The organism is Streptomyces sp. NPDC017940 (genome assembly GCF_044328435.1).
Classification (GTDB): domain Bacteria; phylum Actinomycetota; class Actinomycetes; order Streptomycetales; family Streptomycetaceae; genus Streptomyces.
In genome coordinates this window covers 1-57,296 of the sequence record NZ_JBIRHJ010000010.1, presented here as the reverse complement: position 1 = coordinate 57,296, position 57,296 = coordinate 1, and the positions used below count along the sequence as shown (strand labels likewise).

Here is a 57,296-nt window from a genome sequence, read left to right as displayed (position 1 = left end):
AAGGAGTCCGTCGGCGGAGACCACCACGGTGTGGGACACCCCGGGGGTGTTGTCCACGAAATTGGTGATCAACCAGTTCAGGTTCTGCGCCGCCTGGCTCATCGGGCTCACACTAACGCTCCTGGTTGTAGGTGCTGTCAGGGCTGAAGCCCTGGCCATTCGTGTCACTGCCCGCGCTGCGGCCCCGCTGGACGCCGCGGCGCAGGTTGCTCAGCCTGCCCCGTACTTCCTCGGGGTCGCGGGAGACCTGGGGGCCGCCCAGCGGGGTCTGTTCCGCGGCGCCCTCGACCAGGTTGGCCTTGGGCACCCGCCGCGGAAGACCGGACGAGGTGACGCCGCCCGCCTTGGGCTCCCGCAGCGCCTCGGCGCGCTGCCAGCGATCGTCGTTGGCCGTACGCCAGCCGGAGCCCTGCCGCTCGCCCTGCGAGGCGTCGCCCGCCGGTCCTTCGCCGTCGCGGCTCTCGCCGTTCGGGCTCTCCCGGCGCTGAGCGGGTGCGCTCGCGCTGCCGTCGGCCACGGGGCCGCCGCGACGCGGAAGACCCGCGTCGGTCAGCTCGTGGGAGACGGCGGACGGAGCCGCGGCGGAGGAGGGGGCAGGTCCCGGACGGTCGAAGCCTACGCGGTCGTGCTCACCCGCGTCAGGCGCCGGAGCGGATTCCGCTTCGGGAGCGTAGTCACCCTGATAGCCGTCCTGGTAACCGTCGCGCAACGGCCAGTCGTCCTGGTGGGACCGCTCCGGGTAGGCGGCGAAGGACTCCTGGACACCGCCCGCACCGGTCTCGTGGCCGTCGTGCCCGGGCTCCGTATACGCGCCGTCCTGATAGCCGTCCTGGGTGGTGTAGTACGAATCGTCGTACGCCTGCGCACCCTGGTCGTAGGTCAGCTGCGGGTCGTAGCCCGCCTGAGCCTGGTCGTACCCGGCGACCGGCTGTCCGTCGTACCCGGTTTGCGCCTGGTCGTATCCCAGGACCGGCGAGCCCTCGGCACCGTCGAAGGCGTTCCGCGTCTCCGCGTACCCCGAGGGCTGCTCGTAGGTTCCCCGCGCGCCGCCCCTGACCTCGTCACGGAACAGCGGACGGTCGCCCTCCGCGGGCTGCCCGGTCTGGGCCTGCGCCCCCAGGGCGGCCCTGCGCTCCTCGCGCATCAGCGAGCGGCCCACCGGGTCGAGCTGGTCGCCCGCCTCGGCGCCGTCGGTGCCCTGGCCCGCGTAGCGGCTGTCGTCGAAGCCCAGCTCCGCGGCCGTGCGCAGCGGCTCGACCTCGGGGACCTGCTGCTCCGGGATGATCGAGGAGACCGTGAACTGGTCGTGCGGCGCCTGGTCGCCACCGCCGCCGTGGGTGATGTTGTCGGGCAGCATCACCAGGGACGTGGTGCCCGCCTGCTCGCCGGAGGGGCGCAGCTGCACGCGGATGCCGTGCCGGTCGGAGAGCCGGCCGACCACGAACAGGCCCATGCGCTGGGAGATCGCCGCGTCCACGGTCGGCGGGTTGGCGAGCCGGTGGTTGATGTCCGCGAAGTCCTCGGCGGTCAGGCCGATGCCCTTGTCGTGGATCTCGATCATCACGCGGCCGTCGGGGAGACGGGTCGCGGTGACCCTGACCTTGGTCTGCGGCGAGGAGAACGTGGTGGCGTTCTCCAGGAGCTCGGCGAGCAGGTGCACGAGGTCGGTCACGGCGAGGCCGTGGATCTCGGCCTCGGGGACGCCCGACAGCTCGATGCGCTCGTACTGCTCCACCTCGGACGAGGCGGCGCGCAACACGTCGACCAGCGGGACCGGCTGGTCCCAGCGGCGGCCCGGCTCCTCGCCGGAGAGAACGAGGAGGTTCTCGCCGTTGCGGCGCATGCGGGTCGCGAGGTGGTCGAGGCGGAAGAGGGACTCCAGCTGGTCCGGGTCGGCCTCGTTGTTCTCCAGGTCGGTGATGAGGGTCAGCTGGCCCTCGATCAGCGACTGGTTGCGGCGCGAGAGGTTGGTGAAGATCGCGTTGATGTTGCCGCGGAGCAGGGCCTGCTCGGAGGCGAGCCGCACGGCCTCGCGGTGCACCTGGTCGAAGGCGCGGGCGACCTCGCCGATCTCGTCCGTGGACGTGATCGGTATGGGCTGCACCCGGGTGTCGACCCGGCCGGGGTCGGTGCGCGAGAGCTGGTCGACGAGCATCGGCAGGCGCTGCTCGGCGATGCCGAAGGCGGCGGTGCGCAGGCTGCGCATCGAGCGGCTCATCTGCCGGGCCATGAGCCCGGCCAGGAGGAAGGCGGCGAGCAGGGCGACCACGACGACCGCGCCGGTGATGAACGCGTCGGTCCTGGCATCGTCGGCGATGCCCGACGCCTCGTTCACGGCCTTGTCGGCGAGGTCCGACTCGATGGTGCGGTACGCGTCGAACTTGAGGGTGGTGACACCCCACAGGGCGGGCGCCGTGATGCCCTTGCCCGCCAGCTCGACCCGGGCGCTCGGCTGGGTCGAGGACAGGCCGGCGATCAGGGCGAGGGTCTTCTCGCCGCTCGGCAGCGGGACGTACTTCTCCCCCTTGGCGCGGGCGGCGGCCTCGGCCTCGGCGGACTGCTGCCTGCCCCTGGCCGCGAGGTCCTTGCGCGCGTCCTGGAGCTTCTTGACGTCCTGCGGGGTGCCGCCGCCGGTGTACTCCTCGATGGCGATGTTCTCCAGGTACGCGTACGAGGAGAAGGCGATCCGCTGCTTGGACAGCTCGGCCGCGCTCGGACCCGGCTCCACCAGGAGGTGCGTGCCGATGGAGCGCTGGAGGGAGAGGGCGGCCTTGGCGAGGGAGACGGCGTAGACGGTGCGGCCGTAGGAGGTGATGTTGCCGGTGCCGAGGCCGAGTTCGTTGGCGAACTCCATCAGCGGGTGCTGGATGGCGACGTACGACTCCTCGGTCTGTACGCCGGGCAGCTTGCTGGTGTACGCGGCCTCGCGCAGGCCCTCGAGCTTCGGCTCGACCTTGTGGAAGGCGGCGAGCCTGCGCTCGAGGCCCTCCTTCGCCGGCATGTCCTTGACGGCGTCGTCGAAGGCGGCGGCCGCGGCGTCCGTGGCCTTGCGGGCACGGACCACAGCAGAATCGTTCTTTTTACCCCTGAGCAGCGGAGCGGCGGAGACGTCCCGCTCCTCGATGAGGCGGTTGCCGTAGTCGAGCGAGGCACGCACGAGACGGGCCGTGGCCTCGGCGTCGCGGGCCTCGTCCCAGGTGTCGATGGCGCCCTTCACCTGGAACCCGCCCATGACGAGGCCGACGAGCACGGGTATGAGGAGGATCGCGTTCAGCCGGGTCGGCACCCGCCAGTTCCTCGGCGAGAGCCGTCCGCCGGAGGCGGCCTGCGGCTCGCTGCCCGGTATGTCCGCGGACGGTGCCGCTGCGCGCGGCGGCGGGGTGAAGTTGCCCCGCGTGTCCCGGTCCGGGGACGCGGGGCTCGTCTTGCTTCGCCTCACTCGACCAACAACCTCTCGGCGGCGGCTCCTGCGCTGGTGCCGCTGTCGTCTCCAAAGGCCCGTGCTACTGGGCAGTTCAGCGCATTCCAGCACGTCAGACTGTGCTCTTCCAAACAGTAGGGAAGAAGAGCTCCGCGTGGCGCAAGCCTCAGATAAATCGGTCATAAAGAGCGAGCCCCGCCAAAAGGCGGGGCTCTTGTGTGCACAGCGGCACCGGCCGACCGCGAGGTGTCGCGGCGGCCAGGGCAATTCTCTGTCGAAACGTTATGAACACGGCAGCCGTCCGTGTCAAAGGACACAGATCGTTCCGTGCGCTCTACGGCAACTTCCGTATGGTCCCGCCTACTTGAGTCGTGCCATAAGTGCGTGCTCGACCAGTGTGATCAAGCCACTCTTTGCGTCCGCACGGTGTCGTGCGTCGGTGGTGATGATGGGAGTGTCCGGACCGAGTTGCAGTGCTTCGCGTACTTCGTCGGGAGTGTACGGCTGGTGCCCGTCGAAGCCGTTGAGGGCGATGACGAAGGGGAGGCCGGAGTTCTCGAAGTAGTCCACCGCGGGGAAGCAGTCCGCGAGCCGCCGGGTGTCCACGAGCACGACCGCGCCGATCGCGCCGCGCACGAGGTCGTCCCACATGAACCAGAACCGGTCCTGACCGGGCGTGCCGAACAGGTACAGGATCAGATCCTGGTCCAGCGTGATACGGCCGAAATCCATCGCCACGGTCGTGGTGGTCTTGTCACCCGTGTGCGTGAGGTCGTCGATGCCCGCCGACGCGGACGTCATCACGGCCTCGGTGCGCAGCGGATTGATCTCGGAGACCGCCCCCACGAACGTGGTCTTGCCGACGCCGAAGCCGCCCGCCACCACGATCTTGGCGGACGTGGTGGACCGGCCACCGGCGTCGGAGCCCACGGAGCCGCCTCCGTCAGAGCTTGCGAAGTCCACTGAGCACCCTTTCGAGCAGTGTCACGTCGGGCTGGCCGCCGGCGTTCTCGTCGCCGCCCGGCTGGTGGATGGCGACGAGCCCGGCCTCGGCCAGGTCGGCGACGAGGATGCGGGCCACACCGAGCGGCATCGAAAGCAGCGCGGAGACCTCGGCCACCGACTTGACCTCACGGCACAGGTGGCAGATCCGCTGGTGCTCGGGGAGCAGCCCCATCAGCTGGGCCGGGTCGGCCGTGGTGCTGACGAGCGCCTCTATCGCGAGCTGGTAGCGGGGCCTGGTCCGGCCGCCGGTCATCGCGTAGGGACGCACCAGCGGCTGGTCGCCCTCGATCCCGTACCCGGCATGGGAAGCACCGTACGGGTCGTGAGAGGCGGTGGGCGGGTTCATGGATCCTCCGGGCGGGACAGCAGTTGTCTGCGATCCGTCTGACAGAGCCGGGGTGGGGCATGACTGGCGGCCGGACGGTGGTCGGTTCGTACGGTCGGTTGGCTCGGACGGTGGGGCGGCCGAGTGGGACGGGCCCGGGGTGGCCGGGTCAGTGCAACAGGCTGCCTTGCAGTTCGGCGCGCAGGTCCGGGGTCAGTACGGTGCCCGCGCGGTCGACGAGAAGGGCCATCTCGTAGCCGACGAGGCCGATGTCGCACTCCGGGTGCGCGAGCACCGCGAGCGACGAACCGTCCGAGATGGACATGAGGAACAGGAAGCCCCGCTCCATCTCCACCACGGTCTGGGTGACCGCGCCGCCCTCGAAGATCCGGGAGGCCCCGGCCGTGAGGGAGGTCAGGCCGGAGGCGACGGCCGCGAGCTGGTCGGCGCGGTCGCGCGGGAAGCCCTCGGACATCGCGAGAAGCAGGCCGTCGGCGGAGACCACGACCGTGTGGGACACCCCGGGGGTGTTGTCCACGAAGTTGGTGATCAACCAGTTCAGGTTCTGTGCCGCCTGGCTCATCGGACTCAACTAACGCTCCTGCTGGTGAGTGGGGAAACTGCCGGTCTGGCCGGTGCCGGCCTGACGACCCTGCTGAATTCCCCTACGGAGATTGGTCAGCCGGCCGCGCACGTCGTCGGGCGCGCGCGAGACCTGCGGACCCGTGCTGTCCTGGGCCTGCTGCGCGGTGCCCGCCACGAGGTTCGCCCGTGGCACGCGGCGCGGCAGGCCGGAGGTCGTGACGCCGCCCGCGGAGGGCTGCCGGACGCGCTCGGCCTGGCGGCCGAGCTCGTCGTTCGGCGTCGCACGCCAAGAGGTGGTGCCGGTGGTGCTGTTCGCGGCCGGGGCGCCCGCGCCCGGGCGCTGGGGCAGCGGGGGAGTGCCGCCCTGGTGGCCCTGCGCGGGGTGCTGCGGCTGCTGGTCCTGCGGCTGCTGGTCGCGGCGCGGCAGCGGCTGCTGCGGCGCCTCGGCCCTGCCCCGCTCGGGACGGCGGCCGGGCTCGGTGCCGTTGCCGCGCTGCGGGGCCCCCGGGCGCTGCGGCCGCTGGGGACGCTGCGGCAGGTCGGTGGGCAGCCCCTGCTCGGCCTGCCGGTCCTGCTGCGGCTGCTGGTGCTGGGGCTGCTGGAGGTACTGCTGCGGGGCCCCCTGCTGGGGTGCCTGGCGGTGGTGCGGCTGCTGCTGGTCGTGCTGCGGGTGCTGGCCCTGCGGGTTCCGCTGGGCCTGGCGGTCCTGCTCGGCCTGCGCCTGCTGGGAGAACCAGTTGGTCTCCAGCGTGTCGTACAGCGGCGTACGACCGTCCAGCGGACCGGAAGCCGGCGGCAGCGCGTCGAGATCGGCCTGCTGCGGCTGCTGGTCGTAGGGGAGCGGGGAACCCAGCTCGTCGTAGGCCTGCTGCCCCTGGGGCTGCTGGGGCTGCGGCTGCTGCGGAGCGCCCTGGTTCCGGTCGTCGAGCGCGCCCTGGCCCTGGTCGCGGCGCGGGGCGGGCGGACGCGGCACGGTGAACTCACCGGTGCCGTGCGGGGTCCTGCCGCTCTGCGGGATGCCCCTGTCGGGCCCGCCGAAGACATCGGAGCGGACGAACTCGCCGGTGGCGCCCACGTTCGGGGCCTGCGGAGCACCGCCCCGCGCACCGTTGTGGCCGGACGAGCCCGGGGGCGGTCCGTCGAAGTCGGGGCGGTCGAACTGCGCGGTGGAACCGGGACCCCGGCTGTCGTCGGCCAGGCCCGCGGGAGCGGGGAACTGGCCGGTGGACTCGGGCTCCTCGTGGCCGCGGGGCGTGTCGAACGGCTCCCGCGCGACCTGGGGCTGCGCGTTCTCGTCGCTCCAGCTCGGCGTACGCGGCTGTGTCGAGCCGCCGGGCAGCTCGGCGCGCGGTCCGCCACGCGGCGGCAGCTGCGGCCTGCGCCCCTGGTCGCCGCCGGAACCGGCGCCCGTACCCGCGTCGTTGGTGCGCTGCTGCGGCACCGGCGGCTGCGGCATGCCCGCGGTGGGGCGGCTGCCCTGCGAGAACCCGGGCTGCCGGGTACCGGGACGCTGCGGCCCCGCACCCGTGGGACCGGCGAGGCCCGCGGGCCCGTTGGCCCCCGCCCCGCCGCCGGGACCGGAGGCCCCGGCCCCCGCGAGACCACCGGGCGCCACCGGGGACCCGGCGGACGGAGCACCGGCCGAAGGTCCCTGGGCACCGCCGCGCGCGGGCAGTGCGGCCCGCGGGCCCTGCCCTGCCACCTGGCCGCGCTGGGCACCCGCGCCGGGGCCGACCTGGCCGCCACGGGCACGCTGGGCGCCGCCGAGGCCCGCCGCCACACCGCCGCCGCGTCGCGCGGCCGCGGCACCGGCCGCCGCCTGCGCGGCGGCGGGACCGCCGGTCGGGCCGGGCGCGCCCGGCTTGCTCGGGGCCTTCTTGCCGCCCTGGGCGACGTCGACGGGCAGCATGACGAGGGCGGTCGTGCCGCCGGAGTCGGAGGGGCGCAGCTGGATGCGGATGCCGTGGCGCTGCGAGAGGCGGCCGACCACGAACAGACCCATGCGCCGCGAGACCGAGACGTCCACGGTGGGCGGCGACGCGAGCCGCTCATTGATCGCGGCGAGGTCCTCGGGGGAGAGGCCGATGCCGGTGTCGTGGATCTCGATGAGCACGCGGCCGTCGGGCAGCGCGTGCCCGGTGACCTTCACCTTGGTCTGCGGCGAGGAGAACGAGGTCGCGTTCTCGAGCAGCTCGGCGAGGAGGTGCACGAGGTCGTTGACGACGCGTCCCGCGACCTCGGTCGAGGGCACCGCGGAGAGTTCGATGCGCTCGTACTGCTCCACCTCGGACGCGGCGGCCCGCAGCACGTCGACGAGCGGCACGGGGCGGGTCCACCGGCGGCCCGGCTCCTCACCGGCGAGGACGAGGAGGTTCTCGCCGTTGCGGCGCATGCGGGTGGCGAGGTGGTCGAGCTTGAACAGCGAGGAGAGCTGGTCGGGGTCGGCCTCGCGGGACTCCAGCTCGGAGATGAGCGAGAGCTGGCGCTGGATGAGGCCCTGGGAGCGGCGCGAGAGGTTGGTGAACATCGCGTTGACGTTGCCCCGCAGCAGGGCCTGCTCGGCGGCGAGGCGGACGGCCTCGCGGTGCACGTCGTCGAAGGCCGCGGCCACCTGGCCGATCTCGTCCCGGGAGTGCACACCGACGGACTCCACGGACGTGTCGACGTCCTGCGGGTCGGACTCGGAGAGCTGCTTGACCAGCTCGGGCAGGCGGTCCTGGGCGACCTTGGTGGCGGTGTCCTGGAGCCGGCGCAGCGAGCGGATCATGGAGCGGGCCACGACGAAGGCGCCGACGAGCGAGACGCCGATCACCAACAGGATGAGCGCGCCGTTGAGGATCGCCTGCTGCTCGGACTCGTTCCTGAGGGAACGGGCCTTCTGCTCCATCTCGTCGAGCAGCGTCAGCTCGATCTTCGACATCTCCGAGATCTTGGTGGAGTCGGCGTCCACCCAGTCCTTGTAGGACCGCTTGCCGCGGAGCTTGATGCCGCCTTCCTGCTCGAGGACGCGCTTGGCGTAGGAGTTGGCGGCCTCGATGGAGGCGTTGCCCTCGCTGATGGGCTTCAGGAGCTTCTCGGGGTCACCGGAGTAGATCCGGTTGAAGGACTGGAGCTCCGAGCCCTCCTTGTCCAGGGCGGAGAAGGCGTACCGGCGGTCGGTCTCGGTGAGCTGGCCGAACTCGCGGTTGTTCGCGGGCAGCGCGGCCGCGATGACGGCGCGCTGGACGGAGGCGTACTCCTTGGCGGACGAGAACGCGGCGAGCGCACGGGTGCGCTGGATCATGTCCGGGTTGCTGGTCGCCTGCGCCATGTCCTCGGAGAGCGCGAGGAGCTGCTCGATCAGCTGGCTGTAGGCGTCGACGGTCTGCGAGACGGACTTGGGGTCCTCGTACGCGTTCCGGCGGACGTCGTTGATCTTCTGGAGCTGCTGGGTGATCTGGATGGTGCTCTGCCGGACACCGAGCAGGCCCTTGTCGCTGTCGCTGTCGTCCAGCTGCTGCGTGCCGCGCAGGAAGTTCTTGTAGGCCCGGTCCGTCTTGTCCCGGGAGCCCTTGACGACGAAGTCCGTGTCCTTCGCGCCGTGCGCGAGCGGACCCGCCGACTGGTCGCGCTCCTCCTGGAGCGCCGCGGCCAGCTCGGTGGCCTGCTTGGTCATGTCGGTCAGCAGCTTCATGTTGTCGAGCTGCTCGATCTCGTCCAGCGACGAGTTGATGCGCAGCGCGCCGAGGCCGGTCGCCGCGATGACGGGCAGCGCGAGAAGCGAGATCAGACGGGTGCGGATGCGCCAGTTGCGCAGGGCTATTCGGGGGCCGGGACCCGGGGGCGTCTTGGACCCCTGCGGCAGGGCTCCGCCCGCGGCCTGGCCCGAGCCCGCGCGGCCGGCACCCGCGGTGCCGTCACCGGACTGCACCGGCCCGGGGCCCTGGGCGTCCTTGGCCGAGGAGCCGCGGTCACCTCCGCCGCGCTCCGGCTCGGCCGCAGCGTTCCCGCGGCCGCGGTCGGCCTGGGGAGACCCCTTGCCATCCCTCTTGAAACGTCCCTGCACTAGCGTCGCAACCTCTGGACCAGGCGTCCTGCCGCGTTGACGGCGGGACGGTGTCGGCGTCTCGGGGCGCAAGGCACCCCTTGGTGGTCGTGAGACCGGCGCTGCTCCCCCTTCCCGCCGCCAATCGGCGCTGCGTTGCGCCCCTGCGCGCCGGTTCGATCCCGCGGCGGTCCCGGGAATTCCAGCACAGTGCCGGATCTCCAACAAGGCCCGTGAGCCGGGCCGCGAACTCCGTGACCGCATGTGATGGGCGAGTTACGAGACGTAGAAAGTGAACTCTCCCATAGCGGACTTTTCCGTACGAGTTTGCGCGGCAGCGCGGGTGTCCCAGTGTTCATGATCAGGAGCGGAATGGGGTCTTCAGGGAGGCATTGTCCGTTTTCATTGGACGGACCACTAGCCGGAATTGACCCTTTTGCCCAGTCATTCGTGAGCAAACTCACATGAAGATCATGGCCTCTTCTGGACTTTCGTCGGGAATTGAATGTTTAGCCTGACGCTTTACAGGGATGGCGAAACCGACAACCGGCGTCCAGCCAGCGGCGCCCCGACCGACAGGGTCCGAACCGCAGATGAAGTCCACGCTGATGTTCCGCAACATAGCCAACCCGCGCCGCACCACTCTCGCGCACCTCGACGACGCGGCGGACGTACGGCCCGCCCCGGAGCAGCCCGAGCACCCCGAGCAGCCCGTAGTACTCCCGGCCCAGACGGCCAACCCGCGCCGCACGGTCCTGATGGAAGCGCCGTGAGCCGGGACACCGGCGTCCGCCGGGCGTGATCAGCCCGTCCGGCGATCGGGGCCGGGCTGCGAAGCGCAGACAAGGGGGACGGGGAGCCGAGCCCCATAGACTGGGCCGGCAATCTCCACCCACGTAATAAGGGGCCCCGTGCGCATCGCCAGGTTCTCCATCGACGGCAACGTCGCCTTCGGCGCGGTCGAGGGCGAAGCTCCCCCCGGAAGCACCGAGGGACTCGTCCTCGACATCATCAAGGGCATCCCGTTCGCGGACTTCGAGCTCTCCGGCACGAAGGTCCCGCTGAGCAAGGTCCGGCTGCTCCCGCCCGTGCTCCCCAGCAAGGTCGTGGCCATCGGCCGCAACTACGCGGAGCACGCGGCGGAGCTCGGCAACGCGGTCCCCGACCCCGCCGACGCCCCGGTCGCCTTCTTCAAGCCGTCCACGTCGGTGACGGGCCCCGGCGCCGCCATCGAGTACCCCTCCTTCTCGCAGGAGCTGCACCACGAGGCCGAGCTGGCCGTGGTCATCGGCCGGATGTGCCGCGAGGTGCCGCGCGAGCGGGTCGCCGACGTCATCCTCGGCTACACCTGCGCCAACGACGTCACCGCGCGCGACGTGCAGAAGCGCGAGAACCAGTGGTCCCGCGCCAAGGGCTTCGACACCGCCTGCCCGCTCGGCCCCTGGGTGGAGACCGGCATCGACCTGGCCCGCGCCGGCGACCTCACCCTCCAGTGCACGGTCAACGGCGAGCAGCGCCAGCTCGGCCGCACCACGGACATGATCCGTCCCATCGAGGACCTCATCGTCCACCTCAGCGAGGCGATGACGCTGCTCCCCGGCGACGTCGTCCTCACGGGCACCCCGGCAGGGGTGGGCCCGCTCAACGTCGGCGACGAGGTCGCCGTCACCATCGAAGGCATCGGCACTCTCACCAACAAGGTGATCAAGCGTGGCTAACGCGACTCCCGACGGCACCGTCCGGGTACGTTTCTGTCCCTCCCCGACCGGCAACCCCCACGTGGGCCTGGTCCGCACCGCCCTGTTCAACTGGGCCTACGCCCGGCACAACGGCGGCACCCTGGTCTTCCGCATCGAGGACACCGACGCGGCCCGTGACTCCGAGGAGTCCTACGAGCAGCTCCTGGACTCCATGCGCTGGCTGGGCTTCGACTGGGACGAGGGCCCCGAGGTCGGCGGCCCGCACGCGCCGTACCGCCAGTCGCAGCGCATGGACGTCTACCGCGACGTCGCCGAGAAGCTCGTCGCCTCCGGCCACGCCTACCCGTGCTACTGCACCACCGAGGAGCTGGACGCCCGCCGGGAGGCCGCCCGCGCCGCCGGCAAGCCCTCCGGCTACGACGGAGCCTGCCGCGACCTCACCGCCGAGCAGAAGCAGGCGTACGAGGCCGAGGGCCGCAGCCACATCGTCCGCTTCCGCATGCCCGACGAGGCGACGACCTTCACCGACCTGGTCCGCGGCGAGATCACCGTCCAGGCCGAGAACGTCACCGACTACGGCATCGTGCGCGCCAACGGCGCCCCGCTGTACACGCTGGTCAACCCGGTCGACGACGCCCTGATGGAGATCACTCACGTCCTGCGCGGCGAGGACCTGCTCTCCTCGACCCCGCGCCAGATCGCGCTCTACAAGGCGCTGATCGAGCTGGGCGTCGCGAAGACCATCCCGCAGTTCGGCCACCTGCCGTACGTCATGGGCGAGGGCAACAAGAAGCTCTCCAAGCGCGACCCGCAGGCGAGCCTGAACCTCTACCGCGAGCGCGGCTTCCTGCCCGAGGGCCTGCTCAACTACCTCTCGCTCCTCGGCTGGTCCTTCTCCGCCGACCAGGACGTCTTCACGATCGACGAGATGGTCGCGAAGTTCGACCTCGCCGACGTGAACTCCAACCCGGCCCGCTTCGACCTGAAGAAGGCCGAGGCGATCAACGCCGACCACATCCGGATGCTCGACGTGAAGGCGTTCGCCGCGGCCTGCGAGCCGTGGCTGCGGGCGCCGCACGCCCCCTGGGCCGCGGAGGACTTCGACGCGGCGGTCTGGGAGGCCATCGCGCCGCACGCCCAGACCCGCATCAAGGTCCTCTCCGAGATCACGGACAACGTCGACTTCCTGTTCCTGCCGGAGCCGGTCTTCGACGAGGCCTCCTGGACGAAGGCCATGAAGGAGGGCTCGGACGCGCTGCTGCGCACGGCCCGCGAGAAGCTGGAAGCCGCGGACTGGTCCTCCGCCGATTCCCTGAAGGAGGCGGTCCTCGCCGCAGGGGAGGCCCACGGCCTCAAGCTCGGCAAGGCCCAGGCCCCCGTCCGCGTCGCCGTCACCGGGCGCACGATCGGCCTGCCCCTCTTCGAGTCCCTGGAGATCCTCGGCAAGGACGCGACCCTGGCCCGCGTCGACGCGGCCCTGGCGAAGCTCACCGCGTAGCCGCCGCCCGCGTACGCGACGCCGGCCGCCCGCGCCCGGCACACCCGAAGGGCCCGGAAGCCGTCACGGCTTCCGGGCCCTTCGCGCCTCGCCGAGCCGCCCGCGCCGTTGCCGGGCGATACCCGTTTTGGAGCGCCGTCCACCTTCGGGTAATGTTCTTTCTGCGCCGCCCGAGAGGGCCGAAAGGTCCGGCCCGGGAAGCGCAAGTCAAACAAAGCCCCCGCAGGGGGTTGCGCTTTGATGGCCTATGGTGTAATTGGCAGCACGACGGTTTCTGGTTCCGTTAGTCTAGGTTCGAGTCCTGGTAGGCCAGCTCGCAGAGCTCATCTGCACCTGCGGATCACAATCCGCGAAGCCCCCGTTGTGTAGCGGCCTAGCACGCTGCCCTCTCAAGGCAGTAGCGCCGGTTCGAATCCGGTCGGGGGTACAGATCCTTCCCGTGAGGACAGTTCGGGTCGCACCCACTGACTTCAACGCAGGATCGCTAGGGCCCCCGTTGTGTAGCGGCCTAGCACGCCGCCCTCTCAAGGCGGTAGCGCCGGTTCGAATCCGGTCGGGGGTACTGTGGTCTGGTCTAGACCACCCATGGGCTATGGTGTAATTGGCAACACGAAGGTTTCTGGTTCCTTTGTTCTAGGTTCGAGTCCTGGTAGCCCAGCGCAGTACGGCAGTACCAGCTAGCCCCCGTTGTGTAGCGGCCTAGCACGCCGCCCTCTCAAGGCGGTAGCGCCGGTTCGAATCCGGTCGGGGGTACAGCGAAGAAGAAGCCCTTCCCGGTCGGGGAGGGCTTCTTCGCATATGTGCGGGTCCGTGTGCGTGCGGGTTCGTGGTGCGCGGGCGGGGCGTCGGGTGCGTACGTACGACACGACACGGCACGACGAACGCGGACCCACGGCACGACGAACGCGGACCCATGGCGCGTCGGACGCGGGCGCACGACACCCCCCAACCCCCGCCCGCCGCTGCGGCGTTGGAGCCGCGGGCCGGGGATGAGGGGTGGGAGATCCTCAGCTGGTGCGGCGCAGCGCCTCCGAGAGGCGGCCCGCCGCGTCGATGACGGCCTGGGCGTGCATCCGCCCCGGGTGCCGCGTCAGGCGCTCGATCGGTCCGGACACCGAGACGGCAGCCACCACCCGGTTCGAAGGACCGCGCACCGGCGCCGACACCGACGCCACCCCCGGCTCACGCTCACCGATCGACTGGGCCCAGCCCCTGCGACGTACGCCGGAAAGGGCCGTGGCCGTGAAGCGCGCGCCCTGAAGACCGCGGTGCAGCCGCTCCGGCTCCTCCCAGGCCATCAGGATCTGCGCCGACGAACCCGCCTTCATCGTGAGCGTCGAACCCACGGGGACCGTGTCCCGAAGACCCGAGAGCCGCTCCGCGGCGGCGACACAGATGCGCATGTCGCCCTGGCGGCGATAGAGCTGCGCGCTCTCGCCCGTCACGTCCCGCAGATGCGTGAGCACGGGCCCCGCCGTCGCCAGGAGACGGTCCTCGCCCGCCGCCGCGGCCAGCTCCGCGAGGCGCGGGCCCAGGATGAAACGGCCCTGCATGTCCCGCGCCACCATCCGGTGGTGTTCCAGGGCCACGGCCAGACGATGGGCCGTGGGTCGAGCGAGCCCGGTGGCCGCGACCAACCCGGCAAGGGTGGCGGGACCGGACTCCAGGGCGCCCAGGACAAGGGCTGCCTTGTCGAGGACGCCAACGCCGCTAGAGTTGTCCATGCAACGATATTCGCGTCTCACTCTGTGAAACGCAAGTTCACATTTCCCGGGAACCCGCCACTCTGGGGAGGCGGACCGCGGACCAACGGTCCCGCTGCCTACGTGCGTACGGGGAACGGGCGTCGGCGTACCGATTCTCTAGTTGGGCCGGCACGGCCGCCGGTCGGAGGGAAAGCGATGGGTAGGACTCTCGCGGAGAAGGTCTGGGACGACCACGTCGTCCGGCGCGCCGAAGGCGAACCCGACCTCCTCTTCATCGATCTGCACCTGCTGCACGAAGTGACGAGCCCGCAGGCGTTCGACGGCCTCCGGGGGGCCGGCCGGCAGGTGCGGCGGCTCGATCTCACCATCGCCACCGAGGACCACAACACCCCGACCCTCGACATCGACAAGCCCATCGCCGACCCGGTCTCCCGGGCCCAGCTGGAGACGCTGCGCAAGAACTGCGCCGAGTTCGGCGTCCGGCTGCACCCCCTCGGCGACGTCGAGCAGGGCGTCGTCCACGTGGTGGGCCCGCAGCTCGGACTGACCCAGCCGGGGACCACGGTGGTGTGCGGCGACTCCCACACGTCCACGCACGGCGCCTTCGGCGCGCTCGCCTTCGGCATCGGCACCTCCCAGGTCGAGCACGTCCTCGCCACCCAGACGCTGCCCATGGCGCGCCCCAGGACGATGGCCATCACCGTCGACGGCGAACTGCCCGATGGCGTCACCGCCAAGGACCTGATCCTGGCCATCATCGCCAGGATCGGCACCGGCGGCGGCCAGGGCTACATCCTGGAGTACCGCGGCCCGGCCGTCGAGAAGCTCTCGATGGAGGCCCGCATGACGATCTGCAACATGTCCATCGAGGCCGGTGCCCGCGCGGGCATGATCGCCCCGGACGAGACGACCTTCGCCTACCTCAAGGACCGCGTACACGCCCCGCAGGGCGCGGACTGGGACGACGCCGTCGCGTACTGGAAGACTCTGCGCACCGACGACGACGCGGTCTTCGACGCCGAGGTCCGCATCGACGCCGCCGCCCTGTCGCCCTTCGTCACCTGGGGCACCAACCCGGGCCAGGGCCTGCCCCTGTCGGGCGACGTCCCCGACCCGGCTTCGTACGAGGACGCTTCGGAGCGCCTTGCCGCCGAAAAGGCCCTGGAGTACATGGGGTTGACCGCCGGGCAGCGGCTGCGCGACATCCATGTCGACACCGTCTTCGTAGGCTCCTGCACCAACGGCCGCATCGAGGACCTGCGCTCGGCGGCCGCCGTGATCGAGGGCCGCAAAGTCGCCGACGGCGTACGGATGCTGGTGGTGCCGGGCTCGGTGCGGGTCGCCCTGCAAGCCGTCGAGGAGGGCCTGGACAAGGTCTTCACGGCGGCGGGCGCCGAATGGCGGCACGCGGGCTGCTCGATGTGCCTCGGCATGAACCCCGACCAACTCGCCCCCGGCGAGCGCTCCGCGTCCACCTCCAACCGCAACTTCGAGGGCCGCCAGGGCAAGGGCGGGCGCACCCATCTGGTGTCGCCGCAGGTCGCCGCCGCCACCGCGGTGACCGGCCGGCTCTCCTCGCCCGCCGACCTCGCCGAAGCCCCCACCACCGCCGGAGTCTGATCAGCCATGGAAGCCTTCACCGCGCACACCGGACGGGCCGTCCCGCTGCGCCGCAGCAACGTCGACACCGACCAGATCATCCCCGCCCACTGGCTGAAGAAGGTCACCAGGGACGGCTTCGAGGACGGCCTCTTCGAAGCCTGGCGCAAGGACCCCGACTTCGTGCTCAACAAAGCGGAGCGGCAGGGAGCCACCGTGCTCGTCGCCGGGCCCGACTTCGGCACCGGGTCCTCCCGTGAGCACGCCGTCTGGGCGCTTCAGAACTACGGCTTCAAGACCGTGATCTCCGCCCGCTTCGCCGACATCTTCCGCGGCAACTCGCTCAAGAACGGTCTGCTCACCGTGGTTCTCGAGCAGTCCGTGGTGGACGAGCTGTGGGCCCTGACCGAGGCCGACCCGCAGGTCGAGATCACCGTCGACCTGCACGAACGCCAAGTCCGCGCCCCTGGCGTCACGGCCGGGTTCGAGCTGGACGAGAACGCCCGCTGGCGGCTCCTGAACGGCCTCGACGACATCAGCATCACGCTCAGGAACGAGCAGGACATCGCCGCGTACGAGTCGCGCCGCCCCGCCCACAAGCCGAGCACCGTGCAGGCCGGCTGACCCCGTTCACCGGGGTGGCGGTATCGCCGCCACCCTCGCCGCCGACCGGCCCAAGGGCCGCCGGGCACCCGATGTACCCCCAATCGTGGACGGTTGGGGGTACATCTGTGTCCGGCCCCGTATGCCCCGCGATGACCTGAACGGGTGGACTCAACTGCCTTGATCTGAAGGGAAGAAGAGGCCGGAAATCCACTTGCACCCGGCGGGTGCGGGTATCCTCAGAAGGGCGCCGGACGAGGGTAGTTACCCCCTGCGGAGGCGACAACTCGCCCCAGATGGCACAATCGGTGCATGGGACGCGACGACCAACTCGAGCTCTACGGACTCGTCGCGGACCGATTGAAGGAAGCGCACTCCCGAGTGCGCGCACTGCAAGTCCCGGAGGGCGTACGGATGGCGCTGACCCGGAAGCTGCTGGTCATTACGGCCGCGGCCAAACACGATCTCGCCGATGCGGCAAGGCGTCTGGAGCGGTTGATGGCGTACCTCGACGAGGGCGACGAGGGCCGAATCCCCGAAGACGTCTGAGCGGCAGGCCTCAACGGGCCCTCCGTGCCCCAACGGACCCTCGGGGAACTACCCGAGAGCCCAGGTTGTTGCGGCACAAGGGTGATTAGCCCGTTTCGTGTTTGATTTGCGGTATATATCTGCCTAACGTGCGAAAAAGCCTGGCACATTCGCTCAGGCAATGTCTCCGAAGGGGAAGACGTGAACAAGGCGCAGCTCGTAGAAGCGATTGCCGACAAGGTCGGTGGCCGTCAGCAGGCCGCCGACGCCGTGGACGCGGTCCTGGACGCCGTCGTCCGCGCCGTCGTCAGCGGTGACCGTGTTTCGGTCACCGGGTTCGGCTCGTTCGAGAAGGTCGACCGCCCGGCCCGGTACGCCCGCAACCCGCAGACCGGGGAGCGCGTACGGGTCAAGAAGACCTCGGTGCCCCGCTTCCGCGCGGGACAGGGCTTCAAGGACCTGGTGAGCGGCTCGAAGAAGCTCCCGAAGAACGACGTCGCGGTGAAGAAGGCGCCCAAGGGCAGCCTGACCGGCGGCGCTTCGGCGACGGTCAAGAAGGCGGCCGCCAAGAAGGCCACCACCGCCAAGAAGTCCGCGGCCAAGAAGACCACCGGGTCGGTCACCGCCACCGCCAAGAAGGCGACCCCCGCGAAGAAGACCACGACCGCCGCCAAGAAGGCGACGCCGGCCAAGAAGGCCACCACCGCCAAGAAGACGGCGAAGACGGCCACGGCGAAGACGGCCGCCACCAAGAAGGCCACCACGGCCAAGAAGACGGCGAAGACGGCGACGGCGAAGAAGACCACCGCCAAGAAGGCCGCCGCCAACAAGGCGCCCGCCAAGAAGGCCACGGCCAAGAAGGCGCCCGCCAAGAAGTCCACGGCGCGCAAGACCACCGCCAAGAAGGCCACCGCCCGCAAGTAACAAGGGCTCAAGGGCACTCACGCGCCGGGCCGGACTCCCGCAGGGGAGCCCGGCCCGCGGCGTGTGCGGGGCTGTTCGGGGGACGCGGGGCCCGTCCGGGTGCGGGCGGCAGGTCAGAACGTCTGGAGCGTGACCAGCGTGATGTGGCGGTCCTCGCCCGCACCGGTCACCTCGATGCGCACCCGCTGACCGGGCCTGAGCAGGCGCAGGCCGCCCGCGTCGAACGCCGGGGCGCCGAAGGGCACCGGAGTGCCGTCGTCGAGGAGCACGCTGCCGGTGCGGGTCTCGGAGTCGTACGTGTACGCGGTGGCCTGCATGGGGGAAGCGTACTCAGGTCGCGGTCCCGGTGACCGGGCCCTGAGCCCCTCGGTGCCGCGGCTCCTCAGTCCGAGATGAGCAGCCCGGCGGCCGCCGCGGCCGTGTACGGGCCCACGCCGAGGGCGAGCGCGGTCCGCAGGTCGTCGCCGGTGTCCACGTCCTGGCGCACGGAAGGGGCGGCTCCCGCTTCGGCGGCCCCGAGTTCCCTGGCGCCGGAGTTCCGGTGCCGGGCGCGGGAGGCCCCGCCGAATTGTGGCCGCAATTCCGTGCCGGGGACCGCGGTCAGCAAGGTCGTGCCGATTCCCGCGGCATCCGGGAGAAAAGCCCGGGTGAAGTGCTTGGCGGCATCCAGTACCCGGGCCAATTCCGCGGGGCGCAGTGCGGGCAGATCGGCGTTGAGAGCGGCCACGGCCGCTTCCGGCCGCGCCGCGCGCACCTGGAGCGCCGCGTGGGCGAGAGCGGCGTTGAGGCCGTCCGCCGGGGTGTCGGGGACGACGCGGGCACCGAGCGCCACCAGTTCGCGGCCCGCCCGGGCGTCGTCCGTGACGACCACCACATCCCGTACTGAAGGGCAGGCCACCGCCGCGGCCACCGTGTCCTGCGCGAACGCGAGCGCGAGTGCGGGCCGCAGGCCGTCCCCGGCGGCGGCCGCGAGCCGGCTCTTCGCCCGCGCGAGCGGCTTGAGCGGTATCACCAGGGTCCACTGCACACCGGGCTCCGTCCTTCGCGTGGGGCCCATTGTGACCTGCGGGAAGAACGCGGCACGGGCGCGGGGTGCACGGGGCCGCACCGCAGCCGGGCCCGGGTCCCCGGGCACCGGGGGGCGGGAAGGGGGTGGTCGTGGACGGGTGGGCGTACGGTGTTCTCGACAGGACGGCAGCCCGAAGCGACACTTGTGCGGCCGACCCGGCTCATGGAGGAAGGTGTCCGAGTGTCCCGCCGCAGAATCGGCTTCTGGTACCGCCTGGCGGCGGTCATCGCCAAACCGCCGCTGTTGGTTCTGATCAAGCGGGACTGGCGGGGAATGGAGCACATTCCGGCTGCCGGCGGTTTTATCACCGCCGTGAACCACAATTCGCATCTCGACCCGTTCGCGTACGCGCACTTCCAGTACAACACCGGCCGGGTCCCGCGTTTCCTCGCCAAGCACGGACTCTTCAAGAAGGGCTTCATCGGGGCGTTCATGCGGGGCACCGGGCAGATCCCGGTCTACCGCGAGACCACCAATGCGCTGAGCGCCTTCCGCGCCGCCATCGAAGCGGTCGAGCGCGGTGAGTGCGTGGCGTTCTACCCCGAGGGCACCCTCACCCGCGAGCCCGACCTGTGGCCCATGACGGGCAAGACGGGCGTCGCGCGCGTCGCCCTCCAGACCAAGTGCCCGGTCGTGCCGGTCGCGCAGTGGGGCGCCAACCACGTCCTGCCGCCGTACGCGAAGAAGCCCGCAGTGCTGCCGCGCAAGACCCACCACGTGCTCGCGGGACCGCCGGTCGACCTGGAGCGCTTCTACGGCAAGGAGATGACCCCGGACCTCCTGAAGGAGGCCACCGAGGCCATCATGGCCGCCGTCACCGAGCTCCTGGAGGAGCTGCGCGGCGAGAAGGCCCCGCAGAAGCGCTACGACCCGCGTGAAGTCCGTCTCGCGCAGCGCCGCAGGGCCAAGCAGCCCGAAGACGCCCCGGCGGCGGGGGACCAGGGGTCCGCGGAGAATGCCGGTGGCGCGGGCAGCCGTACGGAGCAAGGCAGTTCTGAGGAGAGCAAGTGACCCGAACCCTGAAGGCCGCCGTCTTCGGAACCGGCTCGTGGGGGACGGCCTTCGGCATGGTCCTCGCGGACGCCGGCTGTGACGTCACCCTGTGGGGCCGCCGCGCCGAGGTCGCCGACGCGGTCAACTCCACGCGCACCAACCCGGACTATCTGCCGGGCGTCGAGCTGCCGCAGAACGTGCGCGCCACCACCGACCCGGCCGAGGCCGCGGACGCCGCCGACTTCACCGTGCTCGCCGTGCCCTCGCAGACGCTGCGCGCGGGCCTCGCCGCGTGGGCGCCGCTGCTCGCCCCCGACACGGTGCTCGTCTCCCTGATGAAGGGCGTCGAGCTGGGCTCCGCCATGCGCATGAGCGAAGTCATCGAGGACGTCACCAAGGCTCCCGCCGAACGCGTCGCCGTGGTCACGGGGCCGAACCTGGCGCGTGAGATCGCCGCCAGGCAGCCCGCCGCCTCCGTGGTCGCCTGCCGCGACGAGTCGGTCGCCGTACGCTTGCAGACCGCCTGCCACACCCCGTACTTCCGGCCCTACACCAACACCGACGTGGTCGGCTGCGAACTGGGCGGCGCCGTCAAGAACGTCATCGGCCTCGCCGTCGGCATCGCGGACGGCATGGGGCTCGGCGACAACACCAAGGGCTCACTGATCACGCGCGGGCTCGCCGAGACCACCCGGCTCGGCCTCGCCATGGGCGCGGACCCGCTGACCTTCGCCGGGCTCGCGGGCCTCGGCGACCTGGTGGCGACCTGCTCGTCGCCGCTCTCGCGCAACCACACCTTCGGCACCAACCTGGGCAAGGGCATGACCCTGGAGGAGACCATCGCGGTCACCCGCCAGACCGCCGAGGGCGTCAAGTCCTGCGAGTCCGTGCTCGATCTGGCACGCAGGCACGGCGTCGACATGCCCATCACCGAAACGGTCGTGGGCATCGTGCACGAGGGCACCCCGCCGATGGTGGCGCTCAAGGAGCTGATGTCGCGCAGCGCCAAGCCGGAACGGCACTGACAGGACCGGAGCACGGCCGCGCCCCCGCCCCGGGGCCCACGCCCGACCCGCAGGTCACCGGCTGCACACTGACGCGGCCTTGGCCACCGGGTACGCTCAACGCGATATGAGCAGCGAGAACCTCCCCCAGAGCCCTGAGCAGAGCACCGCGCGTCCCGGTACCGACCCGTCCGGGCGGCCCCGCAAGCCGCGCGTGGCCGTCGTGTTCGGCGGCCGCAGCTCGGAGCACGGCATCTCCGTGGTCACCGCCGGTGCCGTACTGCGTGCCATCGACCGCACCAAGTACGACGTGCTGCCCATCGGCATCACGACGGACGGGCGCTGGGCGCTGACGGCCGACGAGCCCGACCGCATGGCCATCGCCGACCGCAAGGTGCCGAGCGTGTCCGACCTCGCGGAGTCGGCCGCCGGCGGTGTCGTCCTGCCCGTCGACCCCGGCAACCGCGAAGTGGTCTACAGCGAGCCCGGCGCCGTGCCCAAGGCGCTCGGCGAGGTCGACGTGGTCTTCCCGATGCTGCACGGCCCCTACGGGGAGGACGGCACCCTCCAGGGGCTCCTGGAGCTGTCGGGCGTGCCGTACGTGGGCGCGGGCGTGCTCGCCTCCGCGGTCGGCCAGGACAAGGAGTACATGAAGCGGGTCTTCACCTCCTTCGGGCTGCCCGTCGGCCCGTACCTGGTGATCAGGCCGCGCGAGTGGCAGCGCGAGGAGAAGAAGGCCAGGCAGCGCGTCGCGGACTTCGCGGGCGAGCACGGCTGGCCGCTGTTCATCAAGCCCGCGCGCGCGGGCTCCTCGATCGGCATCACGAAGGTCGACACCTTCGAGGGCCTCGACGAGGCCATCGCGGAGGCACAGCGCCACGACCCGAAGATCATCGTCGAGGCGCTGCTCCGCGGCCGTGAGATCGAGTGCGGCGTCCTGGAGTTCGAGGACGGGCCGCGCGCGAGCGTGCCCGCCGAGATCCCGCCCGTGCAGGCCCACGACTACTACGACTTCGAGGCGAAGTACATCGACTCGACGCCCGGTCTCGTGCCCGCCCCGCTGACGCCCGAGGAGACCGCGGAGGTGCAGCGGCTCGCGGTCGAGGCGTTCGAGGCGGCGTCCTGCGAGGGCCTGGTGCGCGCGGACTTCTTCCTCACCGAGGGCGGGCGGTTCGTCATCAACGAGATCAACACCATGCCGGGCTTCACGCCGATCTCCATGTACCCGCAGATGTGGGAGAAGAGCGGCGTGAGCTACGCGGAGCTGGTGGACCGCCTCATCCAGGCGGCGCTCGACCGGTCCACGGGCCTGCGCTAGGCGCCCGGCCGGACGTGCCGCGCGGTGCCGTGCGGTGCCGCCGTCCGGCTTTCGGTGCCGTGACGGCCGGCGGCACCCCGCGGCGGAGCCGCATACCGATGCGGCCCCGCGCTCCTTCGGGGCGCGCCCGCGCGCGGTCCGCTAGGCGACGCCCTTGGGGATCGTCCTCTTGATGGGGGCGGCGAAGTCCGTGAGCGGGCCGAGGCCGCCCCCGGTGCGCTCCTTCGGCAGCGTCACCTCCACATAGGCCAGACGCAGCCCGGTGGTGAAGACGTACGCCCCGTCGTCGCGCTTCTGCAACAGCCACGCCACGCCGTTCACCTTCACGCCGTCCGACTTGGCCACCTCGGGGTCGAGCATCTCGGGGGGCCGCTCCACACCGCAGCGCAGTATGATCGCCGGGTCCCCCCACCCGGCGGTCAGATCCGACGCCGACCCGGGGTCGGAGCGCTCCAGCCCGTCGACCTTCTCCGGGAGCTGTGCGTGCAGATCCCGGCAGAGTCCCGCGGCCTTCGCGGCCGGGGACGGAACCACCACCGAGGCTGTGTCGTCCGTTGCTGAGCAGGCCACCGCGGCGATCAGGAGCGCGACAGCGGACGTGCCGGTGGAGCAGCGGCGCCGGAGACGGGGGAGGTTCACCGGGCCAGGGTAGACGGGGGCTACAAGTGCACGACCGGGCAGGTCAGGGTTCTGGTGATGCCGTCCACCTGCTGGACCCTGGCGACCACCATGCGGCCGAGTTCGTCGACCGTGTCCGCCTGCGCGCGCACGATGACATCGTAGGGACCGGTCACGTCCTCGGCCTGGATCACTCCCGGGATCTTGCCGATCAGCTCGGCGACGGTCGACGCCTTGCCGACCTCGGTCTGGATCAGGATGTACGCCTGTACCACGGAACCTCCAGGGCGGCCACGAGGATCATGTGGGGAGAAGGGACGCCACGGTACCGCGTCGCCGCTCGCCACGGGGAGACCCGGGGGAGCTGTGGCGCGCACATCGCGGCGGACGGACAACAGAGGTCGACGGTCACGTCGACCGTACCGACGACCAGGACGGCCCGCGACCGCAGGCGGTCCGCGGCAACCGCGGCAGAAGGAGCAGCACACGCATGAAGGGCACCGTCGGCGAGTTGGGCGAGTTCGGGCTCATCAAGGAGCTCACCTCGCGGCTCACCTCCACTCCGGCCGTACGCCTCGGCCCCGGCGACGACGCCGCGGTCGTGGCGGCCCCGGACCGCAGGGTGGTGGCGAGCACCGACATCCTCCTGGAGGGCCGGCACTTCCGCCGTGACTGGTCCACGGCCTACGACGTGGGCCGCAAGGCCGCCGCCCAGAACCTCGCCGACATCGCCGCCATGGGCGCGGTGCCCACCGCCATCCTGCTCGGCCTCGTCGTGCCCGCCGAACTCCCCGTGAGCTGGCCCACCGAGCTGATGGACGGCCTGCGGGACGAGTGCCAGGTCGCGGGCGCGGCCGTCGTCGGCGGCGACGTCGTACGCGGCGACACGATCACCGTCTCGATCACCGCGCTCGGCGACCTGCGCAACCACGAGCCCGTCACCCGCGCGGGCGCCCAGCCGGGCGACGTCGTCGCCGTCACCGGCTGGCTCGGCTGGTCGGCGGCGGGGCACGCGGTCCTCTCGCGCGGCTTCCGCTCGCCGCGCGCCTTCGTGGAGGCCCACCGCAGGCCCGAGCCGCCGTACCACGCGGGCCCCGCCGCCGCCGGGCTCGGCGCGACCGCCATGACGGACGTCAGCGACGGCCTGATCGCCGACCTCGGGCACATCGCCGAGGCCAGCAAGGTGCGTATCGACATTCGCTCCGGCGCCGTGGACGTGCCCTCGCAGATGAACGACATCGGGCAGGCCGTCGGCGTCGACCCGTTGCAGTGGGTGCTCAACGGCGGCGAGGACCACGCCATCGTGGCGACGTTCCCCCAGGACGTGAAGCTGCCCGCCCGCTGGAAGGTCATCGGCGAGATCCTCAACCCCTCCGCGCAGCCGCAGGTCACCGTGGACGGCGCCCCCTGGACCAGCAAGGGCTGGGACCACTTCGGCGAGAACGGGGGCGACGACGCGTGAGCCCGCGCACCGCACCCCCCAGGGTGCTCACCGTGGCCGGGTCCGACTCCGGGGGCGGAGCCGGCATCCAGGCCGACCTGAAGACGATGCTCGCCCTCGGCACGCACGGCATGAGCGTCGTGACGGCGGTCACGGCGCAGAACTCCCTCGGTGTGCAGGGCGCCTGGGAACTGCCGGTGGAGGCGGTGCGGGCGCAGTACCGCAGCGTCGTCGACGACATCGGCGTCGCGGCCGTCAAGACCGGCATGCTGGCCTCCGCCGAACTGGTCGAGGCGGTCGCCGACTTGCTCGCGGCCACGGACGCCCCCGCCGTCGTCGACCCGGTCGGCGTCTCCAAGCACGGCGACGCGCTGCTCGCCGCCTCCGCCCTGGACTCCGTACGCAGGAAGCTGCTCCCGGCGGCCACCGTCGCGACGCCCAACCTCGACGAGGTCGAGCAACTGACCGGGGTGCGTGTCGAGTCGGAGGACGGCATGCGGCGGGCCGCCGCGGCCGTCCTCGCGTACGGGCCCACGTGGGTCGTCGTCAAGGGCGGGCACCTCACGGGCGGCGTCGGCGCCGCCAAGGCGGTGGACCTGCTGACCGACGGCTCCGAGGAGCACTGGCTGCGCGCCCCGCGCCACGACAACCGCCACACGCACGGCACGGGCTGCACGCTCGCCGCCGCGATCGCGGCGCAGCTGGCGCAGGGGCGGACCGTCCTGGAGGCGGTCACGGCCGCCAAGGCCTACGTCACCGGCGCGATCGCCGCCGGGTTCGCACTCGGCGGCGGGATCGGGCCCGTGGACCACGGCTGGCAGTTCAGGGACGGCTCGGGGATTTCCTAGCGTCCTAGCGTCCTGGGGGCGTGGCTCCCTGGGGGACCGGCTCTCGGGCGCGCGGCTCCTGGGTACGTGGCTCTTGGGCACGTGGCTCCTGGGTACGTGAAAATGCCGGTCCACCCGAAGGTGGACCGGCATTCCCAGCAACCGGCCAGGTGCCGCGCAGAAGCGTCAGCGCGAGACCTTGCCGGCCTTGATGCACGAGGTGCAGGCGTTGAGGCGCTTCGGCGTCCCGCCGACCACGGCACGCACGCGCTGGATGTTCGGGTTCCAGCGACGGGGCGTACGGCGGTGCGAGTGCGAGATGTTGTTGCCGAAGCCCGGCCCCTTGCCGCAGACGTCGCAGTTGGCAGCCACGGGTCACTCCAAAGACTTCAGATGCACTTACGGTTAATCCCGGCATGCCGGGATCAGTGCAATGATCGGAGTGGCGTTGCCAGGAGGAATGTCCCGATGAATATCGGGCAACCGGAGCAGCATACAACGACTGCTTCGGTACAACGAAACTACCACGTCCGGGCACCGCCCCGCCCCGGCCACCCCTCTCGCCCGGGTCTACGCTGCGTCCCGTCCCGCGACCCACGACGGAGGCGCCCGTACCGCCCCTGTGACGCTCCTAGGAGGCGACACTTGCCGCAGAACCTCGACGCTGTCGCAGCCCGCGCCTGGAGCGTCCTCGCTCTGGAAGCCCTGGGACAGGCCCGCGAGGAGATCGACGCGATCAACGTCTATCCGGTCGCGGACGCGGACACCGGGACCAACCTCTATCTGACGATGGAGTCGGCCGCCCGCGCGGTCGAAGCGGCCTTCACGGGCCTGGACCCGGCACGGCCCGCCCTCGCCGAGGTGGTGCGCGCGATGGCGCACGGGGCGCTGATCGGCGCCAGGGGCAACTCGGGGACGATCCTGGCGCAGCTGCTGCGGGGGATGGCGCAGGTCCTGCCGGACGGCGCCGAGGCACCCGAGGGTGACGCGTATCACGCCGACGGCGCCCGGCTCGCGCTGGCGCTCGGCCGCGCCGCGGACGCCGCGTACCGGGCGGTGGCGCACCCCGTGGAGGGCACGGTCCTGACGGTCGCCAGGGCCGCGGCCGACGCCGCCCTCGCCGCCTCCGGGGACGGGCGCCCGCACGGCGACTGCGCGACGGTCGCCCGTGCCGCGTACGAGGGTGCCTGCACGGCACTCGACGCCACCCCCGGGCAGCTCGCGGCGCTCGGCCGCGCGGGGGTCGTGGACGCCGGGGGGCGCGGCCTCGTGGCCGTCCTCGGCGCGCTGGTCGGCGCCCTGTCGGGGGAGACGGTGCGGCCGCGGGCGGCGACGGGGGGCCACGCGCGCGTGGGGGACGTTTCGGACGCTCAGGATGCTGCGGACGCTGAGGACGCCGCGGGCGCGGAGGAGTGTGCCGCCCCCGGGGCGGCCGGTGTCGCCGGGCCCGCCTTCGAGGTGATCTATCTCCTGGAGGCCGACGACGCGGCCGTCGACCGGCTGCGGGCCCGGCTCGACCCGCTCGGCGACTCCCTCGTGGTCGTCGGCGGCGACGGCCTCTGGAACGTCCACGTGCACGTGGACGACGCGGGGGCGGCCATCGAGGCGGGCGTCGAGGCGGGGCGGCCGCACCGCATCCGCATCACGCACTTCGGCGCCGGTGACGTCCACACCGTGCGGACGCAGCCGCCCCGGGAGCGGGTCCAGCGGGTTCAGCGGGGCATCGTGGCCGTCGTGCCCGGGGACGGCCTCGCGGCGCTGTACGCGGAGGCCGGGGCGACGACGGTGCCCGCGCGCGCGGGGGAGCCGCCCGCCAGCGGGGAACTCGTCCAGGCGATCAGGCGCGCCCACGCGCGCGAGGTGGTGCTGCTGCCGAACGACGCGGAGCTGCGGCACACCGCGGCGGCCGCCGCGGAGCAGGCGCGCTCCGAGGGCGTGCGCGTCGCCCTGATCCCCACCCGCTCCGCCGTCCAGGGCATCGCGGCGCTCGCCGTGCACGAGCCGGACCGCCGCTTCGACGAGGACGTCGTCGCCATGACGTCGGCGGCGGGGGCGGCCCGCTACGCCGAACTGGTCGTCGCCGAGCGGCAGTCGTGGACGACGGCGGGCATCTGCCAGGCCGGGGACGTGCTCGGCCTGATCGACGGGGATGTGGCGGTGATCGGCCGTGAGGTCGCGGGGACCGCCGGCGCGGTGCTCGACCGGATGCTGGCTGCGGGCGGTGAGATGGTGACGCTCGTCCTTGGGGACGAGGTCAGCGCCGGGGTGGCGGAGCGCCTGGAGAAACACGTACGCGACGGCCACCTGGCCGTTGACACGGTCCTCTACCGGGGCGGCCCCCAGTCCCCCCTGCTCCTCATCGGCGTGGAGTAACCCCCTCTCTGGGGCCCTGAGACCCTGGGACCCCGGAGCCCCGGGGCAAGCCGCACACCCACCCACAAGACTCACCCCCACCCACCCGCCCTCCACCCCACCGGAGCCGCGCCCGGCCCCCGCCCATCGCGCTCCGCGCTCGTCCTCAATCGCCGGACGGGCTTGCTTTCTCCCGCCGGGCTTTGTCCGTTTGCTGGGGTCGTGGCTGGGCCCCGGGCCTGTCGCGCTGCGCGCTCGTCCTCAATCGCCGGACGGGCTTGCTTTCTCCCGCCGGGCCTTGCTCGTCTGCTGGGGTCGTGGCTGGGCCCCGCTCTCGCCGCCCGCAGGGCAAAAGGGCGGGCGGGTGGGGAAAAAAGCCCGTCCGGCGATTGAGGACGAGGCCGCAGGCCGATGAGCGGCGGCCGGGAGTGCCAGCCAGGGAGCAGCGGTCGAGGTGCGGCGGCCAAAGGGAGGGTGGGTTCCGGGGGGGGGATCTTCGGGGGGTGCGCCGGGATGTCAGTGCCGTGGTGTGCAATGGATCTCGTGCACGCGCTCCAAGAACCGTTGAAGAACGCACTCGGCCAAGCCACCGCCAAGGTGATGGCCGAACACCTCGGCCTGCACACGGTCGGCGACCTCCTGCACCACTACCCCCGGAGGTACGCGGAGCGCGGCGAGCTGACCCGCCTCTCCGACCTCCCCATGGACGAGCACGTCACGGTCGTCGCCCAGGTGGCGACCGCCCGCGTCCTGCGGTTCAACGGCGGCAGCGGCCAGCGCCTCGAGGTCACGATCACGGACGGCAGCGGCCAGCTCCAGCTGGTCTTCTTCGGCCGCGGCATCCACAAGCCGCACAAGGACCTGCTGCCCGGCACCCGGGCGATGTTCGCAGGCAAGGTCGGGGTGTTCAACCGCAAGATGCAGCTCGCCCACCCGGCGTATCAACTGCTGGGCGGCGACGGCGACGCCCACACGGCCGCGGAGGCCGTGGACTCCTGGGCCGGCGCCCTCATCCCGCTCTATCCGGCCACCGCCAAGCTGGAGTCCTGGAAGATCGCCAAGTCCGTCGACGCGGTCCTGCCGAGCGCCCAGGAGGCCCTGGACCCGCTGCCGCCCGCCCTGCGCGAGGGCCGCGGCCTGATCCCGCTCCCCGAAGCGCTCCTGAAGATCCACCGCCCGCACGCGAAGGCGGACATCGCCGCCGCCCGCGACCGGCTGAAGTGGGACGAGGCGTTCGTCCTCCAGGTCGCCCTGGCCCGGCGCAGGTTCGCGGACGCCCAGCTGCCCGCGGTGCCCCGCAGACCGTCCCCCGACGGCCTGCTCGACGCCTTCGACGCCAAGCTCCCCTTCGAGCTCACGGACGGCCAGCGCCGCGTCTCCCAGGAGATCTTCGACGACCTGGCCACCGAGCACCCCATGCACCGCCTGCTCCAGGGAGAGGTGGGCTCGGGCAAGACCATGGTGGCCCTGCGCGCCATGCTCGCCGTCGTGGACGCCGGTGGCCAGGCCGCCATGCTCGCCCCCACGGAGGTCCTGGCCCAGCAGCACCACCGCTCGATCACGGAGATGATGGGCGAGCTCGCGGAAGGCGGCCTCCTCGGCGGCGCGGAGCAGGGCACGAAGGTCACGCTGCTCACCGGCTCCATGGGCACGCCCGCCCGCCGCAAGGCCCTGCTCGACCTCGCCACCGGCGAGGCGGGCATCGTCATCGGCACGCACGCGCTGATCGAGGACAAGGTGCGGTTCCACGACCTCGGCCTGGTCGTGGTCGACGAGCAGCACCGCTTCGGCGTCGAGCAGCGCGACGCCCTGCGCGGCAAGGGCAAGCAGCCGCCGCACCTGCTCGTCATGACGGCCACGCCCATCCCGCGCACGGTCGCGATGACGGTCTTCGGCGACCTGGAGACCTCCGTCCTCGACCAGCTGCCCGCGGGCCGCTCACCGATCTCCACGCACGTCGTCCCCGCCCAGGACAAGCCCCACTTCCTCGCCCGCGCGTGGGAGCGCGTGCGCGAGGAGGTGGAGAACGGCCACCAGGCGTACGTGGTCTGCCCCCGCATCGGCGACACGGAGGACGAGTCGGCGGAGCCCAGGAAGGGCGGGAAGGGCAAGAAGAAGGCCGCCGTCGAGGAGGACGGCGACAAGCGTCCTCCGCTCGCCGTCCTCGACGTCGCCGAAGAGCTGGCCCACGGCCCTCTCCTGGGCCTCAAGGTGGAGGTCCTGCACGGCCGCATGCAGCCCGACGGCAAGGACGCGGTGATGCGCCGCTTCGCCGCGGGCGAGACCCATGTCCTGGTCGCCACGACCGTCATCGAGGTCGGCGTGAACGTGCCGAACGCGACCGCCATGGTCATCATGGACGCCGACCGCTTCGGCGTCTCCCAGCTGCACCAGCTCCGCGGCCGCGTCGGCCGCGGCTCCGCGCCGGGTCTGTGCCTGCTCGTCACCGACATGCCGGAGGCGAGCCCCGCCCGCGCCCGCCTCGGCGCCGTGGCCGCGACACTCGACGGCTTCGAGCTCTCCCGCATCGACCTGGAGCAGCGCCGCGAGGGCGACGTGCTCGGCCAGGCCCAGTCCGGGGTGCGCTCCTCGCTGCGCATGCTCGCCGTCATCGAGGACGAGGAGGTCATCGCCGCCGCCCGGGAGGAGGCGACCGCCGTGGTCTCCCGCGACCCCGACCTGGAACACCTGCCGGAGCTGCGCACGGCCCTCGACGCCCTCCTCGACGCCGAACGCGAGCAGTACCTCGACAAGGGGTGACAGAACGGAAGGAGTGACGGGCCAGGAGTGACGGGGAAGGGGGGACAGACAAGGGGCGACATGGGAGGACGCGCGCACACGTCCTATCGTGAGAACAAGGTCCACACCCCGGACCCCACCCGCAGCCGAAGGACGCAGAGACCCAGATGTCCCGCGTGATTGGACCCAGATGACCCGCGTGATCGCCGGCAAGGCCGGTGGACGCCGCCTCGCCGTCCCGCCTGGGAACGGCACCCGGCCCACGTCGGACCGCGCCCGCGAGGGCCTGTTCTCCACCTGGCAGGCCCTCCAGGGCACGCTCGACGGCGCCCGCGTCCTCGATCTGTACGCGGGCTCCGGCGCCGTCGGCCTGGAAGCCCTGTCCCGTGGCGCGGCGCACGCCCTCCTGGTGGAGGCCGACGCCCGCGCGGCCCGCACCATCCGCGAGAACATCAAGGCCCTCGGCCTGCCCGGCGCCGAGGCACGGGCGGGCAAGGCCGCCCAGGTCATCGCCGACACCGCCCCCGGCGCCCCTTACGACCTGGTCTTCCTCGACCCGCCGTACGCGGTGGAGGACAACGATCTTCAGGAGATCCTGCTCACACTCCGCTCGGGAGGCTGGCTCACCGACGACGCCCTCGTCACCGTTGAACGCAGTACGAGGGGCGGAGAATTCGGCTGGCCGGACGGCTTCGAGGGACTGCGGTCCCGTCGCTACGGCGAAGGCACGTTTTGGTACGGTCGCGCCGCCTCTACGTGCGACGAACACCAAGACGAACAAGAGATCGCGCCATGACCCGACCGGAGAGCGAGGGACTTCCATTGCGCCGCGCCGTCTGTCCGGGGTCGTTCGACCCCATCACCAATGGACACCTCGACATCATCGCCCGCGCCTCGAAGCTCTACGACGTCGTACACGTCGCGGTGATGATCAACAAGTCCAAGCAGGGCCTGTTCGGGGTCGACGAGCGGATCGAGCTGATCCGCCAGGTCACCGCCGAGTTCGGCAACGTGGAGGTCGAGTCCTTCCACGGCCTCCTCGTCGACTTCTGCAAGGAGCGTGACATCCCGGCCATCGTCAAGGGCCTGCGGGCGGTCAGCGACTTCGACTACGAACTCCAGATGGCGCAGATGAACAACGGCCTCTCCGGTGTCGAGACCCTGTTCGTGCCCACCAACCCCGCCTACAGCTTCCTGTCCTCCTCGCTGGTGAAGGAGGTCGCGGCCTGGGGCGGCGACATCGCGCACCTGGTTCCCCCGGTGGTGCTCGAAGCCCTCAACAAGCGCCACGCCGAGGGCTGACCAAGGGCTACAGTCGTCCCGTCCGTCTCCCAACAAGCTGTAGAGAGTGGCGAGCCCGCGGTGGACGTGCAGAAGAAGATCGACGAGATCGTCGCTACGGTCGGCAGCGCCAAGTCCATGCCCATGTCCGCCTCGTGCGTGGTCAACCGCGCCGAACTCCTCGCCATGCTCGAAGAGGTGCGCCAGGCCCTGCCGGGCTCGCTCGCGCAGGCCCAGGAGCTGATCGGCGGCAGGGCGCAGCTGGTCGAGCAGGCCCGCCAGGAGGCCGAGCGGATCATCGAGGGCGCGCACGCCGAACGCGGTTCGCTGATCTCCGACACGGAGGTCGCCCGCCGCTCCCAGTCGGAGGCCGACCGCATCCTCGCCGAGGCGCGCAGGGAGGCCGAGGAGGTCCGCGCCGACGCCGACGACTACGTGGACAGCAAGCTCGCCAACTTCGAGGTCGTCCTCACCAAGACGCTCGGCTCCGTGGGCCGCGGCCGCGAAAAGCTCCTCGGCACCGGACCCGACGTCGACGAGCAGGGCTACGAGGACGAGGACGCCCCCGAGCGCAGCCACGACCCGGAGACCCTGCGCCGCGACGCCGACGCCTACGTGGACGTGAAGCTCGGCGCCTTCGAGGCGGTGCTCGCCAAGACCCTGGAGGCCGTCGGCCGCGGCCGCCAGACCCTGCACGGCCGTGCCCCCGCCGACGAGCTGAGCGAGCTCGGCGCGGACGGCGCCACGGAGCACACCTCGGACGCCGACTACCTGTCGGGCCTCGCCGAGACCCCCGAGCGCGAGCGCCCCGCCCGGCAGCGCGCCGCGCGGCCCCCGCAGGCTCCGCAGCCCCCGTCGGTCCCCGCGCAGCGGCCCTACGCGCCCCCGCCGCCGCAGCACGAGCCCGACCCCTACGCCTACCAGCAGCAGGACCAGTACGGGACGGCCCCGGCAGCCGAGACCGGCTACGGCCGGGGCGGCGACCAGTACGGCGGCCAGGACCCCTACGGCCAGCAGGACCCGTACGGTTACCAGCAGCCCTACGGCCAGCAGGACCCGTACGCGTACCAGCAGGACCCCTACGCCTACCAGCAGCAGGGCTACGACCCCGGGCACCAGCAGGGCTACGACCCGCACCACCAGCAGGACGCGCACCACCAGCAGGACGCGCACCACCAGCAGGACGCGCACCACCAGCAGGCGGACGGCGGGACACGGCAGCAGGACTACGGCCGGCCGGGCCCCGCGCCCGCCGTGCTCGACGAGACCAGCCTCTTCGACACCACCATGATCAGCGCGGAGCAGCTGCGCCAGTACGAGCAGGGGCGCTCGGACAGGCACTGAGGCCCGGCGCGCGCGCCGCGGCGACGGGGCCCGCGGGGGCGGAGCCCCGGCCGATTGGGCCGTGAGCGAAAGGTCCAGTATCCTGGCTCTTCGGTCGCGCGTATGTCCGCGATCCGGGCTGCCCGCCAGAGCCGCGTCTCCGCGGTGTCGGCGCGGCGGCCGCCTTGTGGAACTCCCAGGAATCGAAAGCAGGAAAAGCCCTGAGCACGCGCCTCGACCACCGAAACCCGCTTGTGTTCGACACACACGAGCTGGGTCGGCGTCCAGGTGCCATGCTGCGGGTGACCCGCACCATCGACGCCCCCGGTTCGCCGGCTCCGTTCGGCGTCGAAGGGGTCATCGGAGTGCCGGACGGCGCACCGGTGGAGCTGGAGATCCGTCTGGAGTCGGTCATGGAAGGGGTGCTTGTCACAGGCACCGCCCGTGCATCGGCCAAGGGGGAGTGCGTAAGGTGTCTGGAGCCGCTCGAGCTGTCGCTCGAAGCGGACTTCCAGGAGATGTTCTCGTACCCTGACGCCGACGACCGGGGCCGCAGCGCGGAACCGGCCGACGACGCCGAGGACGACGAGGACAGGCTCTATCTCGAGGACGGCATGTTCGACCTCGAGCCCGTGCTGCGGGACGCGGTGGTGCTCGCACTGCCGATGCAGCCGGTGTGCCAGGAAGACTGTCAGGGTCTGTGCTCCGAGTGCGGAGTACGGCTCACGGACGACCCGGACCACCGCCATGACGCCGTCGACATCCGTTGGGCGGCACTGCAAGGACTCGCTGACTCCATCCAGGACGGCGAGAAGGACGAGTTGAGCGGCGCCGAACCGAGCGTCGACGAGAAGCAGGAGAAGTAGCCGTGGCTGTTCCGAAGCGGAAGATGTCGCGCAGCAACACGCGCCACCGCCGGTCGCAGTGGAAGGCTGCGGTCCCCACCTTGGTTTCGTGTGAGCGTTGCCAGGAGCCCAAGCTGCAGCACATCGCGTGCCCCGCTTGTGGCACCTACAACAAGCGCCAGGTCCTCGAGGTCTGAGCGGCTGGTGAGAGGCGCTGTGTCTAGCCCAAAGAAGGCGGATGACGCCAAGATGCAGGCAGACAGCAACAACGCGGCCTCGTCCCACACGCTTCTGGAAGGGCGGCTCGGGTATCAGCTCGAGTCCGCCCTTCTGGTGCGTGCGCTCACCCACCGTTCGTACGCGTACGAGAACGGCGGTCTGCCCACGAACGAGCGCCTGGAGTTCCTCGGGGACTCCGTGCTCGGTCTCGTGGTCACGGACACGCTGTATCGCACCCACCCCGACCTGCCCGAAGGCCAGCTGGCCAAGTTGCGGGCCGCGGTGGTCAACTCGCGTGCGCTGGCGGAGGTGGGCCGCGGGCTCGAACTCGGCTCCTTCATCCGGCTCGGCCGGGGCGAAGAGGGCACGGGCGGCAGGGACAAGGCCTCCATCCTCGCCGACACCCTGGAAGCGGTGATCGGCGCGGTCTATCTGGACCGGGGTCTGGAAGCGGCGAGCGAGCTGGTGCACCGGCTCTTCGACCCGCTCATCGAGAAGTCCTCGAACCTCGGCGCGGGCCTGGACTGGAAGACCAGCCTCCAGGAGCTCACCGCGACGGAGAGCCTCGGCGTGCCCGAGTACCTCGTCTCGGAGAGCGGCCCGGACCACGAGAAGACCTTTACTGCTGCCGCCCGCGTCGGAGGCGTCTCGTACGGCACCGGCACCGGCCGCAGCAAGAAGGAAGCGGAGCAGCAGGCCGCGGAGTCCGCGTGGCGTGCCATTCGTGCGGCGGCGGACGCCCGCGCGGAAGCGGAGTCGGCGCAGCCGAGCCCGCCGGACGGCGAAGCCGAGTCCGCCTGAGCTGTTACGCCGTTGTCCCCGGGGGCGTCACCCCGGGGACACCCCTTTTCAGCGCTGCGCGCCTCGTCCTCAATCGCCGGACGGGCGCTGTCTGCGCTGGACAGGTTGTATCGGTGCCGAAGAAGCTTTATCGGCTCTGGACGGGCTGCATCTGCCCGGACGGGCTGCATCTGCCCGGACGGGTCGTATCTGCCCGGACGGGCTGCATCTGCGCCGGGTGGGCCGTATCTGCCCGGACGGGCTGCATCTGCGCCGGGTGGGCCGTATCTGCCCGGACGGGCCGCAGCTGCGCCGGGCGGACTGATTTCAGCCCGTCCGGCGTTTGAGGACGAGGCGCGCAGCGCCGAAAGGACCCCAGCCCCGGCGGACGCCAAGAGGCCACACCACCGGAAGCCACCCCCGCCCCCGTCCGGGAGGACCCCGTGCCTGAACTGCCCGAGGTAGAGGTCGTACGGCGAGGCCTCGAGCGCTGGGTCGGAGGCCGAACCGTCGCCGACGTCGAGGTCCTGCACCCGCGGGCGACCCGCCGCCACCTCGCGGGCGCCGACGACTTCGCGCACCGCCTGAAGGGCCACCGCATGGGCGTGCCGATGCGGCGCGGCAAGTACCTGTGGCTGCCCCTGGCGGACAGCGGCACATCCGTACTCGCCCATCTGGGCATGAGCGGCCAGCTCCTGGTCAAGTCCGAACAGGCCCCGGACGAGAAGCACTTGCGGATCCGGGTGCGCTTCACGGACCAGGAGGGCGAAACCCCCGGTGCCGCGCCGGGCACCGAGCTGCGCTTCGTGGACCAGCGGACCTTCGGCGGGCTCTCCCTGCACGAGAACACCCCGGACGGACTGCCCGACGTCATCGCCCACATCGCCCGTGACCCGCTCGACCCGCTCTTCGACGACGAGGCCTTCCACCAGGCCCTGCGCCGCAGCCGCACCACCATCAAACGCGCCCTGCTCAACCAGTCCCTGATCAGCGGTGTCGGCAACATCTACGCCGACGAGGCGCTGTGGCGCGCCCGGCTGCACTACGAGCGCCCGACGGCCACCCTCACCCGGCCGCGCACGGCCCAACTCCTCGGCCACGTACGGGACGTGATGAACGCGGCCCTCGCGGTCGGCGGCACCAGCTTCGACAGCCTCTACGTCAACGTGAACGGCGAGTCGGGCTACTTCGTACGCTCCCTGGACGCGTACGGACGCGAGGACGAGCCCTGCCGGCGCTGCGGCACGCCCATGCGGCGGCGGCCCTGGATGAACCGCTCCAGCTACTTCTGCCCGCGCTGTCAGCGCCCGCCGAGGCTGTCGTAGCGCTCCTGCGCGGCCGCCACGTCGTCCTGGCGGGCCTCCACGAACCTGATGAGTGACAGCAGGTGCTCGGCGACCTGCTGTCCCAGCGGCGTGAGCCGGTAGTCCACGCGCGGCGGGTTCGTCGGCTGCGCGTCCCGTCGCACCAGGCCGTCGCGCTCCAGCGCGTGCAGCGTCTGCGACAGCATCTTCTCGCTCACGCCGTCGACCCGGCGGCGCAGTTCGTTGAACCGGAACGAGCTGTCGTGCAGCGCGCCGAGCGTCAGCGCGCCCCAGCGCCCCGTGATGTGCTCCAGCGTGGCCCGCGACGGACAGTCGCGTGCGAACACGTTGTACGCCAGATCCGCCTCGCCCTCGGCGGTGAGCGCTTCAGAGTTCATGGTCCCAGCGTACTCTCCCGCAGCGCTAACCATAGGGTTGCGCTAACCAAAAGTTAGTGCTTTCCTTTCGTTTGTTGTCGGGCCGGGCCTCGCGGCCTCGCTGCCGTCTTGCCGCGTCTTGCCGCGTCTTGCTGCGGCTTGCTGCGTCTTGCCGCAGCTTGCCGTCCCGACAGCCGTCGTCCCGACTTGTTGTCCCGATCGACCGAGGAGTACCTCCCCATGACCAGTCCCGTCGTCGCCATCGCCTACCACTCCGGATACGGCCACACCGCCGTCGTCGCGGAAGCCGTCCGTACCGGTGCCGAGGAAGCCGGTGCCACCGCGCACCTGATCAAGGTGGACGAGATCACCGAGGAGCAGTGGGAGCTCCTGGACGCGGCCGACGCCATCGTCTTCGGCTCGCCCACCTACATGGGCACCGCCTCGGGCGCCTTCCACGTCTTCGCGGAGGCGTCGTCGAAGCGCTGGTTCACCCGCGCCTGGCAGGACAAGCTCGCCGCGGGCTTCACCAACTCCGCGTCCAAGAGCGGCGACAAGCTGCACACCCTCCAGTACTTCCAGACGCTCGCCGCGCAGCAGGGCATGCACTGGGTCAACCTGGGCCTGCTGCCCGGCTGGAACTCCACCGAGGGCTCCGAGAACGACCTCAACCGCCTCGGCTTCTTCGCCGGAGCCGCCGCCCAGACGAACGCGGACGAGGGCCCGGAGGCCGTGCACAAGGCGGACATCGCCACGGCCGAGCACCTCGGCCGCAGGGTCACAGAGACCGCGCGCGTCGTCGCCGCGGGCCGCGCGGCGGTCGCTGCCTGAGCCCGGTACCCCCGGCCGCCCGGGGTGCGAAGCTGACGAGCGCCCGCGAGTCGGGGGCAGCGAGACCCAGAAAAGCCCGCTGACCTGCGGCTGTCTCAGAAGCCGAAGTCCTGCGTCCACCAGGGCCCGCCGGGCGCGAAGTGCGCGCCGACGCCCATCGTCGTGTAGTCGCAGTTCAGGATGTTCGCGCGGTGGCCGGGGCTGTCCATCCAGGCGGCCATCACGGACCGGGCGTCGACCTGGCCGCGGGCGATGTTCTCGCCGCCCAGGCCCGCAATGCCGGCCTTCTCGGCGCGGTCCCACGGCGTCGCCCCGTCGGGGTCGGTGTGCGCGAAGAAGTCCCGCGTGGCCATGTCGGCACTGAAGGCACCGGCGAGGTCGGCAAGGGCGGTGTCGGCGCGCACCGGGCGGCAGCCCGCCTCGGCCCGCTCCTCGTTGACCAGCGTGAGCACCTCGGCCTCGGCCGCGGTCTCGCCGGACACCGGCGGCCGGGTCACCGGCGGCGGCTTCGGCTTCGGCTTCTCGGTCCGCGTGGGCTCGGGAACGGGAGTGCGCCGCGCCTCGTCCCCGCCCCGGTCCTTGTCCCCGCCCTTGCCCTTGTCCCGGCCGTGGTCCTTGTCCTTGCCGGTCTCCTTCTTCCCGGCGCCGCCCTCGTCGCGGACATCGCGGGATTCGTCGGCACCGGAGTCGGCGGGCGGCTTCGGCTTCGGCGGCGCGGACGACACCTTGCCCGACGGCTTCGCGGAGGGCTCCGCGGCGGACGTCGACGGTGCCGGGGCGGCGGTGCGGCCGCTGCCGCGGCTCGGCGTGGCCTCGCCGCGCTCCGCGGAACCGTCGCCGCCGCCCTGGACGTCGAGACCGGAGGGGGAACTCGCGGAGCGGATGGCACCCGGTTCGTCACCGCCGCCCAACGAGTACGTGCCACCGCCGGGCACCAGGCCGGCGGCGACCGCGACAGCGCCCATCGCGACGGCCGCGGAGACCCCGAGCAGACCCGTGCGCACGGGCTTCGCCATCCGGTGCCCGCGCCGGTGCGACGCCGCGCGCCGCGGACCTTCGGCGCGGTAGACGATGTCGTACGAGGTACCGGACGTGCCCGTGGTGCCCGTGGTGCCCGCGGAAGAGTCGGCGGGGTGGCTGTCGGGCGGGGTTGTCGCGGCGTGGGCGGCGCGGCCGGTGGCGGAGCGTCGGTGGCGTCCCATCTCGTGGGCCTTTCGTCCTGACGCCCGGTGTCGGCCCCGGCGTCGTCGTGACGGTCAAGTGACTCACCCGTACGGGTGAGGCTCGTCGAGTCGGGACTGTACGCGATGGCGCAAGGGGGCGAAGTGCTCCCTGAGTGATCGGCCCGTTAGCGTGCACCTCATGAACGAAGAAGTCCGTCTCGTCGCCTGGGTGCGCGGCCGCGTACAGGGCGTGGGATTCCGCTGGTTCACCCGGGCCAGGGCACTGGAGATCGGCGGCCTCTGTGGCTTTGCTCTCAATCTCGACGACGGCCGCGTCCAAGTGGTCGCCGAAGGTTCACGCGGCGGCTGCCAGGAGCTCCTCGACTGGCTGCACAACGGCGACACACCCGGCCGCGTCGACGGTGTGACTGAGATCTGGGACACGCCCCGCGGTGGTTACGAATCCTTCGCCATCCGCTGACCCGGGCCCGCCCGTGAGCCCTCCGCGGGCGGGGTGACGGCAGCCGCCAGGGGCAGGAAAGGCCTGGTGATTGCCAAGAAGCACTTGCCGTGACAGGCTCCGCGATGAAGAATGATCTCACCGCCCCCAGGGCCCCGCAGCCGAGGCCGCGCCGCAGGTTCCACCGCCGCGCGCCGCCGGGTCGCCCGTCAATACGGGGCGTGATCGTGTTGACCGTCAAACTTTTTGGTGAGACTCTGGAAGCCCCGCGCACCTTAGCTGTTTGGCATGTGAGAACGGCCAAGTAACACCCAGCAAGAACTGAAGAGTGCCAAGCACCGCGGGTGCGATTCCCTCACGACCCACACCGATTCGTTCGGTTACTCAGTGTGGAGGACCACTCATCATGGCAAAGGCGCTTCTCGGTTACGTCGGCGGCAGCGATCCGCGACTCCTCGCCGAGATGCGACGGCTCCAGCAGCGCGTCCAGGACCTGGAATCCGAGCTCGGCAGGATCCAGGCGGAGAACGACGTGCTGGCGGCTGCCGCTTCTCACGACGCGCTCCTGGAGAGCATCGACGTACCCCAGGCGGAGCCTGCGCTCACCTGACCCACGCCACCCCGACCCGGCGACACGGATGTCTCTGACCGCGACGTCTTGAACCGCGGCGTCTTGAACTGTGACGTCGCGGACCGCGATGCCTGCGATCGCGCCGATCGCGCAGTCAGGATTCGCACCGTCAGGATGCCCGTGCCCAGCCGCTGAAACAGAGAGATCTGCTTGATCGAACAGATCTGAGAGATCCGCAAGGGACGCTTCGGCGTCCCTTCTTTCTTTCCCTCCCTGGCCCGGCAGGGCCATACACCTGATGTGCCCTGCACCTTCCGCCGTGAAACTGCTCGCACGTTCCTCGGTGAACTCCCGGCGAAAGGTAGAGTCACGCGGCGTGCACCTCAAGGCCCTCACCCTGCGTGGTTTCAAGTCTTTCGCGTCGGCGACGACGCTGAAGTTCGAGCCGGGCATCACCTGCGTCGTCGGACCGAACGGATCCGGCAAGTCCAATGTCGTGGACGCGCTGAGCTGGGTCATGGGGGAGCAGGGCGCCAAATCACTGCGCGGCGGCAAGATGGAGGACGTCATCTTCGCCGGGACGACCGGCAGGCCACCGCTCGGCCGCGCCGAGGTCTCCCTGACCATCGACAATTCCGACGGCGCGCTGCCGATCGAATACGCCGAGGTCACCATTACGCGGATCATGTTCCGCAACGGCGGCAGCGAGTATCAGATCAATGGTGATACGTGTCGCCTGCTCGACATCCAGGAGTTGCTCTCCGACTCCGGCATCGGCCGGGAGATGCACGTCATCGTCGGCCAGGGCCAGCTCGACTCCGTCCTGCACGCCGACCCCATGGGCCGCCGCGCCTTCATCGAGGAGGCCGCGGGCGTCCTGAAGCACCGCAAGCGCAAGGAGAAGGCGCTGCGGAAGCTGGACGCGATGCGGGCCAACCTCGCGCGCGTCCAGGACCTGACCGACGAGCTGCGGCGTCAGCTCAAGCCGCTCGGCAGGCAGGCCGCCGTCGCCCGGCGCGCCGCCGTCATCCAGGCCGACCTGCGCGACGCGCGGCTGCGGCTGCTCGCCGACGACCTCGTACGGATGCGTCGGGCCCTGACCGCGGAGGTCGCCGACGAAGCCGCGCTCAAGGCCCGCAAGGACGCCGCGGAGGCCGAGCTGAAGACGGCACTCCAGCGCGAGGCGGCCCTCGAGGACGAGGTGCGGCGGCTCAGCCCGCGCCTCCAGCGGGCCCAGCAGACCTGGTACGAGCTGTCGCAGCTCGCCGAGCGGGTACGCGGCACGATCTCGCTCGCGGACGCCCGCGTCACCAGCGCCCGGTCCGCCCCCGCCGACGAGCGGCGCGGACGCGACCCCGAGGACATGGAGCGGGAGGCCGCGCGCGTCCGCGAGCAGGAGGCCGAACTCGAAGCCGCCCTCGAAGCCGCCCAGCACGCCCTCGACGACACCGTCGCCCACCGCGCCGACCTCGAACGCGAGCTCGCCGCCGAGGAGCGGCGCCTGAAGGACGCGGCACGCGCCATCGCCGACCGGCGCGAAGGGCTCGCACGCCTCGGCGGGCAGGTCAACGCGGCGCGCTCCCGGGCCGCGTCCGCGCAGGCCGAGATCGACCGGCTCGCCCTGGCCAGGGACGAGGCGCGGGAGCGCGCGGTCACGGCGCAGGAGCAGTACGAGCAGCTCAAGGCGGAGGTCGACGGGCTCGACGCGGGCGACGCGGAACTCGGCGAGCGGCACGAGGAGGCCCGCCGTGGGCTCGCCGAGGCCGAGGCGGAGCTGACGGCGACCCGCGAGGCGGCCACCGCGGCCGAGCGGGAGCGGGCCGCCGTGTCCGCCCGGCACGACGCCCTCGCTCTCGGACTGCGCCGCAAGGACGGTTCCGGCGCGCTGCTCGCCGCCGAGGACCGGCTCACCGGGCTGCTCGGACCCGCCGCCGAGCTGCTCTCCGTGGCCCCGGGCTTCGAGGTGCCGGTGGCGGCGGCGTTCGGCGCCGCCGCGGACGCCGTCGCCGTGACGACACCCGCATCGGCCGCAGAAGCGATCCGCCTGCTGCGCAAGCAGGACGGGGGGCGGGCATCGCTGTTGCTGGCGGGGGCGCCCTGTGCGGACCCCGACCGGAGCCCGGGGGCCGCGGGGTCCGCCGTGGCGGGTGGCGACGGTGGAGGGCTGGGTGCTGCCTCCCTTCGTTCGGTGGGCGGGCCCGTGGGTGAGGGGGCTTCTGGCGCGGGGGCGGCGGATGCGGCGCACGGGGTGCGCGGGGCGGGCATGGTGCATGGGGCGGATTCGGCGCACAGGGCGGACGCGACACACGTGACCTCCGGTACCGGTGCGGCGAGCGACGCCCGCGGCGACGTACCGCCGGACCGGCGCGGCGAAGGCGCCTCGTATCCCCGCACACAGGACCCCCACGGCGAAGACCCCTCGCACCCGCACGCGGCCTCCGGTACGGGTGCGGCAAGCGACGCCCGCGACGACGTACCGCCGGACCGGCGCGGCGAAGGCGCCCCGTACCCCCGCACACGGGACCGGCACGCCGGAGGGCCGCCCCGTGCCGCCGAACTCGTCCGCGGGCCCGACGAGTTGATGCCTGCCGTGCGGCGACTGCTGCGGGACATCGTGGTGGTCGGCACGCTGGAGGACGCCGAGGACCTGGTGTACGCGCGCCCGGAGCTGACGGCGGTCACCGCCGAGGGCGATCTGCTCGGGGCGCACTTCGCGCACGGCGGGTCCGCGGGCGCCCCCAGCCTCCTCGAAGTGCGGGCCTCCGTCGACGAGGCGGCGGCCGAGCTGACCGAACTCGGCGTGCGGTGCGACAAGTTGGCGACGGCCCAGGAACGCGCGGGGGAGCGGCGCCGGGAGTGCGCCGCGCTCGTCGAGGACCTTGGGGAGCGGCGGCGCGCAGCCGACCGCGAGAAGTCGGCCGTGGCCCAGCGCCTCGGGTCCCTCGCGGGCCAGGCACGCGGCGCCGCCGGTGAGGCCGAGCGCTCCGCGGGCGCCGCCGCCAAGGCCCAGGACGCCCTGGACAAGGCGCTCGCGGAGGCCGAGGAACTGGCCGAGCGGCTCCTCGTCGCGCAGGAGATGCCGGCCGAGGAGGAGCCCGACACCGCCGTGCGCGACCGGCTCGCGGCCGACGGCGCCAACGCCCGCCAGACCGAGATGGAGGCGCGGCTCCAGGTGCGTACGCACGAGGAGCGCGTGAAGGGCCTCGCCGGACGTGCCGACTCGCTCGACCGCGCCGCCCGCGCCGAACGTGAGGCACGCGCGCGTGCCGAGCAGCGCCGCGCCCGGCTGCGCCACGAGGCCGCCGTCGCCGACGCGGTCGCCTCCGGCGCGCGTCAGCTGCTCGCCCACGTGGAGGTCTCCCTGGTCCGGGCCGAGCAGGAGCGGGCCGCCGCCGAGCGTGCCAAGGAGGTGCGGGAGCGGGAGCTCGCCGCCGAGCGGACCCGGGGCCGTGACCTGAACGCCGAGCTGGACAAGTTGACGGATTCAGTTCACCGCGGCGAGGTACTAGGTGCTGAGAAGCGGCTGCGGATCGAGCAGCTGGAGACCAAGGCGCTGGAGGAACTCGGTGTGGAACCCGCGGGGCTCGTCTCCGAATACGGACCCGATCAGCTCGTGCCGCCCTCGCCGCCCGCCGAGGGCGAGGAACTGCCCGACGACCCGGAACACCCCCGCAACAAACCGAAGGCCTACGCCCGCGCCGAGCAGGAGAAGCGCCTCAAGTCAGCCGAACGGGCGTATCAGCAGCTCGGAAAGGTCAACCCGCTCGCCCTCGAGGAGTTCGCGGCCCTGGAGGAGCGGCACAAGTTCCTCAGCGAGCAGCTTGAGGACCTCAAGAAGACGCGGGCCGACCTGCTTCAGGTGGTGAAGGAGGTCGACGAGCGCGTCGAGCAGGTCTTCACCGAGGCCTTCCGGGACACGGCACGGGAGTTCGAAGGGGTCTTCAGCAGGCTCTTCCCGGGCGGTGAGGGCCGGCTGATCCTGACCGACCCCGACAACATGCTCACCACGGGTGTCGACGTCGAGGCCCGGCCGCCGGGCAAGAAGGTCAAGCGGCTCTCGCTGCTCTCCGGCGGGGAGCGGTCGCTGACGGCCGTGGCCATGCTCGTGTCGATCTTCAAGGCGCGGCCCAGTCCGTTCTACGTGATGGACGAGGTCGAGGCGGCGCTCGACGACACCAACCTCCAGCGCCTCATCCGGATCATGCAGGAGTTGCAGGAGGCCTCGCAGCTCATCGTGATCACGCACCAGAAGCGGACGATGGAGGTCGCGGACGCGTTGTACGGCGTGTCCATGCAGGGCGACGGCGTCTCCAAGGTGATCAGCCAGCGGCTGCGCTAGACCCGCTGCCGCGGTGCGCCGAGACCCGCTGACGCCGCGCGCTGAGGCCGCGCGACGAGACCCGCTGCCACTGTGCGCTGCCGGTTCACCCATCCGGTCCCCCCTGCGTTCAAACTCTGAACACTGACTTCGCTCAGGGTGCGTCGCATGCACAACACGCCCCCTATTGACTTCGAAACTTGAAGGCATAGTCTCTGCAACGTTGCTTTTACCTTCAGGTGGTGGGCGGCGTGAAGTTGTGCGCCACTTGAAGAGCTCTCACCCCCACACCGGCAACGCAGCCGGTGGCCCGAGGAGAACACGTGACCAGCACAGCGCAGCCGCCGCAGCCCGGGGCCAGGGAGGCCCACCCGGACCATCTCGGCCATGTCATCTTCATCACGGCGGCAGCCGCGATGGGCGGATTCCTCTTCGGTTACGACAGTTCCGTGATCAACGGCGCGACCGTCGCCATCCAGGGCAAGTTCGACGTGAACGCCGACACGCTCGGCTGGATCATCGCCACCGCCCTGCTCGGCTGCGCCGTCGGTGCCGCCATCGCCGGTCGCGTCGCCGACCGCATCGGCCGCATCCGGGTGATGCAGATCGCCTCGTTCCTGTTCGCGATCAGCGCCATCGGCTCGGCCCTGCCGTTCGCCGCGTGGGACCTGACCATGTGGCGCTTCATCGGCGGGCTCGGCATCGGCATGGCCTCCGTGATCGGCCCCGCGTACATCGCCGAGGTCGCGCCGCCCGCCTACCGCGGCCGCCTCGCCGCCTTCCAGCAGGCCGCCATCGTCATCGGCATCGCCGTCTCCCAGCTCGTCAACTGGGGCATCCTGAACATGGCGGACGGCGACCAGCGCGGCAAGATCGGCGGGCTCGAGGCCTGGCAGTGGATGCTCGGCGTCATGGTGATCCCGGCCCTCCTCTACGGCCTGCTGTCCTTCGCGATCCCCGAGTCCCCGCGCTTTCTGATCTCCGTCGGCCGGCAGGCCGAGGCCAAGAAGGTGCTCGCCGAGGTCGAGGGCTCCACGGTGGACGTGGACGCGCGCGCCGCCCAGATCGAGACGGCGATGCACCGCGAGCACCAGTCGACGTTCAAGGATCTCCTCGGCGGCAGGTTCGGCTTCCTGCCGATCGTCTGGATCGGCATCTTCCTGTCGGTCTTCCAGCAGCTCGTCGGCATCAACGTGATCTTCTACTACTCGAACCAGCTGTGGCAGTCCATCGGGCACGACCCGAGCAGCTCGTTCCTGTACTCCTTCGAGACCTCGATCGTGAACATCGTCGGTACGGTCATCGCGATGATCTTCGTCGACCGGATCGGCCGCAAGCCGCTCGCCCTGATCGGCTCGGCGGGCATGGCCGTGGCGCTGTTCACCATGGCCTGGGCGTTCTCCTACCGCTCCGGATCCGGCGACGACGTCTCGCTGCCGCACGGCCAGGGCCTGGTCGCGATCATCGCCGCCAACGCCTTCGTGCTCTTCTTCGCACTGTCCTGGGGCGTCGTGGTCTGGGTGCTGCTCGGCGAGATCTTCCCCAACCGGATCCGTGCCGCGGCGCTCGGTGTGGCGGCCTCGGCCCAGTGGCTCGCCAACTTCGCGATCACCAAGACCTTCCCGAGCATGTCGGAGTGGAGCCTGACCGGCTCGTACATCATCTACGGCGCCTTCGCGGCGCTCTCGATCCCCTTCGTCGCCAAGTTCGTCAAGGAGACGAAGGGCAAGACCCTGGAGGAGATGGGCTGAACCCCGCTGCCCCTCCCCTCCTGCGGAAGCTGCCCCGGCCCGGGCCCACGCCCGAGCCGGGGCAGCGGTTTTTCGCCCTCCTCAAAAGAAGGGCGCTATTCCTGGAAGGGCGCTACTCCTTGACGGCGGGCAGCACCCGCTCGGCGAACAGGCGCAGACTCCGCCAGCCCTCGTCCACCGGCATCCCGCCGACCAGTGGATGCAGCACGAGAGTCGCCCCGCCCTCGGCGAACGCCACGCAGGCGTCGGGCGTGAGCACCCGGTACACGCCCTCGGCGCGCAGCTCCCCGACCGTGGTCGCCGCCGAACGCACCGCGGAGCGGATGTCCTCGGACTGCCAGGACGCATAGGTCCGCGCCTCGTGCAGGAAGTGCTCGCCGTGCTCGGCCCAGGTGCGGTCGGGGTCCTCGGAGAGGTGCAGGAGCGGGGTCTCGGCGCCGGGCATCATCGTCCAGCCCTCGGTGCCGTACTCGGCGAGCCTGTCGTGGTAGTACGACTCAAGGCCGGGCAGGTGCGCGCTGAGGAAGAACGGCAGGCCGAACCTGGCCGCGCGACGGGCCGCAGCCCTCGACGAGCCGCCCACCAGGAGCAGCGGGTGCGGCCGTGTCCCCGGGCGCGGGGTGACGCGCACGGTGCGGCCCCGATAGTCGAACGCCTCGCCGGTCCAGGCCTTGAGCAGGGTGTCGAGGAGCTCGTCCTGGAGCCGCCCGCGCCGCGTCCACTCGACGCCGAAGGCCGCGTACTCCTCGGGCCGGTAGCCGATCCCCACGACGGTGACGAGCCTGCCGCCGCTCAACAGGTCCAGTACGGCGATGTCCTCGGCGAGCCGCAGCGGATCGTGCAGCGGCCCGATGACCGCGGACACGGTGACCGCGATCCGCCGCGTCGCCCCGAACACCGCCCCCGCGAAGGCGAACGGCGAGGGCAGCCAGTTGTTGGCGGCTCCGTGGTGCTCCTCGGTCTGGACGGTGCTCACGCCGTGCTCGTCGGCGTACGCGGCCATCTCCACGGCGGCGCGGTAGCGCTCCCCGAGGGCGTCCGCGACGGGGTCGACGAGGTTGAAGCGAACGACTGAGACGGGCATGCGAAACGTCCCCCTTCACCGGGCTTCACCGGGCTTCACCGGGACGGCGAACCGTGGGCAGTGGAGGGGGACGTTAACTGACGAAGCGTCAGATGACCAGGGTCGTCAGGGGGTCGGGGCTCAGGCCTTGGTGGGTGTGGCGTCCGGGCGTGCGGCCGGTGCGGCCGCCGCGGTCGCGCCGGTCCCGACGAGCGGCTGCCGCGGCAGCACCCCGTACAGGACCGCCGCCACCACGATGGTGACGAGCCAGCCGAGGCCGTTGCGCCCGATCCAGGACGAGGCGAGCGGGCCGGAGAACCAGTCGACCTTGGTGAACAGCAGTCCCACGACGAGCGCCACCGCCCAGGCCGTCATGGCCTGCCAGGCGAAGCCCGCCCGGTACCAGTAGACGCTGGTGCGCTTGGTGTCCATCAGGCCCTCGCCGTCGTAGCTCTTGCGGCGCAGCATGTCGATGCCGAAGACGCCGATCCAGGCGGAGAAGGCGACGGCGAGCAGGGTCAGGAAGGAGATGAACGAGCCCATGAAGCTGGTCGCCACGTTCATCAGGAGGTAGCCGAAGATCAGGCTGATGATCGCGTTCACGCTGACCGCCCACGCGCGCGGGACCTTGATGCCGAGGGTCATGGCGGTGAAGCCCGCCGAGTACATCGACATGGAGTTGATCAGGAGCATGCCGATCAGGGCCATGATCAGGTACGGCACGGCGATCCAGGTCGGCAGCAGGTCGCCGAGGAAGGCGACCGGGTCCTGCGCGGAGGACAGGCTCGGCGTGGAGACGGCCATGACGGCGCCCATCAGGACCATGGGGACGACGACGATCGCGGCGCCGCCGACGGCGTGGCCGACCAGCGGCTTGTTGGGTGCCGTGCGCGGCAGGTAGCGGGTGAAGTCCGGGCCGGTGGGCACCCAGCTGATGCCGCCCGCGGCGATCGTGCCGATGCCCGCGATCATCATCGCCGTGGAGCCCGCGGGCTGGTCGAAGACCTCGGACCAGTCGGTGTCCGTGAGCAGATACACGAGCACCAGGACGCTGAACGCGCCGAAGAGATACGTCGACCACGTACTGCACACGTGCAGCACCTTGCGGCCGAGGCCCGAGATGAGGAACGTCGCGGCGACGAAGGCGAGGAGCGTGACGACCTTCAGGGCGGTGTTCGCCTTCACCCCGAAGCAGATGTCGAGAACGGTGAGGATCGCGTACGCACCCGTTACCGCGTTGATCGTCTCCCAGCCCCAGCGGGCGACCCAGATCAGCGCGCCGGGGAAGAGGTTGCCGCGCTGGCCGAAGACCGCGCGCGAGAGGGTCATGCCCGGCGAGCCGCCGCGCTTGCCCGCGATGGAGACGAGGCCCACCAGGCCGTAGCTCAGCACGGGGGACACCAGGGCGACGACGAGGACCTGCCAGAAGTTCAGCTTGTTCGAGACGATGAGGCCGGCACCCATGGTCAGGAGCAGAACGCTGATGTTGGCGGCCACCCAGGTGGGGAACAGCTCACGGGTCTTGCCGTGGCGCTCGGAGTCCGGCACGGGTTCAAGACCGCGGGTCTCCAGGGCGCCTTCGTGTTCGGCGGTTTCGGCGGTGGTGCTCATGAGGGGTGGTTCCGTGCCTCTCGCTCGGCTTGCGTCGACGTCGTCGCCGGCCGGTGGGGGAGATCAGCCCGATGGAACGGCTGATGAATCAGAGGGGACTCTACGCGCGTTGACGCGGGCTCTTCCATCGTACTTTAGTCCGAGTAATGGCGGCTAGTGGCGTATGTCCTTTGGAGGAAGACACAAGAGAGCTGCCGAAAGGGCCCATGACTGATACTGGGTGGGTTATGGAAATCGTCATCCTTGCTGTAGTCATCGCCGTGGTCGTGGTCGGTGCGCTCGGCGGGCTGGTCGTCGGCAGCCGCAAGAAGAAGCGGCTGCCCGGCGCGAAGGCCCCCTCCGCCCCCTCTGTCACCCCCACCATCACCGCCCCGCCGACCGAACCGCACGTCGGCGACGAGGCCGAGAAGCCACGCGACGAGCCGCGCCGCACGATCGAGGAAGTCGATCTGCCGGTCGCCGAGCCGTCGGCGTCCGCGCCCGTCGTCGAGGAGCCGCCCGCGGCGCCCGACATCGAGACCCCCGAGCCCACCGCGGGCCGCCTGGTGCGCCTGCGCGCCCGGCTCTCGCGCTCCCAGAACGCGCTCGGCCAGGGCCTGCTCACGCTCCTCTCGCGCGAGCACCTGGACGAGGACACCTGGGAGGAGATCGAGGACACGCTCCTGACCGCCGACGTCGGCGTCGCCCCCACCCAGGAGCTGGTCGAGCGGCTGCGCGAGCGCGTGCGGGTGCTCGGCACGCGCACCCCCGAGGAGCTGCGCGCGCTGCTGCGCGAGGAGCTCCTCTCGCTCCTCGGCACGGACTTCGACCGCGTCGTGAAGACCGAGTCCGGCCTGGAGACCCCCGGCATCGTGATGGTCGTCGGCGTGAACGGCACCGGCAAGACCACCACCACCGGCAAGCTCGCCCGGGTCCTGGTTGCCGACGGCCGCTCGGTCGTCCTCGGCGCCGCCGACACCTTCCGCGCGGCCGCCGCCGACCAGTTGCAGACCTGGGGCGAGCGCGTCGGCGCCCGCACGGTCCGCGGGCCCGAGGGTGGCGACCCGGCGTCGATCGCCTTCGACGCCGTCAAGGAGGGCATCGCCGAGGGCGCCGACGTCGTCCTCATCGACACCGCGGGCCGGCTGCACACCAAGACCGGCCTGATGGACGAGCTCGGCAAGGTCAAGCGCGTCGTGGAGAAGCACGCGCCGCTCGACGAGGTCCTGCTCGTCCTCGACGCCACCACCGGCCAGAACGGCCTGGTGCAGGCCCGCGTCTTCGCCGAGGTGGTGGACATCACCGGCATCGTCCTCACCAAGCTCGACGGCACCGCCAAGGGCGGCATCGTCGTCGCGGTCCAGCGCGAGCTCGGCGTGCCGGTCAAGCTCGTCGGCCTCGGCGAGGGCGCCGACGACCTGGCGCCCTTCGAGCCGGAGGCGTTCGTCGACGCGCTGCTCGGCGACTGAGCGCCGCCGCCCGCGCCCGTGCACGGGAGAAGGGCCCCGCCCCGGGGTGCAGCCGGGAGCGGGGCCCTTCCGTGTGCGCGGTGCGGGCCGGGCGGCGTGGCGGCCTGACGGTGTGGCGGCGTGACGGCGCGGAGAACCGCCGGACTTCCCGTGCGGGGCCTATGCGGGTGAGCGGTGGGCGACGTAGGCCAGGGTGCCGAGGAGGAGGCGGGCGTGCGGCGGGCCCGCGGCGGAGGCCGGGTCGGGCGAGCGCAGCCAGCGGACCGGGCCGAGGCCGCCGCGGTCGGAAGGCGGTGCCGTGATGTGGCTGCCCGGGCCCAGGCCGTGCAGGTCGAGGTCGGCGTCGTCCCAGCCCATGCGGTAGAGCAGCTGGGGGAGTTCGGCGGCGGCGCCGGGGGCGACGAAGAAGTGCGTGCGGCCGTCCGGCGTCGCGGCCACCGGGCCGAGCGGCACGCCCATGCGTTCCAGGCGCACCAGCGCGCGGCGCCCCGCGGTCTCGGCCACCTCCAGGACGTCGAAGGCACGGCCGACCGGCAGCAGCACCGCCGCGCCGGGGAACTGCGCCCAGGCGGCGGACACCTCGCCGAGGGTGGCACCGGCCGGGATCTCGGGGGCGTGGTCGAGGGGGTGGGCGCCGGGGGCCGGGCAGTCCGCCCTGCCGCAGGAGCAGCGGCCGTCCTGGGCGCGTGCGCCGGGCACCGCGGACCAGCCCCACAGGCCCGTGTACTCGGCGACGGCCGTGCACTCCGGGGCGCCGCCCGCACGGCAGCGGCGCCGGGACGCCGGGCGCGGTTCCCTCGCCTCCTTGGCGTCCCTGGCCTCATCGGTGGGCTGCGGCCGGGCGGTCTCCTCGGTGCCATGCGGCTCCTCGGGCTCCCCCTGGCGCCGCTGGTCCCGGGGGTCCGGTAGGCCCCGTGCGCCCCGCGGGTCCCGTGCGCCGCGCGAGGCACGCGGTGCTGTGTCCGTCTCGTCCGTCTCGTCCGTCTCGTTTATCTCGTCCGTCTCGTTCGTCCCCTGGACACCGGACCGGGGCTCTTTGGTTCCCCGGATGCCGCCGATCGTGAAGCCCATGCCCCCTCCAACGGGTCGATTCTGCGGTGGTTACGTAAGGGATCGGACCGTGACCCTCCGCCCTTGAGCGCGTTGAGCACATCTCGAGCCGGTTCAACTCGACTCTCGCCGACATTCGCCGACATGCCTGTTCATGGTCGTCGGCCCGTACCGGCTTCTGGAGGCTTTACGGGTGGTGTACTCCGTGGTCCGCGCCCCTGTGTGCTCCGCTCCGCCCACTTTCGGTAGTGGAGTGTCAAGTCAATCGTGTGCAGCGGGCCGGGAGTTCATTCGAAGGGGTGGCGAATGGTGGCGTTTCCGCATCGACCCTCGCGGGAGCGGTGATCGTAGGATTACGTTGAGTACACGGCCCGGGCTTGACACACCCGTGGGTATGCCGGAGGCAAGTCGGCATCCCGTTCGAAGGGTGACATTCACATGACGGATCGCCGCAACGCACGGCATTCTGTTAGGGCTTGACGTGGATCGCGAACAAGTGGTGCGAAGGATGGGGGCGTTCCAGTGGGCGGCAGTAGCGGTAGCGGTACGAACGCCGAGAAGCGCCCCAATGAGATGCTCGCTTCCTGGTTCGTGCGCAGCGGCTGGTCGAAGGGCGAGCTGGCACGGCAGGTGAACCGCAGGGCGCGCCAGTTGGGCGCCCACCACATCTCCACGGACACCTCCCGCGTCCGCCGCTGGCTCGACGGCGAGAATCCCCGCGAGCCCATCCCGCGCATCCTCTCCGAGCTGTTCTCCGAGCGCTTCGGCTGCGTCGTCGCCGTCGAGGACCTCGGCCTGCGCGCCGCCCACCAGTCGCCTTCGGTGTCCGGCGTCGACCTGCCCTGGACGGGCCCCCAGACGGTCGCGCTCATCAGCGAGTTCAGCCGCAGCGACCTGATGCTGGCGCGGCGCGGCTTCCTCGGCACCTCGCTCGCCCTCTCCGCGGGCCCCGCCCTCATCGAGCCCATGCAGCGCTGGCTCGTGCCCGGCCACTCCGCCCCCGTCGTGAGCGAGCCCGAGGCGCAGCTCGTGCCGCGCCGCCCGGGCCGCCTCTCCAAGCCGGAGCTCGACCTCCTGGAGTCCACGACGGTGATGTTCCGCCAGTGGGACGCCCAGTGCGGCGGAGGGCTGCGCCGCAAGGCCGTCGTCGGCCAGCTGCACGAGGTGACCGACCTGCTCCAGGAACCCCAGCCCGAGGCCACCGCCAAGCGCCTGTTCCGGGTCGCGGGCGAGCTGGCGGAACTGGCGGGCTGGATGAGCTACGACGTGGGGCTCCAGCCCACCGCCCAGAAGTACTTCGTCCTGGCCCTGCACGCCGCCAAGGAGGCAGGCGAGAAGCCCCTCGGGTCGTATGTCCTGTCCAGCATGAGCCGCCAGATGATCCACCTCGGCCGCCCCGAGGACGCCCTGGAGCTGATCCACCTCGCGCAGTACGGCAGCCGCGACTGCGCGAGCCCCCGCACCCAGTCGATGCTGTATGCGATGGAGGCCCGCGCCTACGCCGGAATGGGCCAGCCCGGCCGCTGCAAACGGGCCGTCCGCATGGCCGAGGAGACCTTCGCCGACGCGGACGACTGGGACCAGCCCGAGCCCGACTGGATCCGCTTCTTCTCCGAGGCGGAGCTCAACGGCGAGAACGCCCACTCCTTCCGCGACCTGGCCTATGTGGCGGGCCGCAGTCCCACGTACGCCTCCCTGGCCGAGCCCGTCATGGACCGCGCCGTCGCCCTCTTCGGCGACGACCCCGAGCACCAGCGGTCGTACGCACTGAACCTGATTGGCATGGCCACCGTCCATCTGCTCCAGCGGGAGCCCGAGCAGAGCGCGCTGCTCGCGGGCGAGGCCCTGGACATCGCCAAGAAGGTGCGCTCCGAGCGGGTCAACACCCGACTGCGCAAGACCGTCGCCAACGCCCTGCGCGACTTCGGGGACGTGCCGGAAGTGGTCCAGCTGACCGAGCGGCTCGCCGTCGACATGCCGGAAACCGCAGAAGCCGGCTGCTGAACCGTCCGCCGGTGCGCGCACTCACCCGGATGACACGTCGTTCACCGGCGCGTAACACGTCTGACTCCTTCGTCACTGCGGCGAAACATCGAGCGGCGCCGGCCGAAACCGCGCTCCGCCAATGTCGTGCCGCATAACCGGCCCACCGTCCTCGCCGCTGAGGCATCGAGCCGCACGGGCCGTATCCGACGACGAGGAGACGCCGATGCCCCCAGGCATCACGCTTGCCGCAGACGCCCCACAGCTGTCTGCCGCCAACACCGGATTCATGTTGATCTGCTCCGCCCTGGTGATGCTCATGACGCCGGCTCTCGCCTTCTTCTACGGAGGCATGGTCCGCGTCAAGAGCACCCTGAACATGCTGATGATGAGCTTCATCAGCCTCGGGATCGTCACCGTCCTGTGGGTGCTCTACGGCTTCTCCGTCGCCTTCGGCACCGACCACGGCAGCCTCGTCGGCTGGGACGGCGACTACGTCGGCCTCGGCGGCATCGGCATCGACCAGCTGTGGGACGGCTACACCATCCCCGTCTACGTCTTCGCCGTGTTCCAGCTGATGTTCGCCGTCCTCACCCCCGCGCTGATCAGCGGCGCCCTCGCGGACCGCGTGAAGTTCACCGCCTGGGCGCTGTTCGTCGCGCTGTGGGCGACGATCGTGTACTTCCCCGTCGCCCACTGGGTCTGGGGCACCGGCGGCTGGGCCTTCGAACTCGGCGTCATCGACTTCGCCGGCGGCACCGCCGTGCACATCAACGCCGGGGCCGCCGCCCTCGGCGTGATCCTCGTCATCGGCAAGCGCGTCGGCTTCAAGAAGGACCCGATGCGCCCGCACAGCCTGCCCCTGGTGATGCTCGGCGCCGGACTGCTGTGGTTCGGCTGGTTCGGGTTCAACGCCGGCTCCTGGCTCGGCAACGACGACGGCGTCGGCGCGCTGATGTTCCTCAACACCCAGATCGCCACCGCCGCCGCGATGCTCGCCTGGCTCGCGTACGAGAAGATCCGGCACGGCGCCTGCACCACCCTCGGCGCCGCCTCCGGCGCGGTCGCGGGACTCGTCGCCGTCACCCCGTCCGGCGGCTCCTGCTCGCCCCTCGGCGCGATCGCCATCGGTGCCGTCGCCGGACTCCTGTGCGCCATGGCCGTCGGCCTGAAGTTCACGTTCGGCTACGACGACTCCCTGGACGTCGTGGGTGTCCACCTCGTCGGCGGCATCGTCGGCTCCCTCCTCGTCGGCCTCTTCGCCACCGGAGGAGGCCAGTCCGAGGCGCAGGGACTCCTCTACGGCGGCGGTCTCGAACAGCTGGGCAAGCAGGCCGCCGGTGTCGGCGCCGTCCTCGCGTACTCCTTCGTCGCCTCCGCCGTCCTCGCCCTCCTGATCGACAGGACCATCGGGATGCGGGTCGACGAGGACGAGGAGGTCGGCGGCATCGATCAGTTCCAGCACGCCGAGACCGCGTACGACTTCAGTGGTGCGGGCGGCGGCACCCTTCCGCGCACCGCGCCCGCCGTGCCAGGACCGGTCAAGGACGCCTCGTCGGCGGCGCCGAAGAACAAGAAGGTGGACGCATGAAGCTCATCACCGCCGTCGTCAAGCCGCACCGGCTCGACGAGATCAAGGAGGCCCTCCAGGCCTTCGGGGTCCAGGGCCTGACCGTCACCGAAGCCAGCGGCTACGGGCGCCAGCGCGGGCACACCGAGGTCTACCGCGGCGCCGAGTACACCGTCGACCTCGTACCGAAGATCCGCATAGAGGTCCTCGTCGAGGACGACGACGCCGAACAGCTCGTCGACGTCATCGTCAAGGCGGCCCGCACCGGCAAGATCGGCGACGGCAAGGTCTGGAGCGTTCCCGTCGACACGGCGGTGCGGGTGCGTACCGGGGAGCGGGGGCCGGATGCTCTGTAGTCCCCGCGGCTACGCGGCGGCCCGGCTGCGTCTTCTCCAGGAGGAGGTGGCGGTGTCCGGGGCGCCGCGGCGGTTGGCTCTCGCCGAGTTGACGGACAAGTGGCTCGGGGGGCTGTTTGGTGTTGGTGTTGGTGTTGGTGTTGGTGTTGGTGCTGGTGCTGGTGCTGGTGGCGGTGGTGGTGCGAGTGCTGGTGTCGGTCTCGGTCTCGGTCTCGGTGGGCTTCAGGGGGTTTCTCTTGTCGCTGTGGGTGGGTACGGGCGTGGTGAGCTCTCGCCCCGCAGCGATCTCGATCTGCTGCTGTTGCACGACGGCTCCGCCGGAGCCGACGTCGTCGCCGCCCTCGCCGACCGCATCTGGTACCCCGTCTGGGACCTCGGCCTCGCACTCGACCACTCCGTACGCACCCCCGCCGAGGCCCGCAAGACCGCGGCCTGCGATCTGAAGGTCCAGCTCGGCCTCCTCGACGCCCGGCACATCGCCGGTGACCTCGGGCTCACCACCGCCCTGCGCACCACCGTCCTCGCCGACTGGCGCAACCAGGCCCCCGAGCGGCTGCCCGAACTGCGCGAACTGTGCGACCAGCGCGCCGCACGCCAAGGAGAGCTGAGCCACCTCCTCGAACCCGACCTGAAGGAGGCCAGGGGCGGCCTCCGCGACACCACCGCGCTGCGCGCCGTCGCCGCCTCCTGGCTCGCCGACGCACCCCGCGAGGGCCTCGCCGACGCCCGGCGCGCGCTGCTCGACGTACGCGACGCGCTGCACCTCACCACCGGGCGCGCCACCGACCGCCTCGCCCTCCAGGAACAGGACCAGGTCGCCGCCCGACTCGGCCTGCTCGACGCCGACGCCCTGCTCCGGCAGGTGTACGAGGCGGCGCGCACCGTCTCGTACGCCAGTGATGTGACCTGGCGCGAGGTCGGGCGGGTGCTGCGGGGGCGGCGGGCTCGGCCGCGGTTGCGTGGGCTGCTCGGTGGGGGTGGTAGTGGTGGCGGTGGTGGCGGTGCTGGCGGCGCGCAGCGTGGTGGCGGCAAGGGGGGTGCCGGTGAGCGGTCGCCCCTCGCCGAGGGGGTCGTCGAGCAGGACGGCGAAGTCGTCCTCGCCCGGGCCGCGCGGCCCGAGCGCGATCCGGTGCTGCCCCTGCGTGCCGCTGCCGCCGCCGCGCAGGCCGGGCTTCCCCTGTCCCTGCACGCCGTGCGGCGCATGGCCGCCGCCGTGCGGCCGCTGCCCGTCCCCTGGCCCGCCGAGGCGCGCGAGCAGCTCGTGACGCTGCTCGGGGCCGGGCCGCCGACCGTCCTCGTCTGGGAGGCCCTGGAGGCCGAGGGCCTCATCACCCGGCTGCTGCCCGACTGGGAGCGGGTGCGGTGCCGGCCCCAGCGCAACGCCGTCCACACCTGGACCGTCGACCGGCACCTCGTCGAGACCGCGGTGCGCGCCGCCGCACTGACCCGGCGCGTCGGGCGGCCCGACCTCCTCCTCGTCGCCGCCCTGCTGCACGACATCGGCAAGGGGTGGCCCGGAGACCACTCCGTCGCCGGAGAGGTCATCGCCCGCGACGTGGCCGGGCGCATCGGGTTCGACCGTACGGACGTCGGCGTCGTCGCCTGTCTCGTACGCCATCACTTGCTGCTGGTCGAGACCGCCACCCGGCGCGACCTCGACGATCCCGCCACCGTGCGCTCCGTCGCCGAGGCCGTGGGCTCGGTCGGCACCCTCGAACTGCTGCACGCCCTCACCGCGGCGGACGCGCTGGCCACCGGGCCCGCTGCCTGGTCGTCCTGGCGGGCTGCGCTGGTCGCCGATCTGGTGAAGCGGGTGGGGGGTGTGCTGGCCGGGGGGTCTGCGTCCGAGGAGCCTTGCGGGGCGGGTGGGGGTGTTGGGGGCGCCGGGGGTGCGGAGCAGGAGCGGCTTGCTGTTGAGGCTCTGCGGGCCGGGGGGCCTGTGGTGGCTCTTCGGGCTGTGGGGGGTGGCTCCGGTGGTGGGGGTCCCGTTGGTGGGCATCCCGTTGGTGGGCATCCCGTTGGTAGGGATTCTTCCGTTGAGGCGTTGGGTGTGGAGTTGCTTGTTGCCGTGCCCGAGCAGGGTGGGGTGTTGCCCGCCGTCGCCGGGGTGCTCGCCCTGCATCGGCTGACCGTGCGGACCGCCGGGCTGCGGGTCGTCGAGTTGCCGGACGGGGTGGCCGGGGCCGTGCTGATGCTTCAGTGGCGGGTCGCCGCTGAGTACGGGTCCCTGCCGGACGCCGCGCGGCTGCGGGCCGATCTGGTCCGGGCTCTGGACGGGTCGCTGGACATCGCCGCGCGGCTCGCCGAGCGGGATGCGGCATATCCGCGGCGGCGGGGGGCCGTGGCGCCGCCGCCGCGGGTGACCGTGGCGGCGGTGGGGTCGCGGCGGGCGACGGTGATCGAGGTGCGGGCCCAGGACGCGCCGGGGCTGCTGCATCGGATCGGGCGGGCGTTGGAGGCGGCCGGGGTGTGGGTGCGCAGTGCGCATGTGTCCACGTGGGGGGCCAACGCGGTGGATGCCTTTTACGTGACCGGGGTGGATGGGGGGCCGTTGGCGGGGGAGCGGGCTGCGGAGGTGGCTCGGGGGGTGGAGGTGGCTCTGCGGCGGTGAGGGTTGGCTGCGTGCTGTGCAGGTCTCCGTTTTCGCCTTTCCGTGGGTGGGGGTGGCGTTTTCGCCTTTCCGTTTGTGGGGGTGGCGGGGTCGTGGCGGGAT

General features: G+C 71.6%; 47 protein-coding genes, 5 tRNA genes and 2 pseudogenes (1 of these 54 running past the window's edge). 37 read left to right on the top strand and 17 right to left on the bottom strand.

All coding sequences use genetic code 11. The annotated features are described in order from the left end of the window. The 6 genes from ACH4DX_RS30985 to ACH4DX_RS30960 all read right to left on the bottom strand — a co-directional run. On the bottom strand, positions 1-102 hold the beginning of the coding sequence (locus ACH4DX_RS30985) for a roadblock/LC7 domain-containing protein (RefSeq protein ID WP_030361925.1). It extends 312 nt beyond the left edge of the window; only the first 102 of its 414 coding nucleotides appear in the window; it begins with the start codon at positions 100-102; the stop codon falls past the left edge of the window. A 10-nt stretch (positions 103-112) separates the two neighbouring features. Next, the gene (locus tag ACH4DX_RS30980) at positions 113-3,439 is read right to left on the bottom strand and encodes a nitrate- and nitrite sensing domain-containing protein (RefSeq protein ID WP_398157544.1); all 3,327 of its coding nucleotides are present in this window, start codon (positions 3,437-3,439) and stop codon (positions 113-115) included. A gap of 342 nt (positions 3,440-3,781) precedes the next feature. Continuing rightward, positions 3,782-4,384: an ATP/GTP-binding protein gene (locus ACH4DX_RS30975; RefSeq protein ID WP_030566844.1), complete on the bottom strand. Its 603-nt coding sequence runs from the start codon at positions 4,382-4,384 to the stop codon at positions 3,782-3,784. Beyond that, positions 4,365-4,772, bottom strand: a complete 408-nt coding sequence (locus tag ACH4DX_RS30970; protein WP_058847497.1) for a DUF742 domain-containing protein — start codon at positions 4,770-4,772, stop codon at positions 4,365-4,367. The genes ACH4DX_RS30975 and ACH4DX_RS30970 overlap by 20 nt, the downstream gene beginning before the upstream one ends. Positions 4,773-4,920: 148 nt before the next feature. Further along, positions 4,921-5,334, bottom strand: a complete 414-nt coding sequence (locus ACH4DX_RS30965; protein ID WP_016641908.1) for a roadblock/LC7 domain-containing protein — start codon at positions 5,332-5,334, stop codon at positions 4,921-4,923. Positions 5,335-5,343: 9 nt separating this feature from the next. Beyond that, on the bottom strand, positions 5,344-9,381 hold the full coding sequence (locus ACH4DX_RS30960; protein ID WP_398157543.1) for a nitrate- and nitrite sensing domain-containing protein: 4,038 nt from the start codon (positions 9,379-9,381) through the stop codon (positions 5,344-5,346). 572 nt (positions 9,382-9,953) lie between these two features. Between ACH4DX_RS30960 and ACH4DX_RS30955 the strand changes: the two genes are divergently transcribed. From ACH4DX_RS30955 to ACH4DX_RS30915, 9 genes and pseudogenes are all read left to right on the top strand, one after another. Further along, positions 9,954-10,133, top strand: coding sequence for a hypothetical protein (locus ACH4DX_RS30955; RefSeq protein WP_398157542.1), 180 nt, complete (start codon positions 9,954-9,956; stop codon positions 10,131-10,133). Between the two features lie 138 nt (positions 10,134-10,271). Further along, the gene (locus ACH4DX_RS30950) at positions 10,272-11,078 is read left to right on the top strand and encodes a fumarylacetoacetate hydrolase family protein (RefSeq protein WP_398123819.1); all 807 of its coding nucleotides are present in this window, start codon (positions 10,272-10,274) and stop codon (positions 11,076-11,078) included. After that, a complete protein-coding gene (gene gltX / locus ACH4DX_RS30945; protein ID WP_398157541.1) occupies positions 11,071-12,558 on the top strand; it encodes a glutamate--tRNA ligase in 1,488 nt (495 codons plus the stop codon). Before ACH4DX_RS30950 ends, gltX begins: the two co-directional genes overlap by 8 nt. Before the next feature lie 75 nt (positions 12,559-12,633). After that, positions 12,634-12,711, top strand: a pseudogene (locus tag ACH4DX_RS30940) (HAD family hydrolase); the annotation flags it as partial. Positions 12,712-12,799: 88 nt separating this feature from the next. Then, positions 12,800-12,871: transfer RNA gene (locus tag ACH4DX_RS30935), tRNA-Gln, on the top strand. Positions 12,872-12,912: 41 nt separating this feature from the next. Beyond that, positions 12,913-12,985, top strand: a tRNA-Glu gene (locus ACH4DX_RS30930). Between the two features lie 62 nt (positions 12,986-13,047). Next, positions 13,048-13,120: transfer RNA gene (locus ACH4DX_RS30925), tRNA-Glu, on the top strand. Between the two features lie 24 nt (positions 13,121-13,144). Further along, positions 13,145-13,216, top strand: a tRNA-Gln gene (locus ACH4DX_RS30920). A gap of 22 nt (positions 13,217-13,238) precedes the next feature. Then, positions 13,239-13,311, top strand: a tRNA-Glu gene (locus ACH4DX_RS30915). A gap of 254 nt (positions 13,312-13,565) precedes the next feature. On the opposite strand, the gene ndgR is transcribed toward ACH4DX_RS30915, so the two are convergent. Beyond that, positions 13,566-14,282, bottom strand: coding sequence for an IclR family transcriptional regulator NdgR (ndgR, locus tag ACH4DX_RS30910; protein ID WP_058847491.1), 717 nt, complete (start codon positions 14,280-14,282; stop codon positions 13,566-13,568). 177 nt (positions 14,283-14,459) lie between these two features. Between ndgR and leuC the strand changes: the two genes are divergently transcribed. The 4 genes from leuC to ACH4DX_RS30890 all read left to right on the top strand — a co-directional run bounded on the left by leuC (position 14,460) and on the right by ACH4DX_RS30890 (position 17,918). Further along, entirely contained in the window at positions 14,460-15,884 is a 1,425-nt protein-coding gene (leuC, locus tag ACH4DX_RS30905) for a 3-isopropylmalate dehydratase large subunit (protein WP_398157540.1), read from the top strand. Positions 15,885-15,890: 6 nt separating this feature from the next. Continuing rightward, entirely contained in the window at positions 15,891-16,487 is a 597-nt protein-coding gene (gene leuD, locus ACH4DX_RS30900) for a 3-isopropylmalate dehydratase small subunit (RefSeq protein ID WP_398123822.1), read from the top strand. 291 nt (positions 16,488-16,778) lie between these two features. Continuing rightward, positions 16,779-17,015 carry a hypothetical protein gene (locus ACH4DX_RS30895; RefSeq protein WP_398123823.1) on the top strand — a complete coding sequence of 79 codons (237 nt, stop codon included), beginning with the start codon at positions 16,779-16,781 and terminating at the stop codon, positions 17,013-17,015. 180 nt (positions 17,016-17,195) lie between these two features. Further along, positions 17,196-17,918, top strand: a complete 723-nt coding sequence (locus tag ACH4DX_RS30890; protein WP_398157539.1) for an HU family DNA-binding protein — start codon at positions 17,196-17,198, stop codon at positions 17,916-17,918. Positions 17,919-18,031: 113 nt separating this feature from the next. Here ACH4DX_RS30890 and ACH4DX_RS30885 read toward each other — a convergent pair whose 3' ends face one another. Together ACH4DX_RS30885 and cofC are read right to left on the bottom strand one after the other, a co-directional pair. Continuing rightward, positions 18,032-18,235, bottom strand: a complete 204-nt coding sequence (locus tag ACH4DX_RS30885) for a hypothetical protein (protein ID WP_398123825.1) — start codon at positions 18,233-18,235, stop codon at positions 18,032-18,034. Between the two features lie 65 nt (positions 18,236-18,300). Then, positions 18,301-18,945, bottom strand: a complete 645-nt coding sequence (gene cofC / locus ACH4DX_RS30880; protein ID WP_398157538.1) for a 2-phospho-L-lactate guanylyltransferase — start codon at positions 18,943-18,945, stop codon at positions 18,301-18,303. Positions 18,946-19,167: 222 nt separating this feature from the next. Between cofC and ACH4DX_RS30875 the strand changes: the two genes are divergently transcribed. From ACH4DX_RS30875 to ACH4DX_RS30865, 3 genes are all read left to right on the top strand, one after another. Further along, positions 19,168-19,998, top strand: coding sequence for a lysophospholipid acyltransferase family protein (locus ACH4DX_RS30875; RefSeq protein WP_398123827.1), 831 nt, complete (start codon positions 19,168-19,170; stop codon positions 19,996-19,998). After that, on the top strand, positions 19,995-21,005 hold the full coding sequence (locus tag ACH4DX_RS30870; RefSeq protein WP_398123828.1) for an NAD(P)H-dependent glycerol-3-phosphate dehydrogenase: 1,011 nt from the start codon (positions 19,995-19,997) through the stop codon (positions 21,003-21,005). The genes ACH4DX_RS30875 and ACH4DX_RS30870 overlap by 4 nt, the downstream gene beginning before the upstream one ends. A 106-nt stretch (positions 21,006-21,111) precedes the next feature. Continuing rightward, complete coding sequence (locus tag ACH4DX_RS30865) at positions 21,112-22,302, top strand: D-alanine--D-alanine ligase family protein (RefSeq protein WP_398123829.1); 1,191 nt, start codon at positions 21,112-21,114, stop codon at positions 22,300-22,302. Positions 22,303-22,443: 141 nt separating this feature from the next. Here ACH4DX_RS30865 and ACH4DX_RS30860 read toward each other — a convergent pair whose 3' ends face one another. Beyond that, positions 22,444-22,941, bottom strand: coding sequence for a DUF3515 domain-containing protein (locus tag ACH4DX_RS30860; protein ID WP_398157537.1), 498 nt, complete (start codon positions 22,939-22,941; stop codon positions 22,444-22,446). A 20-nt stretch (positions 22,942-22,961) separates the two neighbouring features. Then, complete coding sequence (locus ACH4DX_RS30855) at positions 22,962-23,195, bottom strand: Lrp/AsnC family transcriptional regulator (RefSeq protein ID WP_055698135.1); 234 nt, start codon at positions 23,193-23,195, stop codon at positions 22,962-22,964. Between the two features lie 215 nt (positions 23,196-23,410). Between ACH4DX_RS30855 and ACH4DX_RS30850 the strand changes: the two genes are divergently transcribed. Both ACH4DX_RS30850 and thiD read left to right on the top strand, forming a co-directional pair. Next, on the top strand, positions 23,411-24,382 hold the full coding sequence (locus tag ACH4DX_RS30850; protein WP_398123831.1) for a thiamine-phosphate kinase: 972 nt from the start codon (positions 23,411-23,413) through the stop codon (positions 24,380-24,382). Then, positions 24,379-25,209, top strand: a complete 831-nt coding sequence (gene thiD, locus ACH4DX_RS30845; protein WP_398157536.1) for a bifunctional hydroxymethylpyrimidine kinase/phosphomethylpyrimidine kinase — start codon at positions 24,379-24,381, stop codon at positions 25,207-25,209. Before ACH4DX_RS30850 ends, thiD begins: the two co-directional genes overlap by 4 nt. A gap of 165 nt (positions 25,210-25,374) precedes the next feature. On the opposite strand, the gene rpmB is transcribed toward thiD, so the two are convergent. Beyond that, on the bottom strand, positions 25,375-25,560 hold the full coding sequence (gene rpmB / locus ACH4DX_RS30840; RefSeq protein WP_030195073.1) for a 50S ribosomal protein L28: 186 nt from the start codon (positions 25,558-25,560) through the stop codon (positions 25,375-25,377). A gap of 273 nt (positions 25,561-25,833) precedes the next feature. Here rpmB and ACH4DX_RS30835 point away from each other — a divergent pair, with 273 nt between their 5' ends. The 9 genes from ACH4DX_RS30835 (at position 25,834) to mutM (ending at position 36,052) form a co-directional block, all read left to right on the top strand. After that, the gene (locus ACH4DX_RS30835; RefSeq protein WP_398157535.1) at positions 25,834-27,561 is read left to right on the top strand and encodes a DAK2 domain-containing protein; all 1,728 of its coding nucleotides are present in this window, start codon (positions 25,834-25,836) and stop codon (positions 27,559-27,561) included. Between the two features lie 513 nt (positions 27,562-28,074). After that, positions 28,075-30,300, top strand: coding sequence for an ATP-dependent DNA helicase RecG (recG, locus tag ACH4DX_RS30830; RefSeq protein ID WP_398157534.1), 2,226 nt, complete (start codon positions 28,075-28,077; stop codon positions 30,298-30,300). A 169-nt stretch (positions 30,301-30,469) separates the two neighbouring features. After that, positions 30,470-31,075, top strand: a complete 606-nt coding sequence (rsmD, locus tag ACH4DX_RS30825) for a 16S rRNA (guanine(966)-N(2))-methyltransferase RsmD (RefSeq protein WP_398157533.1) — start codon at positions 30,470-30,472, stop codon at positions 31,073-31,075. Positions 31,076-31,101: 26 nt separating this feature from the next. After that, a complete protein-coding gene (coaD, locus tag ACH4DX_RS30820) occupies positions 31,102-31,581 on the top strand; it encodes a pantetheine-phosphate adenylyltransferase (protein WP_398123854.1) in 480 nt (159 codons plus the stop codon). 60 nt (positions 31,582-31,641) lie between these two features. Then, on the top strand, positions 31,642-32,904 hold the full coding sequence (locus tag ACH4DX_RS30815) for a cell division initiation protein (RefSeq protein ID WP_398157532.1): 1,263 nt from the start codon (positions 31,642-31,644) through the stop codon (positions 32,902-32,904). 164 nt (positions 32,905-33,068) lie between these two features. Next, positions 33,069-33,749 carry a YceD family protein gene (locus ACH4DX_RS30810; RefSeq protein ID WP_398123837.1) on the top strand — a complete coding sequence of 227 codons (681 nt, stop codon included), beginning with the start codon at positions 33,069-33,071 and terminating at the stop codon, positions 33,747-33,749. Positions 33,750-33,751: 2 nt separating this feature from the next. Beyond that, complete coding sequence (gene rpmF / locus ACH4DX_RS30805; protein ID WP_030361955.1) at positions 33,752-33,925, top strand: 50S ribosomal protein L32; 174 nt, start codon at positions 33,752-33,754, stop codon at positions 33,923-33,925. A 7-nt stretch (positions 33,926-33,932) separates the two neighbouring features. Continuing rightward, on the top strand, positions 33,933-34,748 hold the full coding sequence (gene rnc / locus ACH4DX_RS30800) for a ribonuclease III (protein ID WP_398123838.1): 816 nt from the start codon (positions 33,933-33,935) through the stop codon (positions 34,746-34,748). 422 nt (positions 34,749-35,170) lie between these two features. Beyond that, entirely contained in the window at positions 35,171-36,052 is an 882-nt protein-coding gene (gene mutM, locus ACH4DX_RS30795; RefSeq protein WP_398123839.1) for a bifunctional DNA-formamidopyrimidine glycosylase/DNA-(apurinic or apyrimidinic site) lyase, read from the top strand. Here the strand turns inward: mutM and ACH4DX_RS30790 are convergent. Continuing rightward, positions 36,028-36,429 carry a winged helix-turn-helix transcriptional regulator gene (locus ACH4DX_RS30790; RefSeq protein WP_398157531.1) on the bottom strand — a complete coding sequence of 134 codons (402 nt, stop codon included), beginning with the start codon at positions 36,427-36,429 and terminating at the stop codon, positions 36,028-36,030. The genes mutM and ACH4DX_RS30790 overlap by 25 nt on opposite strands. Before the next feature lie 219 nt (positions 36,430-36,648). Here ACH4DX_RS30790 and ACH4DX_RS30785 point away from each other — a divergent pair, with 219 nt between their 5' ends. Next, positions 36,649-37,239 (top strand): flavodoxin family protein, encoded by a 591-nt coding sequence (locus tag ACH4DX_RS30785; protein WP_398123841.1) that lies wholly within the window; start codon positions 36,649-36,651, stop codon positions 37,237-37,239. A 95-nt stretch (positions 37,240-37,334) separates the two neighbouring features. Here ACH4DX_RS30785 and ACH4DX_RS30780 read toward each other — a convergent pair whose 3' ends face one another. Continuing rightward, entirely contained in the window at positions 37,335-38,441 is a 1,107-nt protein-coding gene (locus ACH4DX_RS30780) for a CAP domain-containing protein (RefSeq protein ID WP_398157530.1), read from the bottom strand. Between the two features lie 160 nt (positions 38,442-38,601). Here ACH4DX_RS30780 and ACH4DX_RS30775 point away from each other — a divergent pair, with 160 nt between their 5' ends. The 4 genes from ACH4DX_RS30775 to ACH4DX_RS30760 all read left to right on the top strand — a co-directional run bounded on the left by ACH4DX_RS30775 (position 38,602) and on the right by ACH4DX_RS30760 (position 45,502). Then, positions 38,602-38,883, top strand: coding sequence for an acylphosphatase (locus ACH4DX_RS30775; protein ID WP_398157529.1), 282 nt, complete (start codon positions 38,602-38,604; stop codon positions 38,881-38,883). Between the two features lie 385 nt (positions 38,884-39,268). Continuing rightward, a complete protein-coding gene (locus tag ACH4DX_RS30770) occupies positions 39,269-39,472 on the top strand; it encodes a hypothetical protein (protein WP_030566910.1) in 204 nt (67 codons plus the stop codon). Positions 39,473-39,809: 337 nt separating this feature from the next. Next, entirely contained in the window at positions 39,810-43,772 is a 3,963-nt protein-coding gene (locus tag ACH4DX_RS30765) for an AAA family ATPase (protein ID WP_398157528.1), read from the top strand. 302 nt (positions 43,773-44,074) lie between these two features. After that, positions 44,075-45,502 carry a sugar porter family MFS transporter gene (locus ACH4DX_RS30760; RefSeq protein ID WP_398123846.1) on the top strand — a complete coding sequence of 476 codons (1,428 nt, stop codon included), beginning with the start codon at positions 44,075-44,077 and terminating at the stop codon, positions 45,500-45,502. Between the two features lie 112 nt (positions 45,503-45,614). Here ACH4DX_RS30760 and ACH4DX_RS30755 read toward each other — a convergent pair whose 3' ends face one another. Next, positions 45,615-46,586, bottom strand: coding sequence for an LLM class flavin-dependent oxidoreductase (locus tag ACH4DX_RS30755; RefSeq protein ID WP_398157527.1), 972 nt, complete (start codon positions 46,584-46,586; stop codon positions 45,615-45,617). Positions 46,587-46,706: 120 nt separating this feature from the next. Beyond that, the gene (locus ACH4DX_RS30750) at positions 46,707-48,176 is read right to left on the bottom strand and encodes a purine-cytosine permease family protein (protein WP_398157526.1); all 1,470 of its coding nucleotides are present in this window, start codon (positions 48,174-48,176) and stop codon (positions 46,707-46,709) included. 227 nt (positions 48,177-48,403) lie between these two features. Between ACH4DX_RS30750 and ftsY the strand changes: the two genes are divergently transcribed. Further along, on the top strand, positions 48,404-49,624 hold the full coding sequence (gene ftsY, locus ACH4DX_RS30745; RefSeq protein ID WP_398157525.1) for a signal recognition particle-docking protein FtsY: 1,221 nt from the start codon (positions 48,404-48,406) through the stop codon (positions 49,622-49,624). A gap of 159 nt (positions 49,625-49,783) precedes the next feature. Here ftsY and ACH4DX_RS30740 read toward each other — a convergent pair. Next, positions 49,784-50,422: pseudogene (locus tag ACH4DX_RS30740) on the bottom strand (bifunctional DNA primase/polymerase); the annotation flags it as partial. Positions 50,423-51,196: 774 nt separating this feature from the next. Here ACH4DX_RS30740 and ACH4DX_RS30735 point away from each other — a divergent pair. The 4 genes from ACH4DX_RS30735 to ACH4DX_RS30720 all read left to right on the top strand — a co-directional run bounded on the left by ACH4DX_RS30735 (position 51,197) and on the right by ACH4DX_RS30720 (position 57,194). Continuing rightward, the gene (locus tag ACH4DX_RS30735) at positions 51,197-52,678 is read left to right on the top strand and encodes a hypothetical protein (protein WP_398123849.1); all 1,482 of its coding nucleotides are present in this window, start codon (positions 51,197-51,199) and stop codon (positions 52,676-52,678) included. A 205-nt stretch (positions 52,679-52,883) separates the two neighbouring features. After that, entirely contained in the window at positions 52,884-54,248 is a 1,365-nt protein-coding gene (locus ACH4DX_RS30730) for an ammonium transporter (protein WP_398157524.1), read from the top strand. After that, positions 54,245-54,583 (top strand): P-II family nitrogen regulator, encoded by a 339-nt coding sequence (locus tag ACH4DX_RS30725; RefSeq protein ID WP_005311372.1) that lies wholly within the window; start codon positions 54,245-54,247, stop codon positions 54,581-54,583. Before ACH4DX_RS30730 ends, ACH4DX_RS30725 begins: the two co-directional genes overlap by 4 nt. Next, positions 54,573-57,194 carry a [protein-PII] uridylyltransferase gene (locus ACH4DX_RS30720; protein ID WP_398157523.1) on the top strand — a complete coding sequence of 874 codons (2,622 nt, stop codon included), beginning with the start codon at positions 54,573-54,575 and terminating at the stop codon, positions 57,192-57,194. Before ACH4DX_RS30725 ends, ACH4DX_RS30720 begins: the two co-directional genes overlap by 11 nt. The last annotated feature ends 102 nt before the right edge of the window (positions 57,195-57,296 follow it).

Excerpts from the sequence above, each read along its gene's own strand:
- ACH4DX_RS30850 (WP_398123831.1), top strand. The coding sequence starts at position 23,411 with ATGAAGGGCACCGTCGGCGAGTTGGGCGAGTTCGGGCTCATCAAGGAG.
- ACH4DX_RS30970 (WP_058847497.1), bottom strand. The coding sequence starts at position 4,772 with ATGAACCCGCCCACCGCCTCTCACGACCCGTACGGTGCTTCCCATGCC.
- ACH4DX_RS30725 (WP_005311372.1), top strand. The coding sequence starts at position 54,245 with ATGAAGCTCATCACCGCCGTCGTCAAGCCGCACCGGCTCGACGAGATC.
- ACH4DX_RS30865 (WP_398123829.1), top strand. The coding sequence starts at position 21,112 with ATGAGCAGCGAGAACCTCCCCCAGAGCCCTGAGCAGAGCACCGCGCGT.
- ACH4DX_RS30780 (WP_398157530.1), bottom strand. The coding sequence starts at position 38,441 with ATGGGACGCCACCGACGCTCCGCCACCGGCCGCGCCGCCCACGCCGCG.
- ACH4DX_RS30895 (WP_398123823.1), top strand. The coding sequence starts at position 16,779 with ATGGGACGCGACGACCAACTCGAGCTCTACGGACTCGTCGCGGACCGA.
- ACH4DX_RS30720 (WP_398157523.1), top strand. The coding sequence starts at position 54,573 with ATGCTCTGTAGTCCCCGCGGCTACGCGGCGGCCCGGCTGCGTCTTCTC.
- ftsY (WP_398157525.1), top strand. The coding sequence starts at position 48,404 with ATGGAAATCGTCATCCTTGCTGTAGTCATCGCCGTGGTCGTGGTCGGT.
- ACH4DX_RS30755 (WP_398157527.1), bottom strand. The coding sequence starts at position 46,586 with ATGCCCGTCTCAGTCGTTCGCTTCAACCTCGTCGACCCCGTCGCGGAC.
- ACH4DX_RS30885 (WP_398123825.1), bottom strand. The coding sequence starts at position 18,235 with ATGCAGGCCACCGCGTACACGTACGACTCCGAGACCCGCACCGGCAGC.
- ACH4DX_RS30775 (WP_398157529.1), top strand. The coding sequence starts at position 38,602 with ATGAACGAAGAAGTCCGTCTCGTCGCCTGGGTGCGCGGCCGCGTACAG.
- ACH4DX_RS30785 (WP_398123841.1), top strand. The coding sequence starts at position 36,649 with ATGACCAGTCCCGTCGTCGCCATCGCCTACCACTCCGGATACGGCCAC.
- leuC (WP_398157540.1), top strand. The coding sequence starts at position 14,460 with ATGGGTAGGACTCTCGCGGAGAAGGTCTGGGACGACCACGTCGTCCGG.
- ndgR (WP_058847491.1), bottom strand. The coding sequence starts at position 14,282 with ATGGACAACTCTAGCGGCGTTGGCGTCCTCGACAAGGCAGCCCTTGTC.
- ACH4DX_RS30770 (WP_030566910.1), top strand. The coding sequence starts at position 39,269 with ATGGCAAAGGCGCTTCTCGGTTACGTCGGCGGCAGCGATCCGCGACTC.
- recG (WP_398157534.1), top strand. The coding sequence starts at position 28,075 with ATGGATCTCGTGCACGCGCTCCAAGAACCGTTGAAGAACGCACTCGGC.
- ACH4DX_RS30790 (WP_398157531.1), bottom strand. The coding sequence starts at position 36,429 with ATGAACTCTGAAGCGCTCACCGCCGAGGGCGAGGCGGATCTGGCGTAC.
- rsmD (WP_398157533.1), top strand. The coding sequence starts at position 30,470 with ATGACCCGCGTGATCGCCGGCAAGGCCGGTGGACGCCGCCTCGCCGTC.
- leuD (WP_398123822.1), top strand. The coding sequence starts at position 15,891 with ATGGAAGCCTTCACCGCGCACACCGGACGGGCCGTCCCGCTGCGCCGC.
- ACH4DX_RS30730 (WP_398157524.1), top strand. The coding sequence starts at position 52,884 with ATGCCCCCAGGCATCACGCTTGCCGCAGACGCCCCACAGCTGTCTGCC.
- ACH4DX_RS30955 (WP_398157542.1), top strand. The coding sequence starts at position 9,954 with ATGAAGTCCACGCTGATGTTCCGCAACATAGCCAACCCGCGCCGCACC.
- ACH4DX_RS30750 (WP_398157526.1), bottom strand. The coding sequence starts at position 48,176 with ATGAGCACCACCGCCGAAACCGCCGAACACGAAGGCGCCCTGGAGACC.
- ACH4DX_RS30965 (WP_016641908.1), bottom strand. The coding sequence starts at position 5,334 with ATGAGCCAGGCGGCACAGAACCTGAACTGGTTGATCACCAACTTCGTG.